Here is a 56299-nt window from a genome sequence, read left to right on the forward strand (position 1 = left end):
ATCTAAAAAAACCAACTTCATCCTCTTTCCTCTATAAATTATTCTCTCTATCCTAACATAAGATCAACACGACCTAGGACCTCTCTAAAACCCGATTTCTAGTTTACATAACTTTATAAAAGCTGAGTCCAGGACCTCGTCTCACCACCATGAAGCAAGCCGGCGGGGTGGGAATCTGCCAGCTCAATGTTGCCGATGGGCCGATTCAAGGTAGCCACTTGCAGAGCAGAAGCTGCGGAGGGATCCCTAGCCATCGCCAGAGTTGAGCGGTGCGTTCAATAGGGGTGTAGCGCAGTTGGGCGTACAGTTGCCGCGCGGGGAGATTGTCTTCCAACACGTGCAGGTGCAAACGGCGGTAGCCCCACCCTTGCACCACTTCTTCAGCACTGAGCAAAAGCAGACGGGCAATTCCTCGCCGCCGCCAGCCGGGCAGCACCGCCAAGTTGGAAAGGTAGGGATACTTCCCATGGGCGATGACCCGCAAAGAGATCTCGGCAGTGCCTACCACCTCGGATCCCACCGCAGCCGCCAGACAGCAATAGTAGGGATCCCTTGTGGCCAGCCTGAGGCGCAAATCTTCGCGAATACCCAGCTTGCAAATCGGGTGGATCCAGCGTTGCAGGCCTGAGGGCGGATAAAAAACCTGCGCCAGAACTTCGGCCAAGGGATCCAGATCGCCCGGTGTAGCCGGGTAAACCACAGGGGAAGGCAACACAGGTTGAGACGGGGCAACCGCAGGCATCCCCCTTATTTTCCCAAACAACTTGCAAACAACAAAACAATAAGTGGCGACCCCCAAACGGAGCCGCCACTGAACCGGTAGGACTTGGCCACAGGGAGGAAAACCACCCCTGCCGACGCGGACTAACCGCATCCAAGATTCATCAAAACTTATTCTGTTGTCTTAACCTGTAGCTGATTCAACCGCTCCCACTACTGGGCTCGACAAATTAGTCGGCAAACAAACGAACTCAATTTTTGGGCCAGCGCCAGTGGTCGCTCTGACACCAGAATCTGAATCTGAGGCTTACGATGAGATCTCCAGATCGCTAACGTGGCAGGCTGAGCCGTTGATGCGATAGATATCATCTGTGATGGGCTGGTAACCCACTTCCACCAGATCGGACTTGGCAGGAGCGAATATGCGGACAACTGCTCTAGCAATCTTCGAGAGAAAGGCAAACATAGCAACCTCCTAAAAGCGAGAGTGAAACTATGAACCGAGAGGAGAGAACCTCAAATTGCTAAAGCCCGCAGCCCTTGTCCCACTGAGCGCTGGTTCCAAGTTGCCAGAGCTTGCAGGTTGAGAGCACCTGAACCCGATCACCGATTTTCCCACCCTGACTCGCTCATGAATGGAGATTCAAAATAGCCGGCTGAGCTTGTTGATCTGGCAAAACCACTCGTTATTTGAGGAACAGCTAGAGCACTCTCTCGCTCCCCCAGCGGCTTGTGCAGCAAGCCCAACTGCTATCTGCTTAACTCCCTTGTTCTGCTTCGAGGAAAACCTGTCGTAGGTACCAGGTGCCCTGCTGGGCGAGACAACCACTTCTCAGGAGAATCTGCCGAAGCAACGGATCGGAAGTTTGGATCAGAGCGTTGACCGACAGAGAACTTTGGAGAGAATTTTGGATTTGAGTCAGTCGAGAAGCGGTGCCTCGCATTTGAGATGGGGATGAGATATTATCCTCCTCGCCTGAATCACTACATTCATAATCTAACCTATAGCCGATCCCTCAACCCAGGTTGGCAACTATTCTTAACAGGTCGGATCATTCCTTTAACTTGGTCTTTTCATCTCTTTTTGATGTAGGTCAACGCAAGGATCCTAAGGATGCTGGACTGGGTTTCCTTGACATCTTTCCGGCACAAGATACCTGCTTTTTTGGGGAAACAAGCCGGCTCGGTACGGGACTTAAGCTCAATGGAAACACACGCAAAAAAATACCGACCAACCCCTGCTTCGGGCTGAATCGCCGGAAAAAACTCATTCCCTATCCTAGAAAACTCAATCCAGCCGCAGCCCGTTTTCTGGGTTAAGAGAATCTTTATTCCGGGGCCGAGAGCGCAGGATCAAGAGGGAAAAGTAGGGGGGCCGGTAGTCGGCCAGTCCTTCCAGGGTGGGGAAGAGGGTTTGCTGAGGCCAGCCGGCCCAGACCACCAAGCTGGCTTGTTGCAGCCAACCTCTTTCGGCCAGCCACTGCCAAACCTGAGGGTAGACAGAGGCCACTTTCATGAGGACGACTACCTCAGCCCAGGCACAAGCCTGCTCCAGTTCCGAGAGGGCAAACAGAGCCGGTAAAATCGCCAATTTCTCGGAGCCGAGCACCAAGGGGGATCCCAGGGCAGCAGCAGCGGCTAAGGGAGAGCACACCCCCGGTATGGCCTGGATGGGCAAGGCGGGGATCCGCTGCCGCAGGGCTTGGGCCACGTAGGCGAAGGTGCTGTAGAGGCCCACGTCTCCCTCACAGATGAAGGCGACATCTTCTCCCCTTTCTAGGAGTGGGGCTAGTTGCTGGGCAGCCACTCGCCAGGCAGCTTGCAGGACTTCCGGCTGGGTGACAAAGGGCAGGCGAAGCGGCAAGAGGGTTTGTTCCGGTCGCAGCCAAGGGCGCACAATCTGATAGGCCAGGCCCGGCTGGCCGGCGGCATTTTGGGGACAGGCCACCCAGTTGACCGTGCTGAGGATGCGGGCTGCTTTGACCGTTATCCAGTCGGGATCCCCTGCTCCAGCACTGATCCCCCAAAAGGTTCCCAGACCCATACTGTGTATCAGGCGGTCTCTGTACTGCCCGTACTTCCTTCCTTCAGGCGATCCAAGGCTTCCTGCAAGGAGTTGCGCAAAGACAGGAACTTCTCCAGGCGCACCAGCTTCACCGTTTGGGTGATGCGGGGATTGCTCACCACCTGAAAGACACCCGCACGGCTCTGCACCAGCTTGGCCAATTGCACCAGGGCGCCGACGCCAGAGCTATCGATGAAGTCGATCCCTGTCAAATCCAAGATGAGGTTAGGGGATCCCTCTTCTAAATACTTGGTGACCACCTTAACAAAGACCGGCTCGGAAAAGGCATCCAGAAGGCCGGTCAGGTGAAAGACCTGGCAGTTTTCCAGCGCTTCGTGGCTGCCGCGCAAGCTGACCGTCAGAGATAGGGGTTCCGGAATGGCTCTTCTCCTTTCAACCATCTCGACAGAAGGGAACACCTGAGAGAGGCCCCAAGGTGGGTTCAATCTCGGGTGTGGAGATAGCTTAGCATCCCCGTTCTCTTCGCGAGACGGTATTTTTCCGCTGGGTCTTTGGGGGAATTACGCCTGGGAGCAGGGATTTCTTCTTTCTGTTCCCTCGTGGCAAGCCAGGAGTCCTTGGGTAGGATGGGGGCAACTTTGCCGGCAGGGCCGACCTGCAATGCACGAACGGCTTTTGGCAGCCTGACAGGTTTTTAAGGGGTGGGCGGTTGGGAGAAGATCACCGAGATCCAGAGATGCAGCAGCGACAATTCAACCTTTCCCCCGGCGCTTTGGCTTGGGTGGGGGCAGGGCTGGGTTTGGGCTTAACGGCTGCAGCTTTTGGGGCAGCTTGGGGGGCTGCGGCTTATCTTCAAACTCAGGTGCTGCCCCAGGTGGAGGATGTTCTATCTCAGGCGACGCGGCGGCGGGTGGAGTTGGGGGAGGTGAGGTTTCTGTCCCCTTGGCAGGTGAGTTTGGGAGAAAGCCGCATTGAGCATTTGGCCACCATCGGCTCCATCGACCTCAGCCCCGATTTCTGGACTTGGCTGCGGACGGGGGAACGGGTGCTCAATGTTACCTTAAATCGGCCACAACTGCTGCTGATGGAAACGCTGGATCGGGGATGGGCGGATGTTCAGTTTCAACTGCCGGAAGGGGAAGGGGAGGGATCCCTGCCTTTCCAGGGGCTGAATATTCGCTTGCGCCAGGGATCCCTGACGGCCATTCCTTTGGTGGGGGAGCGGCGGCAGTTTGACCAGTTGCAGGCCCAGGTGCAGGTGTGGCTGCCCCACAATGCCCCGCCAGGAGAGGAGGATCTTTTCGGGGGGCGGGCCAGTTTCCAGGCGGCAGCCCGGTTGCGCCCTAAGGACTCTGCACCGCTGACGCGCCTGGAGGGGAGGAGGGGATACCCGCTGCAGCTCAGGGGGGTGGCGGATTTTGCCCAGGCTTCCGGTTCGGTGTCGCTTTCTGCAGACCGCCTGCCTTTGGATCTCTTGCCCAGTGTGGTGCCGGCGGCCCCTTTTGCGGAGGTGCAGGGGGAAACTGGCTTGGATCTCCAGGTGCTCTGGCGGCGGGATCAACCGCTGGCATTGACGGGGCAGGCCCAGGTTCAACAGGCTCGGCTGGGGCTGGAGATGCTGCCGCATCCCTTTGAAGAGGTGAACGGCTCCGTTGGCTTTACCTTGCAGGGGCTGGAGCTGCAGGGAGTCAGCGGTCGTTTGGGTCAGCTTTCCTTCACAGAGCTGAAAGGCCCTGTGGACTGGAGCCAGGGGCAGGGGTTTGGTTTGCAGGCGGAACTGGTGCCGGCCAGTCTTCAACAGATCCAAGAGACGTTTGACGTGACTGGCCTGCCGGTGGCGGTGGAGGGGGTGGTGGGGGGATCCGTAACGGTCACCGGCCCCTTGGATCGGCCACAGATTCGGGGACAGTTGCGGGGGCTTTCGCCGGGGCGGGTGGATCGCCTGCCGGTGTCGGAGTATGCCTTTGGCTTCCACTTTGCGGATCAAACCTTGACTTTTGAGGCAATCGACCTAAGGGCGGCGGGGGGTCGCATTCAGGGATCCGGCCAATTGCAATGGGCTGCTGGCTTGGCGGGCCAGTTCCAACTGCAGGTGACGGGGATGGATGCGGAGCAGGTGCTGGCTTTCTACGGGGGAGACTTGCCGCGCCGGGGCGCTCTTCCTTGGGTGGGGCCGGTTTCCGCGCAAGTGCAGGTGACGCTGACGGGATCCCAACCTCAGGTAGAGGCCACCTGGGCAACCCAAGGGGGAGAGATCGCCGGAAGAGGGCAGCTCCAGCTCTTGCCAGAGGCTGACGGTTGGGTGGTGGAGGTGCCTCAGGCAGTCTTGGCTGTAGAAGGAGGGCAGGCGCAGGTGGCGGGGCGGTGGGCAGGAGGGCAAGTGCAAGCCCAGGTGAGCCCCCAGAATGTGCCGCTGGCTTTCTTTAACCCCCAATGGACGGGATCCCTCTCAGGAGCCCTCACGGCGCAGGTGAACACGGCTGAGGTGTCGGAGCTGGGCTTTTTGGGGGCGCTGCGGGCGCAGGGCTCGGTGATCCTGTCGCAGCCTCTGGGAGAGGCAAGGGGCCAGGTGGCCTGGGATGGGGCGGGCCTAGTGATCCAAGAAGGTGAGATCTTGGCCGACGCAACTCGGCTGGCCGGCATACGGGGGCGGATCCCGGTGGATCCTCAAACCCTGCAGGTGGGATCCCTGGATTTGGCCTTGGCTGTGGATGGGGTTTCCTTGGCAGAAGTGCCCGGCCTGCCACCCTTGGTGGAGGGGGTGCTGCAAGGTTCGGGGCAGATTCGGGGATCCCTGGACAACCTAGAGGTGGAGGGAGAGGCTCGGCTCCAGGGCCTCAGCATAGCAGGAGTTGAATTTGAAGACTTGGCCGGATCCTTCCAGGGGTCTGCTCGAGGGGTAGAGGTGGATCTCCAGGGACAGCAGGACAGGCTGGCGTTGCAGTTGGATCCCCAGTTGCAGCCTTTGCAATTTCAAGTCCGGCGAGGGGAGGCGGAGGCAGTAGGTCAACGACAGCAGGAACAGCTCCAGGTGACGGTGAATCGGCTGCCGCTGGCTTTGCTGGGGGGCTTAGCTGCCGGGCCGTGGGCCAGCCTACAGGGGAACCTCGATGGGGAGGTGGCAGTTGACCTGGCGAGTGGTGCTGCCCAAGGACGGGCTGCGGTAGCGGATCTGCAGTGGGGAGGGATGAAAGTGCAGGGCTTCTCGGTGGATTTTGACTACCAGACTGCGGGCGACTCCGGCTCTCCCCGGCTGACCATTGCTCAAGCCCAACTGGATTTGTTCGAGAGCACCTATACGGCTAGGGGCACCTTAGAGCTGCCTGCAACTCTTCTGCAAGCCGGTTTGGATCCCACCTTGGCGGCTCTCGCTCCCCAAATTGACCTAGAGATCAGCACCCATCAAGGTCGGCTAGAAGATATCATCTCCGCCTTCAAGTGGCGGCAGTGGCGCGACCTCACCACCCGGGGTTTCCAATTGCCCCCCTTGGGCCCTGCCTCGGTGTTGGAGACCGATCCGGTTGGTTTGCCCAACCATCCTCTCCTGGAGCAGCTAGAGTACTATGCCCAGATCCTGGCCGCCCACCTGGAGACTCTGGCCAGCCGCATGGATCCGCTGTTCGCGTCAGCGGTGCGGAGCACTTTCCCGCCGCCCACGAGTCTGCGAGGGGAGTTTCAGGGCAGCTTGAGTATTGCCGGCAACCTTGCCCAGCCCCGTGTCAGCTTTCAACTGGAGGGCCGGAATTGGCAAGCCGAGGAGTTTGGCATTGAAACCCTCACTGCGGTCGGCAGCCTTGTCGTTCCCACAAGCGGTGCGGAGGGAGCAGTGGTGCTGGAGCCGCTGCTGTTGCGCAGTGGAGAGCGGCAAGCCCTGTTCTCCGGCAGGCTGGGGCTGGAGGAGCAGTCGGGATCCCTGCAAATTCAAGGATTTCCTCTGGCTTTGCTGGATCGCTTCTTGCCGGAGGAGCTGGAGCTGCAGGGGGATCTCAACCTGGATGTGGAGCTGGCCGGCAACCTGCGGGATCCCCGTGCCACCGGATCCCTGACAGTGGTCAACGCCCAGATCAACCAGGTGCCGCTGCGGGAGGTGGGAGGACAATTTGACTACCAGCGGGGGCAGCTGCGCCTGGACGGCGCCCTGCTGGCCAATGGTGACGAACCCATTCGCCTCTTTGGCCTGGTGCCCTACACCCTGCCCTTTGCCGAGGTGCGGGCCGAATCCGACCAGATCGACCTCACCCTGCAAGCCAAGCATGGCGGTCTGCGCCTGATCAACCTCTTCACCGACCAAGTGCGCTGGGAAGGCGGCCAAAGCCAACTGGAGCTGACCATCCGCGGCACCTTACGAGAGCCCAGCCTACAGGGGAACTTGAGCGTCAACTCCGGGATCCTCAAGCTGGCAGCCCTACCGGAACCCATCACCGACCTGACAGGCCAGATTGCTTTTAACCTCAATCAACTGCAAGTCCAGGAGCTGCGCGGACAGTTGGGGGAGGGATCCCTGGTGGCCAGAGGCGTTTTGCCCATCAACTCTCGCGGAGCTTTGCAAGAAGGAGAAGCTCTGCAGCCGCTGAGCCTGCAGCTCCAAGGGATCCGCCTGAACTTGCCCAATCTCTACACGGGCCGCCTGGAAGGAGAAGTGGTGGTGGGGGGGCTGCTCCTGCGACCGTTGATTGAAGGTCGTTTAGAGGTTTCCGAGGGGATTGTGGATGTAAGCCCTCGCCCTGAGCCACCCACCGCAACAGAGGCGGCTGAGGACTCTGCACCGCCGACGTCCGCGACAGCCCTACCCTTTTGGCAGCCGCGGTTGAATGGGCTGGAGCTGGCCTTGGGATCCCGGATCCGGGTGCAGCGGCCTAACTTGTTTGAATTCAATGCTTCCGGCACCTTGCGCCTTTTCGGCACCCCCCAAGATCCGCGCCCGGCAGGCACCATCACTCTGGAGCGAGGCCGGGTCAGCCTGCCCATCGCCAACTTTCGCTTGGATCGCTCCCGCCCCAACACCGCCACCTTCGACTTGGACAACCCCTTTGATCCCTTCTTAAACCTGCGCTTGATGACCCAAGCCTTCGAGGTGTACCGCTTCCCCCAAGATCTTTCCCCCTTCGACACCAACCGCAACCTGCCGGGATCCCAGCAGAGCATCGATATTTTTGCCACGGTCAACGGGCGGGCCAGCCAACTTGCCGAGGCGGATCCCCGCAATGGAGTTCTGTCCCTTTCCAGCAGCCCCAGCCGCTCCCCGGAAGAGATCGTCGCCCTGTTGGGGGGAACGGCTTTGGCCCAACTCAATCCAGAGGCAGGGGTGGCCGGGCTGGCGGGAACGGCCCTGCTCAGCGAGCTGCAGGAAGCTCTGCGGGATACCCTTGGCCTGGATGAAATTCGCCTCAGCCCCATCCCCCAGATCGATACCCGCGCTCCCAACCGTTCTTCAGTGGGGCTGGCCTTGGAGGTGGCCCGAGATCTGGGGCCGGCCACTTCCCTCTCGCTGCAGCGGAACTTGACGGATCCCTTCCAGCCCACCCGCTACAGCGCCCGCTACCGCTTCAACGAGCAAACCCTCACCCGCGCCAGTACCGATTTTGAGGGCAACAATGTCATTTCCATCGAGTTTGAGACCCGCTTCTAGCAGGATCCGCTCCGGCCAGATTGAAAATGGTTTTACCAGCGTCGCAGAGCGATAGAGCATCTGTATCCCAAAGGATCTGGCCATCAGGAGCCATCCTCCCCAACACCGGCATTCCCACTTGGGCTGCCAGGCGTGGGATCAAAGCTGCATCCAGCTCTGCCAAAGCCTGGGGATCCCCAGTTTCGGGCAGGGATCCAACCAGCACCCATCCCAAACCACGGGCCCTGGCTTGGCGTAACAGGGCGGCAAAAGCAGCACCTTGGCTCAGGGCGGCCTCCCGTTGCAACGTCAACAGCAAGCTCAACCCCCACGCATGGGCTAGATCGGCCCAGGTTTGGCCTGGCCCTATGGGATCGGCAACGCTGCCCGGCAAAACCAGTAGGGGATCTCTCTCTCCTGCCCACTCGGAGATCTGTTGCCAGAGAGCCTTGAGCTGAGCTTCCGAAGGGGTGGGATCCACACTGAGCCGGCCCCAAGGGCGTTGAACCACCTGCTGCCAAGCGTCGGCCACTGCCGTAGCTCCCGGGATCCCTGGCCAGGTGTCGGCCACCATCACCTTCATGGCTCTGCCTCCCACAGGGCGAGAAACTCCGGCTGGATCTCGAAGCCAAACACCAAAGCCATATCCCGCAGCATAGAGGCGGATCCCAGGTTCTGCTGCTTGAACCACCGCATCAACACAAAGATCTTCTGGTAGACGAAGATCTCCAACGCTTCTGGGTTGTAAACAATGCCCTCCCGAGGGTTGAATTGGTGGGGCACCATCATAGCCGCGTAACGGGCGAGTTCTCCTTGACGCCAATTGAGGAAGTAGGGCATCCAGGGGTAGACCGTATCCCACCGAATAAACCACAGGCGCACCTCCGGGATCTCGGACAGCTCCCGCGGATCCTCAGGGCTGCGCGGCCAATCGATGGCGCATTGCACCTGCTGGGCAGCACGCACGGGATCCGCCATCAGGGTTTTCACCAGCTCATGGCCGGGGGTGAGATCCAGAGTTTGAATGGCCTTGGCGGGAAGGTAGAAGGTAATCGGCACAGCGACACGGCTATCTGGCTTGCAAATGCAGCTTATCTCAGCTCTGTTCCATCTTGCCTGCCACCGGGATCCCCAGGCGGGTGAGATCGAGGGCAAAACCTGCCGTTACCAAAAACACTTGGTCGGCCAGAGGAGCCAGCCTTTGGGTGAGTTCTCCCATCCGATCCCGAAAGCGCCGCCCCATAGGATAGGCGGGCACCACCCCCCAGCCCACCTCTTCAGACACCAGGAGGATCTCCCCCCTACAGCTTTGCAAGGCTGCCAGGAAGGATTGCACCAAGGGATCCCATTCTGAAGAGGGACAGTCTAGGCCCTGCGCCACCCATCCCCCCAGCGAATCCACCAGCGCACAGCAGGGCTGGGGTAACTTTTGCAGTTCTGCCCCCAAGTCCCTCCCGGTTTCCCAAGTTTGCCAACCGGAAGGTCGTCGTTGCCGGTGCTGTTGAACGCGCTCTGCCCACTCTGGGTCAGTCTCAGGATCGGGTTTTGGCCCGGTAGCCAGGTAGACAACCGGCAAGCCCGAAGCCGCAGCCAAACCCTCTGCCAGCCGGCTTTTGCCAGAGCGCACAGGGCCACAGATCAGCACAATCGCCATTGGGTAGAATGGAAATCCACTGACGTTTGAGTCTAACCTCGACAACAGCCTGCTGAAGTCCTCAGCCGAGTGGTACCCGGTCAATCCTGAGGCTGAATCTCTATGCCCATCCGAATCGAGCACGCTGCCCAGCTGGAAGAGAAAACCTATTTTGCTCACGCCGGTTTAGAGCCTTTTCCTCTGCTCACGATTGGCTCCCTAAGCTACGGATATGAGTTTTTCCTTCATTGGATGGGAGAGTCATCCCGCGTCAAGATTGGACGTTGCACTTCGATTGCAGGAGGGGTGCATTTTTTCGTAGGGTACGAGCACCATACTGACTGGGTTACTACTTACCCTTTCACCCATTTACCTGATTCCTGGCGAGAGCTTCGTGCTTTGAAAGGGCACCCTGTAACTCGCGGAGATATTGTTGTTGGCCATGATGTTTGGATTGGCTATGGCGCTAAGATTCGCTCGGGGGTAACCATTGGAAATGGAGCAGTTGTTGGAATGGGTGCTGTGGTAACTCGAGATGTCCCCCCTTATGCCATTGTTGCGGGCGTGCCAGCGAGGGTGGTTCGCTACCGTTTTGCACCTGAAGTGATCGAGTGGCTTATCCAACTTGCTTGGTGGGATTGGCCCCTTGAAGCCATACGCCAGGCAGCACCTCTTCTCTGTCGGCCACTAGATCAGGAAGCAATGTCAGGGCTTTCTCAGATCAAGCAAAGCCTTCTTGCTGTTTGAAACTACTTGAGAAATTCCCCGCAGGCTAAGATGAGAGTTGGTTACGCTTGAAAAAACAATCTCGAATAACCTGACTGTACTTCAGGCTCAAAAGCTCGACCATGACAGATCCCAAGCCAATATCTCCGCCTGAACAAAAGGCTGCTTCGGCCTCTTTTCGATCTGCTCAACCGCTCTGGCTCAGCCTAGCGCTGGGGATCACCACTGCCCCCGTCTTGTTGGCATTGGTGCTGGCGGATCGAGCCGAGAAATGGCTGGGATCCCTAAGCTGGGAAGATCCGGGTTGGTGGCTGGGGGAGCGGCTGCCCAACTTAGACAGCGCCCCGCTACAGGCCCATGAGCGACAGCGCAAAAACTCTGCCCCAGTCGAGAACCCCTAGCTTCTCCGTCACTTTCGTATGATCGGGTAAGCGAACCAGCAGCAGGAGTTAACAGCCTTTGCGCAGACCGGCCAGACTATCTCAGGAGTTCACCTCCACATTCTCGGGGGTGCTGTTTTGGACGAGCGCATTTCTCTTCACAACGGTGTTGAGCGCTTGCTTGGGCTACCTATTTGGCCAGCGAGCCCTATCCGGGGTTTCTTCTCCTGTCACCGGCTCCGGTCAGGCTTCTCGCTCCCGCGAAGTTCGGGATCCCCGCACTGTGCCCTTGCTGAACGAGGCTGAGGTGATTGCAGCAGTCCAAGCCAGCCTTCGCCCGCCCCCGACTCCCACCCCCCTCTTTACCCCAACACCCGCTCCGGTCGCAACTCCCACCCCTACCCTCACTCCCAGAGTGTCTCCTGAATTGGCGGCAGCCCCATCGCCAACTCCTCGCCCCGCCACCCCATCTCCTCCACCTTCTCGTTCCCGTCAGCAGGACGGAGTCCTTACCTCAGCCCCGCTGGCCCCCACACCACCTCCGCCCCCGCCACAAATTGCCGCCAGTGGACAGGTCTCTATGCAGGTGCTCTCGGTTCGTCGAGAGGGAAGCCAAGTGGTCTTGAATGTGGCCATGCAGAACAACTCGGCAGAGACGGTGCGCTTTCTCTACAGCTTCCTGAACATTACCGACGACAACGGACGGTCGATCAACGCCCTCACCCAGGGTTTGCCGGGGGAGCTGCCCCCCAACAGCCAAGTCTTCCAGGGAATTATCCGCATCCCAGCCTCCAGCTTGGCCGGATCCCGATCCCTGTCCCTGAGTTTGGCCGATTACCCCAGCCGCCGCCACCGAGTAGGAGCCAGCGGGATCCCGGTGCCGCCGTAGTGGCTTCAGGTCGGGGATCCAAAGGTCTGTAGGATACGCGGAAACAGGAGGTGGAGTTGAGAACCGGTGCCTAGCCCAACCTTTGAACAGCCTGAGGAAATCCGAGCGCTTTTTGACCGCATTGCTCCCCACTACGACTCCCTCAACCAAACCTTGAGCCTGGGCCTCCATCAGGTCTGGAAGCGTATGGCCGTGCGTTGGTCGGGTGCCAGCTCAGGGGGACATGTGCTGGATCTGTGCTGCGGAACCGGCGATCTGGCTCTGCAGTTGGCCCGCCGAGTAGGACGAAGGGGACATGTGGTGGGCCTGGATTTCTCTCCCGCCATGCTGGACGTTGCCCGGCGTCGCTCCCGGCTGTTCCCCGGCTACTCGCTGGAGTGGGTTCTGGGAGATGCCCTGGCCTTACCTTTTCCCGACAATAGCTTCGATGCCGTTACCATGGGCTACGGCCTGCGCAACGTAACCGATATTCCCCAAGCCTTGCGAGAGATTGGGCGAGTACTGAAGCCAGGGTGTCGTGCCGCCATTTTGGATTTTCACCGCCCCACAGGGATCCCTCTTTTCGAGCAATTTCAGCGCTGGTACTTGAACACCCAGGTGGTTGCCCAGGCCAAAACTTTGGGACTGGGATCCGAGTATGCCTACATCGATCCCAGCCTAGATCGCTTCCCCTCTGGAGAAGAGCAACGACAAATGGCCCTGCAAGCAGGGTTTGCCAGCGCCAAGTTCTACCCCCTAGCGTGGGGCATGATGGGGGTACTGGTGATTGCGAAAAAGAATCCCTCGGCCTAGCCGTGGGGAGAGTGCCAAGTATGTTAGAAGTGAACGAAAATGAGATCTCGATAGGATGTCGGTTTGCCTATCGGCTGTTGTCGCTATAGTGGCTGAACACCATGCTGGATCCCCTTTTGGAAGAGAAAATCCGTGAGCAAATCCGCACCCACAAGGTGCTCATCTACATGAAGGGCACCCCGGAAATGCCCCAATGTGGGTTTTCCTATGCCGCCGTTCGTGTGCTGGATAGTTTGGGCTTCCCCTACACGGCGATTAACGTACTCGAGGATCCTGAGATCCGCCAGGGGATTAAAGAGTTTTCCAACTGGCCTACTATCCCGCAGATTTATATTGATGGGGAGTTTGTGGGCGGTTGCGACATCATCCAAGAGATGCACGCCCGCAACGAGCTGCGTCCGCTGGTCGAGGCAGCCTTTGCTAAGGCCACGGCTCAATCTTAAGGGATCCCATCTCATCCAGAGGGGTTGCCATGCTTACCCCCGACTACCTTCGGCAGCACCTGATGGAGAAGCTGCAGGCTCTTCATGTGCAGGTGGAGGATGAGTCCCACCTTCACATCGGCCACGGGGGCGGGACAGGAGGGCACTACCGAGTTCAAGTAGTGTCGCCTTCGTTTGTCGGCAAAACGACCCTACAGCGACATCGCCTGGTGTATGCCGCTCTGGCGGAACACATGGGGCGGAGCATTCATGCTTTGGCCCTGCAAACTTACAGCCCTGAAGAGGTTTCTGCGCAAGGGATCCCTGAGGAGATCAGCTAGCATAGAGGGCAAAATCGCGGCCCCATCAGGGCAGAGGAGGGAGCATGGCAACTCTTTTGGCCACCTGGCTGATGTCAGCCTTGAGTGTAATGATCCTGGCTTGGCTTTTGCCCGGGATCCACGTCTCCGGGTTTGGCGGGGCTTTGGTGGCGGCTCTGGCCATTGGTCTGGTCAATGGTTTGGTTAAGCCGATTCTCCGGCTGATCACCCTGCCGATTACGGTTCTTACCCTGGGTTTGTTTTGGCTGATTTTGAACGGCATTTGTCTAGCCATTGCCGATAAGCTGGCCGGGAATGCTTTCAACATCGATAATTTCGGCTGGGCGTTTATCGGCGCAATTGTACTTTCCATCGTCAGCGGCTTGGTTCAGCAGGTTTTTGAGCAAGGTGCGCCGAACTGACTTCGTCCCCAGCCGTGAGAGGGCAGGGTTTGGTTCAAGATTGCAGGGGGTACGCTAGGGGAACGTCAACACTCAGCCCGACGATAACCAAAACCAACTTTAAGGGATCCCGATAAGCTTTACTCCATTGGCCCTGCCCGCTAAGTTTTTGCCGCAGAACCATAGGATTCTCCACAGATAGCCTGCACAAGATCTGCCAATGGCTAACATCAGCAGGATATTGCGAGCAGGCGTTTGATCTGTGGCTGCTTTATCTAAGCCTAGCAAATCGATAGGAAACCAGTAGGGGATCAAGTTGGTCGATCTGCAACTCAGGAGCTGGTTGGTATGAAGGCGTTGCTGCTCTATCCGCGTTTTCCTCAATCATTCTGGTCTTACAATCGCACCATTGAGATGGTGGGGCTAAAAGCGCTAATGCCACCTCTTGGCTTGATCACCGTTGCTGCTTTGCTGCCCCAACACTGGGAGATTCGCTTTGTGGATCGCAATGTAGCTGATGAAACAGAAGCCGATTGGCACTGGTGCGATCTGGTGATCTTGTCGGCCATGCTGGTGCAAAAACAAGATTTCCACGCCCTCATTCGCAAGGCTGTACAACTGGGCAAAAAAGTAGCTGTGGGCGGGCCCTATCCAACTTCTGTGCCGCAAGACGCCCTGGAATCCGGGGCTCACTATTTGGTTTTGGACGAAGGGGAAGTGACCATACCGGCTTTCGTCAAGGCCCTAGAAGCAGGTCAAGAGTCGGGCATTTTTCGGGCCGCCGAAAAGCCGGACGTAACCCAAAGTCCTTTGCCGAGGTTTGATCTGCTGCGTATGGATCAATACTTCATGATGTCAGTCCAATTTTCGCGAGGTTGCCCCTTCAATTGCGAGTTTTGCGACATCATCTCTCTTTACGGACGCAAGCCGAGAACCAAAGAGCCAAGTCAAATGCTAGCCGAGCTGCAAGCTCTCTATGACTTGGGTTGGCGGGGTTCGGTATTTGTGGTAGACGACAACTTTATCGGCAACCAGCGCAACGTCAAGCGATTTTTACGAGAGCTGATCCCCTGGAGCCAGAAGCGCAACTATCCATTTACCTTTATGACAGAGGCTTCAGTCAACCTGGCGGAAGACGAAGAGCTGATGAGGTTGATGGTAGAAGCGGGGTTCTATGCTGTCTTTTTGGGCATTGAGACCCCAGACCAAGACAGCTTACAGATGACTCAAAAGCTACAAAATACCCGTCACCCTTTGGTGGAAGCCTGTCGCAAGATCAACGAGGCCGGACTGCTGATCTACGCTGGGTTTATTCTAGGCTTTGATGGAGAGCGGCCAGGAGCAGGGGATCGCATCCAGGCTTTTGTCGAGCAAACCGGTATTCCTCAGCCGATGTTAGGCATTTTACAGGCTTTGCCAAACACGCAACTCTGGAATCGCTTGAAGAAAGAGGAACGGTTGCTGGAAGGGATCGGCGTGACTGAGTTTGGCGATCAAAATACACTGATGAACTTTATTCCCACCCGTTCTCTATCGGAGATTGCCCGAGAGTATCTGGAAAGTTTTTGGAAACTGTATGATCCTGCACGATATTTGTCTCGCTGCCTGCAACAGTGCCTGAATATCGGCATCAAAGATGGCCGACGGCAAATGATGAAGCTGCCCCTCCGCAAAGGGATCCATCTGCTTCTACAACTCATCTGGCGGCAAGGGATCCTTCACCCTGAAATTCGCGCCCAATTTTGGCGACAGCTATGGACGATTTGGCGGCGCAAGCCCAGCCTGCTGAACTTGTATTTGGGCCTCTGCGCCGCAGGAGAACACTTTTGGGAATATCGGGAATTGGCCCGCGCCCGGCTTACCCAGCAACTGGGATACGATCCTTTGCTGGCCAGCTCATCTTGACAGTATTTCTGGGGGAATGGTCTATCGATAGAGGATGCCCGGATGGGGCCTATGCGGCGACGACAGTTGGGGGCGATGGTGCTGGGATCCCTGTGGGCTGTTTGGGGAGGCTCTCGGCAGGCCCAAACGTCCGGGCGCGGAGATTGGCTGGCCGTGGAGCTGTTCAGCCGCTGGAGTGCGGATCCCTTGGTCGAGTTGGAGCTGATGGGCCCTTTTGTTTTAAATCAGCAGCCTTTTCCAACAGGCACCTGGAAGTTACAGGTTCGCCGCCAAGAGCTCCTTCTGACCGGGCCGGGACAGCCTCGTCGCTACCAGGGATCCCTTTGGCTACAGGGGGGAGCTCTGCGCTCCCTCGCAGGGGAGGAGCGTCGCTATCGGGGCTGGGTACAGATTCGTCCCAAGGGTTTAGGTCGCCTGCATCTGGTGAATTGGGTGAAGTTGGAAGACTATCTGCTGGCTTTGGTGCCCAGCGAAATGCCCGCCGACTGGCCAGCTGCCGCCTTGCAGGCGCAAGCCATCTTGGCCCGTACCTTGGCCGTTCCCCATCTGTGCCCCGGCCCCAGAAGAGAATGGCCCTCTGCCCCGATAAGGCCATTGCAAGACTCCACCGCCCACCAGTTCTATGGTGGCCTGGCCTATGAGACGGCGGCGACCACTGCTGCGGTGCGGGCAACCCGAGGGCAGATCCTAACCCATGCCGGCCAGCCGATAGAGGTTCTGTTTCACTCCACCTGCGGCGGTCACACCAGTGCCAACCAGGATATTTTTGCCCCACCCGCCCGCCCCTACCTACAAGGGGTGATCTGTGACGGGTGTCGTGCCTCTCCTTTCTATGGCCCTCACAGCGTCCGACTCAGCCGAAGGGAGTTGGAGCAAGCCTTGGGCAACGGCGATCTGGAGATTGTGCAGTCGGATCCCTGGGGTCGCCCTGTGCGCATTCGCGTTGGATCCCAACTGTTGACTGGCCAAGAGTTTGTGCTGCGCCTTGGCCAAACCCTGGGTTGGGGGATCCTCCCCAGCAACCGCTTCACATGGGAACGTCTCCAGCCAAAGCCCGGCCAGCAGGAAGTGTACCTTTTCACCTATCGTGGGGCCGGCCATGGGGTGGGACTGTGTCAGTGGGGATCCCGTGGCTTGGCCGAGAAGGGCTACACGGCGCCGCAAATTCTCAATCACTACTTCCCCGGCACCCAGGTGATAACGTTGAGCTGAAGGTTGTTGATCCCGACTTCAATACTCCTGTGTCTCTTGCGCATTCCCATCGTCGCCATCCTGCCTACTGCTACTGCAGCGAGCTGGAACATGCCCAGATTCTCAAGCGCCAGCAGCAGGATCCCTTGCCGTTTGCAGAAGCGATGCGGGTGCATTGCCAATCGGGAAGCCGCTGTGGCCGCTGCTTGTGGCCCTTGGAGCAGTTGTTTCGTCAGCAAAGCTGCTACATAGCCGATCCCTGAGCCACCTTGAGCAGGCGACCTTGGGCCATCGCACCCCAAGAAGCTGACCTCAGGCGGGGGCTTTGGGGGTGATCTTCACAATGGTGGGACGGGATCCAACCTGGGCTGACCCATTCGCTTGCGGCTCTTTGGCCATCCCGCCGCCGGTGGAAGTTGTTTGTGCTTTACGCCGCTTCTGCGGCACAGCATCTCCAGCCGGCTGGGCTGTAGGGCTGCTGGAGGCAGCTTTGGCTTGGGCTTTACCTGCAGAAGCGGTCGAGCGGCTTTTCCCCTTGACCTCTGCAGAAGAGACTTCTTTTTCAGCCAGCACCTGCAGGGCCATTTCCAGGGTAACCGCTTCGGCAGGGATCCCTTTGGGCAAAGAGGCATTGACCTTGCCATGTTTGACATACAGCCCGTAGGGGCCGTCGTGCAGATTGACCGGCTCACCATCCTCAGGATGGGATCCCAGCTCCCGCAAGGGCTTGGCAGAGCCGCGCCCACGGCCTTTCTTGGGCTGGGCCAACAACTCCAGCGCCCGCTCCAGGCTGATGGTCAGCACATCCTCCTCGGCGGGCAGAGAGCGAAAATCGCCATCGCAGACCACGTAGGGGCCGAAGCGGCCAATACCGGCCTGCACTTTTTTCCCCGATTCCGGGTGTTCCCCCAAGGTGCGGGGCAAGCTCAGCAACCCCAAGGCGATCTCTGGCGTAACCTGATCCGGTTTCAGCCCTTTGGGCAGAGAGGTGCGCTTGGGTTTTTTGTTGTCCTCAGAAACTTCCCCCAACTGCACATAGGGGCCATAGGGGCCCTGCGGGATCACGTAGATGGGCTCTTGGGTTTCCGGGTGAAAGGCAATGGGCTTGGGGCCTTCCTGCTTCCGCTGGATCAGCTCCGCGATGTGTTCTGCGCTCAGATCGGCGGGGGGAATATCCTCCGGCAGGTTGGCGCGCACCTCTCCGGACTCGGTTTCGACCGCCACATAGGGGCCATAGGGGCCAATGCCGATCTTGACGGGCAGGTTCTCCAGATGGATGGAGCGGGCCAGGCTGGAGTCAATTTCCAACTCGCGGGCCTTTACCTGTCCCTCAAGACCCTGCTCGCCCAAGAAGAAATGGCGCAAATAGGGCAACCACTCCGCCTGTCCAGAAGCGATGTCGTCCAGCGTTTGCTCCATCTCGGCGGTGAAGCGGGTATTCACCAGGTTGGGAAAGTATTTTTCCAGCAGCTCGGTGACTGCAAAAGCTGTGTAGGTGGGCACGAGGGCATTCCCCATCGACCTGACGTAGCCACGGCTCATGATCGTATTCAAGATGGTGGCGTAGGTGCTGGGGCGGCCAATACCCTCACTTTCCAACACCTTGACCAAGGACGCTTCCGTATATCGGGCCGGGGGCTGGGTTTCGTGGGCAACGGGTTCCAGCTTCCGGCAGCGGAGGGGATCCCCCTGCCGCAACAGGGGCAGATGCACCTCCCGATCCTCTAGGGCAGCATCGGGGTCGTCGGATCCCTCCACATAGGCGCGGAAAAAGCCGGGAAAATCGATGCGTTTGCCGCTGGCCCGGAACACCGCATCCTCCACAGCGATGAGTACCGTGGTGTGGGTTTGCCGCGCCTCGGCCATTTGGCTGGCGACGGTGCGCTTCCAGATCAGGTCGTAGAGGGCCAGCTCTTGGCCGGACAGAGGAGTTTGGCTGGGCAGACGAAACTCCGATCCGGCAGGACGAATGGCCTCGTGGGCTTCTTGCGCCCCTTTGGTTTTGGTGGTGTACTGACGGGGTTCGGGGCTGAGATACTCCTTGCCGTACATCGACTCCACACAAGCGCGGGCAGCGCGGATGGCCTGCTCCGACAGGTGTACCGAATCGGTACGCATATAGGTGATGTAGCCCTCTTCGTAGAGCTTTTGGGCAATGCGCATCGTCTGCTGAGCAGACCAGTGCAGCTTGCGGTTGGCCTCCTGCTGCAGGGTGGAAGTGGTGAAGGGAGGGGCAGGTTTGCGGGTGGAGGGGCGTTCTTCCACAGAGCTGACAATCCAGGCTTTGCCCAGAAGACGTTCCCGCAGGGCTTCGGCCTGGGCTTGATCCAGCAGCACTACATCCCGCCCGGCGACAAGCCGCCCAGTGCTGGGGTCGAAGTCTTGCCCGCTGGCCAATCGCTTGCCGGCTAGGCTCACCAGCTCTGCCGAAAAGACAGCCTGCCGCTCCTGGGAGGCAGTGCTCGGCTGCAGCTCTGCCTTCAGAGCCCAGTAGGAGGCTTTTTTGAAGGCCCGCCGCTCCCGCTCCCGATCCACCAAGAGCTTGACCGCCACCGATTGCACCCGTCCTGCCGAGAGTTTGGGGGCAATTTTTTTCCACAGCAGCGGCGACAGGGTATAGCCCACCAAGCGATCCAAGATGCGGCGGGTCTCTTGGGCGCGCACCAGTTGCTCGTCCACCTCACGGCAGTTTTGCAGCGCCTCCTGAATGGCCTCGCGGGTGATCTCGTGGAACACCATGCGGCGGGTGGGCACTTTGGGTTGCAGCACCTGTTGCAAGTGCCAGCTAATGCTTTCCCCTTCGCGATCCTCGTCGGTGGCCAGGATCAGCTCGTCGGCTTTCTTGAGGGCCTCTTTCAGCTCCTTGACCACCTTTCTTTTGTCTTTGGGGATGACGTAGAGGGGCTCAAAGTCGGCGTGGACATTGACCCCCAGGCGGCTCCACTCTTCTCCTTTCAATTCTTCTGGAATTTCAGATGCCGAATCGGGGAGATCCCGCACATGTCCCATCGAGGCCTGAACTTCGTACCCTGCGGGCAAGAATCCACGGATGGTACGGGCTTTGGTGGGAGATTCGACAATAACCAGCTTAGACATGATGATGTTGGCAGTAATCGGCTTGGGTTGTCGCGCTTCCCGCTTCGGGGATCCGGCAGGCCAGCGTACACCGCAAGAGGTGCTCTGAGATAGACAGCCTACTTTTCTGGAGCGTAGCAAGTCTGTCTGCGCTTGACCAGCCGTCAGCGGCGATTGATCTGAGCGGTCTGCCCCCATCTGGCTGCTTTACAGGACGATGAAACTGCACCATTTTTCCATTCGCACCGCCGATATCTTCCGCTCCATCGCCTTTTACGAGGGGTTGGGCTTTGCGGTAGAAGAACGTTTTACTGCTGGGATCACGTTGGCCTGCTGGATGCGTGGTCCCTGGGGGCGCTTAGAGCTGATGCAGGTGCCGGAGCCCCGGCCTGCCCCGGATCCCTTTGGGGATCCCCACTATGTGGGCTACTACCATCCCGCTTTGGAGATCGAGCCTGCATGGGAATCCTTGGCCGCTTATTTGGAGCATCTGCAGGCGCAAGTGCCGTTCACCCTGCTGCTCCCGCCCCAGCAGCAGCAAATCGGCAATCAAATCTACGAGGTGGCCTTCATTGCCGATCCCGATGGCCTACCCATCGAGTTGCTCCGCCTACAGGGATCCCCAAAATCCGAACGGGGTTAGCAGTCTGCATTCGGCAAGGGGAGTGGTTGAGGCTTTCACCCAGAGAAGTGGCGCCGACGTTTGCTGAGCTGCCGATCCTTCTGTTGGACTTGCCATTGGGTGGAATCCAAAATTATGGTTGTTTCAGGTTAAGATGGGGAACCTGAGCTACTGAGAAAAGCCTTCTGGCCCCCTATATTGCTTCGCAACGCTGACGCGACGACGCGACCAACGGTTTAGGTGTGGGCAAAGTGTCCTAGTTTGAATCGAAATGACTGTAAGTCTAAGGCTAAGCTGTTGATATCCCCCCTGCCCGAAGGAAAGGGATTCTGGTTCCTGGTTCTGCGATAGCACTAAAACCTATTTAGTTTAGGTTGGATCCAGTCGCGAGACTGTAGGGTTTTTATAGCGCTCCGCGCCGCCGTAGGCGAGAGCAGTTGACTACCCTGCCCCTGCTAACAAACACATATAACTATAACAAACGTATAAAGTAGTACAAAGCTGCCCTGGAAGGGCGGGGCTTTAAACCCAGTTTTCTTGGTAAAGCCTGTGGGGAACTAGAGAGGATTTGTTGGTTGTAGACCGAATTGGCAATGAAAACTCAGCTTCCGGTTACCCTCTTGACGGGCTTTTTGGGCAGTGGTAAGACTACCCTACTCAAGCGCATCTTGGAGGAGGAGCATGGGTTGCGCATTGGAGTGATCCTCAACGAGTTTGGCGAAATTTCCATCGATGGAGAGCTGATCAATCTGCCCGAAGAGGGGCTGATGCAGCTCAGCAATGGTTGCCTTTGTTGCACGGTGCGAGAAGATTTTGAACAGGCAGCCCGAGAGCTGCTGCAGCGTGCCCAGGCGTTGGATTACCTGGTGGTGGAAACCAGTGGGGTAGCGGATCCCAGGCAGGTGACGGAGCTATTTGTGCAGAGGACTTTTCATGAGGAGTTGCGCCTGGATGGCGTGGTGACGTTGGTGGATGGGGCCGAATACTGGCAGAATTTCCGGCGCTCGCAAACTGCTGCCCACCAGATCAGCAGTGCCGACATTGTGTTGCTCAACAAGGTGGACTTAATCGGCGAAGCCGAACGAGAGCGGATCCTTCTGGATCTGCGCCGCTACAACCCCGATGCCCCTTGCCTGCTCACCACCCATGCCCAGGTGCCCTTGGCCCGCATCTTGGATGTGCATGCCTTTCGTCCGGAATTGTGGGATCCCAGGCTCCCCGATTCGGGGACTGAGGCCCACCCCAGCCATCACCTGGAGGAGGACGGGATCCAATCGGTGAGCTTTCAACTGCAGCAGCCGCTGGATTTGGGGGCCTTTCGCGATTGGCTACAAGACTTGTCCGAGACCGTTTTTCGCGCCAAGGGGGTGCTGTCGGTTGTGGATGAGCCGCAGCGGGTTATCTTTCATCAGGTGGGCCAGCGGCAAACCCTTTTTCTGGAACGGGACTGGGATCCCGATGAGCCCCGCTTGTCCAAAATTGTGTTGATTGGCAAAGGGCTGGAGCCGGAACAGCTGGCTGCCGGCCTCAGCCGGGTGTGCGAGGCAACCGCCGCTGGCTAAGGATCCTCTTCAGTTTTTTCGGTTTTTGGATTGGGTGATCTGGGATGGCTCGCAGCAAACTTTCAGAGCAAGAACAACAGCAAATTGTTAGCGCCTACCGCGGCTCGGCAGCGACCGCCGTCGAATTGGCGGAGCAATTTCAGGTGAGCATCACCACCATCACCCGCGTGTTGAAGGAAAATATCGCTGCCGATGAGTATCAGCGGTTGATCCATCTCAAACGCTCGGCTGCCCGCCGCAAAGACATGGGGGAAAAAGTTGCTGTTGGCAGGATCCCAGCCTTGGAGCAGCAGATCTTGCCGCTGGAACCGGAGTTGCCTTCTCCATCTCCCTTGCCGGAGCCCCCCGCAGAGCCGAACGCAAACGAGGAAGGCGAGGATAACACTGCTGGGACGGAGTCTCTGCCAGAACTGCCCCCAGAAGAACTGCCGTTGGCGGCTGGGCTTCGGGAAGATCTGGAGGATGTGGAGGAAGAGACCGAAGAAGACCGTGACCTTGAAGACGAGGACGAAGATGAGGACGACCCTGACTATCCCTTAGAAGATGAAGATGGGCCAGAAGAGGATCCCCTCACCGATCCCGGCTATCGAATTCAGGTGTTGCCCCTGGAAGAGCTCACCCTGCCGGAAACCTGCTACGTCGTTGTTGACCGCTACCAAGAACTGACCACCCGCCCCCTTAAGGAATTCTTTGGCTCCGGATCCCTGCCCATCGAAGGGATCGACAACGCCAATACGCTGCCCATTTTCGACAACCACAAGGTGGCCCGTCGCTTTTCCGAAATGAGCCGTCGGGGCAGCAACACCTACCCGCCCTACCGGGTGATCCAGTTTCCCGGCTACATCCTGGAGATTGTGCGCACCCAACTGCAAAAGAAAGGCATCACCCATCTGCTCGTAGATGGGCAAATCTACAGTCTTTGACAGGATCCTCAAGCTCAGAAGTGGGGGACTCCTGTTACTGGCGCAGGTTGGCAACACTACGTGAACGCCAGCCGCACTTCCTGTTTTAGCCTACCTCGCCACAGCAGCAGTACCCGTCTCTTCGGACATTTGGACTGCCCCCGCCCCCACGGGCTTATGGATCGCTCCTCAGCTCCCCACTCACACTGATGGAACCAAAGGCTCATGCCGTGACATACTCCCGCACTCATGCTGATGCAAAGCGCTCCGCGCCGCTAAAGCGAGAGAGGGCGGGGCTTCTCGGCGGCCTAGCTAAGCCTTGTAGCAGGCAGAAATACGCAAAGTTTGTGATCATTCCACAGCCGCCGCCGCGTATTCCAGCTCCTCTTCCACCACTTCCGGTGGGGCCTCTGCCGCTTGTCCTTGCTTAGCGGCCAACAGTTGCTCGCGGTACTTGGCTGCCATCTCCTCGGCCTTCTCGTAAACCAGCTTGGGATCCCGAATCATGTCGCCGGGATTGGGCTCCAGTTGCTTGGTGGACAGCGAGATCCGTCCCCGCTCCGCATCCAGATCGATGATCATCACCTTCACTTCGTCGTTGACGTTGAAGACGCTGTGGGGCGTATCGACATGATCGTGGGAGATCTCGGAAATGTGCAGCAGGCCGGAGACGCCGCCAATATCGATAAAGGCACCATAGGGCTTGATGCCCCGCACCGTGCCGACCACCACCTCGCCCACTTCCAGCTTGTTCATCTTCCGCTCCACCAAGGCGCGGCGATGGCTCAACACCAGGCGGTTGCGGTCTTCGTCCACCTCCAGAAACTTCAGGGGCAGCTCTTCGCCCACCAGCTCTTCTTTTGGCTTGCGGCTGCTGATGTGGGATCCGGGGATAAAGCCCCGCAGCCCCTCAATCCGCACCAGGGCTCCACCTCGGTTGGTGGCAAAAATGGTTGAGCGAACGGTGGCATCTTCTTTCTGGAGCTGCCGTACCCGTTCCCAGGCCCGCATGTACTCGATGCGACGGATGGAAAGAGTGAGTTGTCCCTCTTCGTTTTCTTCGGTGAGGATAAAAAACTCGCGGGTTTCTCCGGGCTGCAGCATCTCGTGCGGGTCTTCCAGGCGGCTAATCGACATCTCCTGGAGTGGCAGAAAGGCAGCCGTTTTGGCCCCGATATCGATCAAGGCACCGCGTGGCTCCACCGAGAAGACTGTACCCGCCACAATTTCGCCAGGGCTGAAGTGATAGTCGTACTTATCCAGGAGGGCGGCAAAGTCCTCAGTGGTAAAACCTACATCGGCAGCGGTGAATCGACTCATAGGGGTGCAGTAACTGATCAGTTGCGCGGGATAAAGGGTAGAAGGCCAGTTGAGTTTAGCAGAATCCCAGATGAGAGTGCATTCACTCTCCCACTTTCCCACCTGTGGGGGATGTGGCTGGGAAATACCATCGTAGCTTAGAGGAGCGTCTTTTGTGGCAAGTTTTCCGGGGATCTTGCCAAGCTGGAAGATAGAAGATTTGGGAGAAGAACGATTGCACTTTATCGACCAAGCCGAAATTGAAGTGCAAGGGGGGAATGGCGGAGATGGCATCGTTGCCTTCCGCCGTGAAAAGTATGTGCCGGCTGGGGGGCCATCCGGCGGCAATGGAGGGCGGGGCGGCTCAGTGATCCTGGTGGCAGATCCTGGCCTGCAAACTCTGTTGGATTTTCGCTTTCAACCGGTGATCAAAGCGGAACACGGGGCCAAAGGGGGGCCCAACCATCGCAGCGGGGCCAGTGGTGCGGATCGGCTGGTGCGGGTGCCCTGCGGTACTGTGGTGTTCAATGCGGAGACTGGGGAATTGTTGGGCGATCTGGTGGGCAAAGGGGATCAATTGCTGGTAGCCCGTGGGGGCAAAGGCGGCTTGGGCAATGCCCATTTTTTGAGCAACCACAATCGTGCCCCCCGCCAATTTACCAAGGGCGAAGCAGGAGAACGGGTGCGCCTGCGCCTGGAGCTGAAGTTGATCGCCGAGGTGGGCATTGTCGGCCTGCCCAATGCGGGCAAGTCCACTCTGATTTCGGTGGTCTCCTCTGCCCGGCCCAAGATTGCCGACTACCCCTTCACCACGCTGCAGCCCAATTTGGGAGTGGTGCCCCATCCATCGGGAGATGGGGTGGTGTTTGCCGATATCCCGGGGCTGATCGAGGGGGCGCACTTGGGGGTGGGGCTGGGCCACGAGTTTTTGCGCCATGTGGAGCGCACCAGGGTACTGATTCATTTGGTGGATGGCACGGCGGCAGATCCCGTCAGGGATTACCAGATCATTCAGCAGGAGCTACACGCCTATGGCCACGGGCTGATCGACAAACCGCAAATTCTGGTTTTAAACAAGATCGATGTTCTGGATCCCCAGCAGGTTGCCGAGCGCACCCAGAGGCTGTCTGCCGCTGCCGGCACTTCCGTAGTGGCCATTTCTGCAATTGCCAAGCAGGGGCTGGATGCCCTCTTGCAGCGGGTGTGGCAGTGCCTGGGTCGGGGATCCCAACAGTCTGCGGAGTTGGATCTTGTGGGGGCAAAATCCATCCAGTCCTAGGGCAGAAGAATCTTAGAATGGGAAAGCCCCTGCCTTCTCAGAACCCAGAGACGAGTGGCCATGTATATCTCGGCGGAGGATCTGCCACCGGATTTGCGTCAGATTATGTTGGCCGTTGAACAGGCGGCTCAGGCGAGGGCGGGAGCGTGTGTGGAGCTGCTGATGCTCCTGCGGCTGCTGGAGGAGTTGCACCGCGCGATCCTGGAAGGTGCCTTTCGGGAGTCTTTGCCCAATACCCGTCAAGCTCTGTATCGGGTGCTTCAAGATTTGGAAGAAGCGGGCGACTGGCCCTATCTGCCCCGTCTGCACATCCAAGCCCTGATGCAACAACTGAAGGACTGGCCCGAATCTCAGGGATCCCCGCCCGCGTCGGTGCCACCGACCCCCCGCCCTCTTGTGGAAAACCCCCTGGGGGGTAGCTGCTCCCAGTCTTGACCTCTTCCCATCTGCCCGATGGCCGAGTACTTTAAGCTGCATCCGCAACAGCCCCAGGCCCGTTCCATCCGGCGGATTGCGGCGGCTTTGCGGGAGGGGGCGGTGATGCTTTACCCCACCGATACAGTCTATGCCATTGGCTGCGATGTGACCCACAAACAAGCAGTGGAGCGGGTACGCCGTATCAAGCAGCTCTCCAACGACAAGCCTCTTACCTTTTTGTGCCCTTCTCTCTCACGCATTGCCCACTATGCCCAGGTAACCGATTCGGCCTATCGGCTGATGCGGCGGCTGATCCCGGGCCCGTTTACGTTTCTGTTGCCGGCCACCAAGCTGGTGCCCAAGTTGGTGATGGAGCCCAAACGGAAAACCACCGGCATCCGCGTGCCCGATTCTGCCATTTGTCAGGCTTTGCTGGAAGAGTTGGGCAATCCAATTGTCTCCACCTCTGCCAAGCTGGGGGGGGATCCCGTCGGATCCCTGGACTTAAGTTCTGGGCAAGCCTGGGAGTGGGAGAGCGACCCCTGGGATGAGGGTGGGATCTTTGCGGCTGAAGAGATGCGGCAGTTGGAAAAACAGGTGGATCTGGTGCTGGATGACGATGCCCCCCGTCGGGCCAAGGTCTCTACGGTAATCGATTTGACCGGATCCGAGCCGCTGGTGGTGCGGGCCGGGCTAGGGTATGAGCAGGTGGCAGATCTAAATCTGAAACCCGTAGAAGAAGACGGTTGAGGGCAGCCGGATCTGGCGTTCTCTAAAATGGGGTTGATGCCTTGGAGTGTGCTCATGGCCCTGGCTCAGCAAAAATCGGCTCTGCTGCACCTGCTGGAGGCAACCGACCGGGGCCGGAAAGTCTCCCCTGAGCAGCAAGCCCAGATCCTGTCTCAGATTGCCGCCCTAGAAGCGCTCAACCCCACCCCCAAGCCAACATCGGCTCCTGAAGGGTTGGAGGGGAACTGGCTCACCCTATTTACCACGAGCACAGCTCTGCTGCGGCTGGCACAGTTGCCTTTTTTGACCACCGGCGAGATCTACCAGTGTATTCGGGCCAAGGCTGGACGGGTCTTCAACGTGGCGGAGATCCAGGGATCCGGTTGGCTGGAGGCTTGGATGCCACGGGGAGTCTTGGCTGTATCAGCGCGCTTTTACCCCGAATCTGAGCGCCGGGTGAGGGTGATTTTCGAGCGATTGGTGCTCGGATCCCAAGCTTTGATGAGCTACGAGATCGAGAGTTTTCTCGATTTGCTCGAGCGGGCTCCGGAGCGGATCCCGGCTATTCAAATCGATATCCGCCGCCGCGAGCCAACGGGTTGGCTGGATATCACCTATTTGGATGAAGACTTGCGGCTGGGTCGGGGCAGCGAGGGGAGTGTATTTGTTCTAAAGCGGGTCGGCTAGTCGGAGGATCCAGAGGACTCCGTTTCCGCCCTTTCGTGAGATGGGTTTTGGGTTAGGGTGGAGCTTATTTCCTGTAGAACTTGCAAGGCGCGGTAGGACTCTCGCAAAGTTTGCAGCTCCTGTTGAGTTTGCTCCAGTTGCCGGGCCCATTCTGCCTGTTGGGAGCGCAACTCTCGATTTTCCAATTTTTTGCGCTGCAGGATGCGCTTGAGTTTTTGCTGCTGCTGCTGGAGTTGAGCCCGCTCTGCTTCTGCGTGTTGCAGTTGGGTCCTTTGGCGTTCCAATTCTATTTTCAGGGTGGTGACCTGGGATTGAAGTTGGCGGAGCTTTTGGCGCAGCGCTTGCTCTGGCGTGGGTTTGGTCGACTCGGAGCTTGGAGAAGGGGAAGATGTTTGTAGGTTTTGCAGATGCTGTTGTAACTGTTGGGCTTGGGCCTGCAGGACTCGAGACCGTTGCTGCTCGCTGCGCAGTTGGGCTTGGGCGCGTTCACAGGTCTGGATTTCGGCTTTCACCCGCTGCTTGATGCGGTCAAGGATCTTTTGATGGCGGAGCTGGGTTTGCCGGATCTCCTGAGCCACCTGCCAAGGGCGAGGATCCCCCTTAGGTTGTCGTGGCTCGCCGCCGTGGTCGGCAGGATCAAAGGGAGATAGGGTCGCCACCAGCGATTCTCGAAAGTCGCTCCAGGAAGCCGATTGCAGACCCATCTGAACCACCCGCCAGGCCCCATAGGAGGCCCCAGCGGCAGCCAGGATCCCAGGGATCCCGGCCAGGGAGAGGGAAACCTTGGGCAGGGTGGGCAGGATCTGATCCAACAGCCCCACCACCAGAGCGAAGACGAAAATCCCGCTCCCCGCGGCAGTGGCACCCGAGACCCAAGAGGAGCGGGAAAACATCGTCATTGGCTTTTCGTTATCACAATCGCTAGAGCGGGAAAACCAGGTTCAAAAATGGCCTGTCTGCACTCAGTTTATCCCGCCAGCAGCCTCTGTTTCCCTCTTAGGGCACCTGCCATGCCCGTTGGTGGTAGCCCTCTAATTGGGCCCAGGGATCCCCAGCCGCTGCGTGGGTGTGGCCGTGCTGAGGGTGATGGTGAGAATGAGGGTGGTGATGGGATCCGTGCCCGTGATGGTGGTCATGAGGCTCGTGAGGGTGGTGATGGCTGGATCCAGCTCCAACCTCTGCGCTCACGGCCAGGCGAAACTTGCACAGGTGGCAGTTCATCGGGGTTTGGCCCTGCAGGGCTTCCTGCTCCAGTTGCTGCAGGCTGTGCAGCACCGTATCCACAAGGCCCAATTCCGGCAGCATCAGCCAGTCGATTTCCGACTGTCGTTGTCGTTGTTGTTCCACTGCCGCCTCAATTTTTTTCACCAGCACTCCGGTAAACAGGAAGTAGGGCAGCACGATCACCCGGCGCGGATGCCAGGACAAGGCCCGCTCCAATCCCACGGGCAGGCGGGGATGGGTAATGCCGATAAAGCAAGTTTCCACAGCGGCAAACCCAGATCCTTCCCAAAGCAACCGGGCCAGTTTACAGGCTTCGGCATTGGCCTCGGGATCGCTGGAGCCGCGACCCACAAACAGGAGCACGGTTTCTGCTTCTGGGATCCGCCGCGGTTGGGCAGCTATCAGAGCAGCCAATCGGTCTCGCAGCAGTTGCAGGATCTCGATGCGGATCCCCAACGGCCCACCGTAATGAATGCGCAACTGGGGATAGAGGGCCTGCAGGCGATCCAATTCCATCGTCACATCGAACTTGTTGTGGCGGGCCCCAAACAACAGCAGCGGCAGGACCACAATCTCTTGCCACCCTTGGGCAATACACTGCTGGATCCCTTGGGCGATACTCGGCTCCGTCAGCTCCAGAAAACAAGGGATCACCGGTCGATGGGGAGTGAGGGATTGGTAGACTTGGGCCAACTCCAGAAAGGCTTGCCGCCCTTCAGGGTCGCGGGATCCGTGGCCGATAAGCAATAGGGGCAATGAAGGAGAAGCAAGCTGCCCAACCGAAAGGGGAGGGGAAACACTGAGGGTATTCAACACAAAAAACTCCGTTCCTTGTGAATCGCAAGGGGTACAGGACAACGGCAGGTGGGTGTTCTGGCTGAGGGAGGGATCCCATCACAGTTGCGTCACAGTGGCGGATTTGCACCGCGCTTTCCCCAATCTGCCTGAGCTTTTTAGGTTAGCTTGCCTCTTGCCATTCACCAAGCTCCCGGGGGGGATGTTCTTGTCTGCCAGAAGATAGCCCCGAGACATGAGCGGTCCAGCAGGCTCATCCTCAAAGGAAGGGTTGGGGGTGAGGGCCTAACGCCGGCCTGCCGGTCTGTGGGCTCGAAAGTGTCGCAGGCGCAGGGCATTGGCGACCACCGAAACGGAACTCAGGGCCATGGCTGCCCCCGCCAGCATAGGGTTGAGCAACCAGCCTGTAAAGGGATAGAGCGCCCCAGCGGCAATCGGGATCCCCAGCGTATTGTAGATAAAGGCGAAGAAGAGGTTTTGGCGGATGTTGTTGAGGGTGGCCCGGCTGAGTTGAATGGCAGTGGCGACTCCCCGCAGATCTCCCGACATGAGGGTTATATCGCTGGCGGCCATCGCCACATCCGTACCCGTACCGATGGCGATCCCCACATCCGCTTCTGCCAGAGCCGGAGCATCGTTAATGCCATCTCCCACCATCGCCACCCGGTGTCGAGGTTGTCTGAAGCTGCGAATGTAAGCGGCCTTCTGATCGGGGCGGACTTGGGCAATTACCCGCTGAATGCCTGCCTGCCGGGCAATCGCTTGGGCCGTGGTGGGGTTATCCCCGGTCAGCAGGATCACCTCTAGGCCCATCTGTTGCAGGTGTTGCACTGCCTCAGGAGAGGTGGGTTTGAGCGGATCGGCAATGGCCAACAGCCCCACCAGACTCTGGGATTGCGCTACGCCGATCACCGTTTTGCCCTGGCTTTCCCAGGTCTGAACCCGCTCTGACCAAGAGGGATCCCAAGGGATCCCCATCTCCTGTAGCCAGCTCAGCCGACCGATGCGAATCCACTGATCTTCCACCCAAGCTTCTGCCCCACTGCCTACCCTTGCCTGAAAGTGCCAGGCAGGAGGGATCACAATTTTTTCGGCTTCGGCTTTCTGCACCACCGCCTGGGCCAAAGGGTGTTCCGAGTGCCGCTCTACTGCCGCTGCCAGGCGCAACACCGTCAGGGGAGAGGAGCCATTAGCCCAAATATCGGTGACGGTAGGGCGACCTTCGGTCAGGGTGCCAGTTTTGTCCAAGACCACCGTGCGCAAGTGGTGGGCCAATTCCAGGCTGTCGGCACTTTTCACCAGGATCCCCAATTCCGCCCCTCGTCCCACGGCCACCAGGATCGAGGTGGGGGTCGCCAACCCCAGCGCGCAAGGGCAGGCGATGATCAGCACCCCAATCGTGTTCACCAAGGCCAGTGTCGGGTTATCGGCCAGCACCCACCAGAGCACAAAAGTTAGAACTGCCACCCCAATCACCGCCGGCACAAACCAGGAGGTGACCCGATCCGCCACCTGTTGAATTGGGGCTTTGGATCCCTGGGCTTCCTGCACCAAGCGCACGATCTGGGCCAGAACCGTGTCTTTGCCCACCCGCCGCGCCTCCATCACAAAGCTGCCCGTCTGATTCAGCGTTGCCCCAATCACCTCATCCCCCGCCGACTTGAGTACAGGCAGGCTCTCGCCGGTCACCATGGACTCGTCGAGGGTGGAGGATCCCTCTAGAATGACCCCATCCACCGGCACCTTCTCTCCGGGGCGCACTCGGATCCGATCCCCCACCTGCACTTCCCGAATCGGAATATCCTGCTCCACCCCATGGCGAATTACCCTTGCCGTTTTCGGTTGCAGCCCGATCAGCTTGCGAATGGCTTCGGAGGTTTGCCCCTTAGCCCGTTGCTCCATCCACTTGCCCACCAGAATCAGGGTGGTGACCACCGCCGACACCTCATAATAGACATCCGGGTGCAGTCCTTGCCGGTGAAAATAGTCGGGGAAAACCGTTGGGAAAACAGAATAGAAAAAAGCCGCGCTCGTCCCCAAGGCCACCAGCGTGTTCATATCCGCTGAACGCCGTTGCCAAGCAGCCCAGGCTCCCCGGTAAAAATGCCTGCCCACCCAAAACTGCACCGGAGCCGTCAGCAGCAACTGCAACCAAGGATTGTGCAGCCACATGGGAAAGCCCGGGATTTCCATTCCCAGCATCATCGGCAGGGATCCGATCACCAGCACCGTGCTGATGCCCACCCCCATCGCCACCTTCAGCTTCAATTCCCGTTCTGCGGCCCGTTGGGCGATCCGCTCTGGGTCTGTCGGATCGTCCAGTTGCCAATCCTCTTGGATGAGGCGCGCCCGATACCCCACCCGCTCCACCGCCCGAATCAACGCCTGCGGATCCACCAGCCGGGGATCCCCTTTGACGGTGGCCTGCTCACTGGCAAAATTCACGGATCCGGAGGATACTCCCTGCACCTGAGTGAGGGCCTGTTCGATGCTGCGGGCGCAGGAGGCACAGCTCATCCCTTGCAGGGCCAACTGCCAAGTGCCCTCAGGAGAAGGCGCAGAGGCCGATAGTGCACCCGATGACCCTTTATGGGCAGACATGGCAACACCTTGTTGATGAAACGACAGCTACTCTCCACCCTGGGCAGGGCGAAGGCAGCCATCTGTACAGAAATTCAAAACAGACGCCCGACCGTTCCCGGCCCAAAATTGACTAGGCCGGGGGATATCCCACCTGGGTGAGGGCCTGCCGCAAATCGCTCACAGACCGCCCAGAAGTAATCCGCACCTGTTTGGTTTTGGGATCCCCTTCCACCTGCGCCTGGGGATCCAGTTGCCGCACCGCTTGCGCAATGGTGTCCACGCAAGCCGCACAGGCCAGCTTGGGCACTGTCAAAACAACCTGCATCTTGGGAAACCTCCCCAACCCAATGCCACTGAAAGGATGCTAAACCTTACAGTGGACTGGAAGGTCAAGGGGGAGTCTGAGGCTCGTCCATATTCCAGCGGTAGTCCACCTGATAGCCCCGCTGTCGCCAGTCTTCTTCCAGTTGCACCTGTTGGGTGAGGGCTTTGCGCAGAGAGTTGATCAGCTCTTGTGTGCGGGCTCGGTTGCCGAAATCCTGTTCTTCCACTGCCGGAAAGGTTTGCCGCTCCAATACCCGCAGCAGAAATTCGTAGTGGATGTGAGCCGGCACAGGAATACGTTTCATCGGTCTGAGCAATCCTTAGAGATCCATTGTTCTTAACAGAGATCCATATGATGGAGGGTTCTCATTCACTGAGATGACAACAGGTGGCGCACAGCTTGGCCGGGATCCGGCTGTCTCACCAGAGCTTCCCCCACGAGCACAGAGCGCACCCCCCAGGCCCGCAACTGCTGCAAATCGGCAGGGGTATGGATGCCGGACTCGCTGACAATGGGCAGCTCGCCGAGGAGATCCGAGTGGGCGGCCAACAGGTCGCGCGTTGTGTTCAAGTCCACCGTAAAGGTTCTCAGATCGCGATTGTTGATGCCAATGAGCACCTGCCCCCTGGACTCTTGCAGTTGGGGCAAACGCAGCACCCGCTGCAACTCTTGGGAGGTGTGCACCTCCAGCAGAGCCGCCATGCCCAATTGCCGAATCAGCTTGAGAAAGTAGCCCAAATCCGCATCGGAGAGAATGGCGGCAATCAAGAGCACCGCATCCGCCCCCAAGGCGCGGGCCCAGAGGATTTGGTAGGGGTAGAGAATGAACTCCTTGCACAGGATGGGGATCCCTGCCGCTTGACGGATCTGCCGCAGATACTCGCCACTGCCCTGAAAGAACCGCTCATCCGTCAGCACCGAGAGACAACTGGCCCCACCGGCCTCATAGCTCTGGGCAATGGCCACCGGGTCAAAGGGATCCCGGAGAACGCCGCGGCTGGGGGAGGCTTTTTTGACCTCGGCAATCAAGGAAACAGGGTGAGGAGACTGGGTAAGAGCCGCCACAAAATCCCGCACCGGCGGGGCTTGATCCAGTTGCCGTTGCAATTGCTTCAGGGGAAGCTGCTCCCGTTGGCGCTCCACCTCCTGTTCTTTGTGCCAGACGATCTCTTCCAAAATGTGGCGCGGCTTGGCTTCCGGCGCTGTTGTCTGGTACACCTGAGAGGCTACGACCACCGGCGGGGCAGGAGAACGCCGACGAATAGAAAGCGGCTCACCTTGCAGCTCCATACAAACCCTGAGCAGAACCCTACACCACACCCTAGACTACCTTAGTGCTCCGCCACCGGTTTGAATAGCTACCCCGGACATCCCCAAAACTCATCTGGCGAAGGTGCTTTTTTTAGCCTATGGTTGAGTCTAGAGCGGTAAGGTATAGAGTCTGATGCCATCTTTTGCGCCTTGGGGAGCCCTACTCCGGCAGCCGTTCATTGTTCCCCAGCCAGGGGCGAGGGCTCGGTGGGGTTAGGGTTTGGGATTGGCGTTGTCCATGCTGTTTTGAAGGAGTTCAGGCGTGCTGTACCTGGCAGAGCTATCCAAGCCGATTGGGTTTGCTAAGTCGTCTCTACAATTGCTGGCCAAGCAGCAGCAGGACAATACCTGGGTGGCCGTGAACGAAGAATCGATTACCCTGGAAGGCCGCATTGCCCAGGAGGCCGGGCGTTTCAAGGATGGGTCGCTGGTGCTGGCGGAAATCTCCGGCAGCCGTCAGGTCGCCCGCATCAGCGAAGCTGCTCGCCAACTGGTGACTTACCTGCAAAACTTCAGCCAACTTCAGCTCAAAGCCCGCAGCCAGGAAGAGGAGATCGAGGTTTGGAAACAGTCCCTCACCTTTCAGGCCCATGAGCTTAAACGCCGCGAGATGGATCTGGCAGCCCAAGAAGAAGAGGTGCAGCGGCTGTACGAGCAATACAAAGCCGTAGAGGAAGATCGCAAACTCCTGGACAGCCTCAAAGAGGAGCTGGCAGCCCAGCAAGCTTACTTGGCCGAACAACAGCGGCTGATCGGAGAACAGCGGGAAGCTCTGAATCGACAGCGGCAAGAGTTGGAAGCTCAATTGCAAGAAGCTCGCTCCAGCCGATTGGGGGAAGCAGAAGCAGCGCAGCTACAGGCTTTGGTGCAGCAGCTCCAGGAGACTCTACATCCGGCTGGGGATCCCTTGGCGCTTCTGCAGAGCTTGAAAAGCCACATTCAGCAGCAGCAGGAGCACTTGAATCAACAGATTGCCCAACTGGAAGCAGAACGTCAGCAGGCCCAGATCCGGCAAGACGAGCTGGATCGGGACTACCGCGCTTGGCAAGAACGCCGCGCCGCTTGGTGGGGATCCCGACAATCCCTGGAGCACAGCCAAGCAGAATGGCAAACTCGGCAGGGATCCCTGCGAGCCCATCAAGAGCACCTGCAGAGGATTCTCCAGCAGCTGCAATCTCAAGAGAGCCTATACCAGAAAGCCTCTCGTCTGGTGCAGGAATATGACTTTATCGTCGATGGCAGCAGCAACGGCAGGGCTGGGGAGCCGGCGATCTCGGTCGAGGAGCTGGCGGCTTTGGTCAGCCAACTGCGCCGGGATTACGAGCAGCGGGCGGCCCAAGTTAGCCAGCAGCGGGCCGAGCTGGAGCAAAATCGCCAAGCCCTACGGGAGCTGCAAGAGCGTTTGGCCACTGCCTCTCCCGAAGAGCGGTTCGATATCGAAATGGATATTGACTACGCTCAGTCTGCTTGCAGCGCCCTCGAAGAAGCTCTGCTGCCTCAGGAGAAAAACCTACAGCGGGAATACGAAGAGTTGACCCGCCAAGAGGCCCGCCTCAGCCAGCTTCAAGGGCAGGCCGCTGCCGCCCCTACCTTGGTCGATATTGGCCCGATTCTGGATCAGATCGGCAGCCAAAAACAGGATCTCCTTCAAGAAAAAGGTCGCTTGCAAAGCCTCATCCAACAATTGGATTCTTCTTTACCTTCTCAACAAGAGCAGCTTGCCCGCCAACGGCAAGAGTTGGAGCAGCAGTGGCAACACCTGGAGCAAGAGGAGGGATCCCTGCGGGCCCGCGCCCAGGCCATGGCAGAAACCTGGGGTCGCCTCAATCACCTGCAGGCCACCCTCTATCCAGAGCGGGATCGGTGGGCAGCGTTGGCAGGAGAATTGGCGCAGTTGGAGACGGAGCTGGGCCAACACCAGGCCAGAAACTCCACCGCACGCGACCACGTCCAGCAGGTACACTCTCTCTTGGCTACCCTCGCGCAGGCGTGAGGAAGTCCACGTTTCCTATGCAGGGTGGGGAAGAAGCAGCGCAAACGGATCCCTTCGGGCTCGGTGCGGAACCTACGGCCTTGATTGAGGAAAACAAATCTGTTGACATACCCCCCGCTCTAGAGGGCAAGGATTCTGGTTTCTGGTTCTACGACAGCACTTACGAGGAACTGCGTAGCGGTAGGGCGGGGCTTTAGATCCAGTTTTTTGGTACAATTCGGTAGCATCCTGCAGCCATTAAGGCTCCCAATTTTCCGGCAGGGGGACTGCAGAGGTCGCTGCGCTTTCCCTGACGCTTGACTTGCAGTTGCCGAGGATATTCCAGTGTGAGGTCAGCTTGTGCGAATTGCGGTTGATGCGATGGGGGGCGACTACGCTCCCGAAGAGATCATCAAGGGCGCCTTGCTGGCCCATCGGCATCTGCGGGTCGGGATTGCGCTGGTCGGTCGTCCAGAGTCCCTCAAGCCCTTTTTGCCTCAGCCCTTGCCTGCTGGGATCACCATCGTGCCTGCCGAGGACGATGTGGGCATGGCGGAAGAGCCGTTGATGGTACGCAAAAAGCCCAAAGCCTCCATCAACGTCTCAATGCAACAGGTGCGCTCCAACCAAGCCGATGCTGTGGTGGCCGCCGGGAATACCGGAGCAGCGATGGCTGCGGCCTACCTTCATTTGGGCCGGCTGGCAGGGATCGATCGCCCGGCCATTGGTGCTCTTCTGCCCACTTTAAGAGGCAAGCCGGTGTTGCTTTTGGATGTGGGAGCCAATGTAGATTGCCGGCCCCGCTTTTTGGAGCAGTTTGCCCGTATGGGATCCCTCTACTGCCAGTGTGTACTGGGGGTCGAGCGTCCGCGGGTGGGCCTGCTCAACATCGGCGAGGAGCCCAACAAGGGAAACGATTTGGCTCTGGCCACCCACCAGCGCCTGGCCCAATTGCCAGGGATCCATTTTGCCGGCAATGCCGAGGGGCGGGATGTGCTGACCGGGGAGTTTGATGTGGTGGTGTGCGACGGCTTTGTGGGCAATGCCCTCCTCAAGTTTGCCGAGAGCGTCGGACAGGTGATCACCCAGGTGCTGCGGGAGGAGCTGCCCCGCGGTTGGCGCGGCAAGTTGGGCTGCTGGCTGCTCCGACCCAACCTAAAACAGGTGAAGCGGCGGATGGACTACGTGGAGTATGGCGGCGCTTTGCTGCTCGGAGTCAACGGCATCTGCGTGATTACCCACGGCAGCTCCAAGGCGGCGATGGTTTACCATGCCATTCGTTTGGCCAAAGAAGCGGCGGAGCAAAAAATCCTGCAGCGACTGCAGGCGGAGATGGCCGATCCTCGCGAGTCTAATCCCAGCTCTGAACGGCCTTTAAGGACTCCGTCCCGCTGTCGCGAACAGTCCGCCTCTGACTCCGTCCCGCTGTCGCGATCAGAGGTGCTGCCTCTGCGGCCCTTGGATTGCGTGGAAGGGTAGTGTCCATGCCCAGCAATGGCCTCCCGACCGTGCGGCTGGTGGGGGTGGGGGCTGCCCTGCCGGATCCCTGCTTGAGCAACGACGACCTCAGCCAGATCGTTGCAACTTCTGACGAATGGATTTGGCCCCGCACCGGTATCCGCCAACGACGCATTCTCCCCCCCCATCTGAGTTTGGTGGACTTGGCGGCTCAAGCGGCGAAGGCTGCTCTGGATCGGGCTGGGATCCCGCCACAAGATCTGGATTTGATCCTGCTGGCCACTTCCACCGGCGTCGATCGGTTTGGCTCGGCCCCTCAGGTGCAGGCAGCTCTGGGAGCAACGCGGGCGGTGGCCTTTGATCTGACGGCAGCCTGCACGGGCTTTGTCTTTGCAGTGGCCACGGCAGCGCAGTTTTTGCAAACCGGGCTGTACCGGCGGGCCTTGGTGGTGGCGGCGGATGTGCTCTCCCGCACGGTGGACTGGGCGGATCGCACCACCTGTGTCTTGTTTGGAGATGGGGCTGGGGCAGTGGTTCTGGAGGCGGGGGAAACCGGCGGGATCCTCAGCATTGAGCTGCGCAGCGATGGCAGTGGCAGCGAGCTACTCAGCTTGTCCATGGCTACAGAGGCCAAGCCCCTGGTGGGATCCCTGCAGGTGGGGCAATACCGCTGCTGCCCCATCGCCATGAATGGCCGCGAGGTCTACAAGTTCGCCGTCCAGGCGGTGCCGGAGGTTATCGAGAAGGCTCTCTTCCGGGCCGGGATCCCGGCGGAGGCGGTGCAGGGGTATTTTATTCATCAGGCCAACCAGCGCATTCTCGATGCGGTAGCCAAGCGCCTGCAGCTGGATCCGCAGCGGGTGGCCAGCGTCCTAGAGTATTACGGCAACACCTCGGGCGCTTCGGTGCCGATTGCCTTGGCCACTTGGATCGAGCAGGGACGCTTTGGCGCCGGCGATCTGGGGGTAATGGCAGGCTTTGGTGCCGGCCTCACCTGGGGGGCGATTGTGTTTCGTTGGGGGAAGTGAATTGATGACCGTTGCCTGGATCTATCCCGGCCAGGGATCCCAAGCGGTGGGCATGGGAAGGGACTTGCGGAACTGGCAGGGAGCAGCCCAGAAGTTGGCTTTGGCCCGTGAGATGTTGGGATGGGATCCCCTAGATTTATCGGAAGACCAGATCCACCAGACCGGCTACACACAACCGGCTTTGTTCACCGTATCGGCCCTGTTGACAGACTATCTCTACGCCCAGGGTCAGGCTCCTGCCTGCACTGCCGGCCACAGTCTGGGCGAATACAGCGCCCTCTATGCTGCCGGCGTGTTTGATTTCGAGACCGGCCTGCGGCTGGTGGCGCTGCGGGGCCAACTGATGGAAGCTGCAGGGGATCCTCCAGGCCACATGGCAGCGGTGATGGGGTTTGACCGCGACAAGCTAGAGCATCTGTGCCAGATGATCCCCGATGTCACCCTTGCCAACGACAACAGCCCGGATCAGGTGGTGATCAGCGGCTCAGTGGAGGGGGTGCAAGCCGTCTGTGAGCAGTTGCAGGCCAAGCGCACCGTTCCCCTCAAGGTAAGTGGCGCCTTTCACTCGCCCTTTATGCAGGCTGCTGCCGAGGAGTTTGCCCACACCTTGCGCGCTGTTGACTTTCAGCCGCCGCGAGTGCCCGTCTACAGCAACTGCACTGCCACCGCCAGCCGGGATCCGCAAGCCCTTAAGCAGGCGCTGCTGGCCCAGATGACTGCCCCTGTCCGCTGGCGAGAGACGGTGCTGCACATGGCTGCCGACGGCATCCAAGAGGTGTGGGAAATCGGCCCCGGAAATGTTCTGACGGGCTTGGTGAAGCGAACGGTGCCGGCCCTGGCGCGGCGCACTGTCAGCAGCCTCAGCAGTTAGTGGATCTGTTTTTAACGGGAAAGAGCTCTGTCCCGCTAACGCGACCGGGATCCCTCCGGGTGGGATCCAACCGGCAAGCGACCCTGGGCCGGGATCTGTCCCAACAACACCTGCAGCAACGCCTGTAGAGAGACGGGGGTAGTGCCGTAGCAGGCCAAATAGACCGGGATCTGGGGCAGGGCAAAGGCGTCGTAGGGGGATCCCAAGGCCAACCCAATCACCTTTTCCGGCGGAAGGGATCCCAGCAGCAACCTCTGCGCCGGATGCCGCCACGTCTCCAGGGATCCCACCAGCACCTGCGCAGCCCTTTGAGCCCCTTCTTGGGCAATCCGCTGCTGTTCGGGGGTGGGATCCAGAGGGATGGAGAACACTTGGGCAGCGGGACAGGCTTTTTGCAGCAGCTCCCCCAACAAAGGTACAGGGGTGATAAGCAGCGGGTCAGGGGCCAAGGGAGGCAGGGATCCCCGTACTAGGGTGATGCTGTCTTGGGCGATTTGGCGGGCCAGTGCCCGGTGGTTTTCCAAGCTGGCAGGGGGGAAAGGGGGGCAGGGGGATCCCAATCCGTAGCGCCGCTTCAAGGTCAAAATTCGCTCCACTGACCGATCCAACTGCTCAACCGACAAACGACCGGCACGGAACTCCCGCAGCAGATGGGCATAGGCTTCTTTTTGGATGGCCGGGCTAAAGCCGGGATCTGCCCCAAACAGCAGCACATCGGCCCCTGCCCTAAAGGCCAGTTCTGCCGCTTCGGGAATGCCGTAGGTGCGGGCAATGGCCCCCATGGTCAGGGAATCTGTCAGGACGAGACCCTGGAAACCCAGCCTCTGCCGCAGCCAGCCGGACACCACCTCAGGGGCCAGCGTTGCCGGTCGCACGGATCCCAGAGCCGGCATCACCACATGCGCCGTCATCATCGCCTCTGCCCCTGCCCGGATCAAAGCCTGAAACGGGCGCAATTCCGTGGTCTGTAGCGCCTCCAGAGGGCGATCCACCCGCGGCAACCCCAGGTGGGAATCCATATCGGTGTCCCCATGGCCGGGAAAATGTTTGGGCGTACAGAGGATCCCGGCTTGCCGATAGCCGCGCCACAGGGCGAGGCCGTAATCTGTCACCTGTTTCGGGTCTGACCCAAAGGCTCGGATGCCGATGATGGGGTTGTGGGGGTTGCTGTTCACGTCCACAACAGGGGCGAAGTTGAGGTTAAACCCCAAACTTTTCAGCTCCGTTCCCACCGCACGGGCCATAGCTTCCGCCTTTGCCAGGGATCCCGCTGCTGCCACTGCCATGGCGCTGGGGAACACCGTCACCCCCTCGGTAAGGCGCACCACCGGCCCCCCCTCTTGATCAATGGCTATCCACAGGGGGACAAGGGCTTGTGCCTGAGCCGCGGCAATGAGCTGGGCCACCTGAGGCAACGTTTGAATGTTGCCGGCAATCGAATAGAAGATCAGCCCGCCCACGTGGTAGTCCCGGATCATCTCCTCGAGAGCGGAGGAAAACTCAGCTCCCTCAAAATAAACCAGAAACAGTTGCCCCACTTTCTCCTCAAGGCTCCAAGCCCTGGGATCCACTGCGGCAGCGGGACGGGGTCCTATCGAGCATGTCAAAGCAGATGTCCTTGGGCGTCGCTGCCAAGAAAGCCGGTCAGGATGAGCCTGAGGCTAGCATACCCTGAAGTGACTCTTGCAGGTTTAGAGTGGCGATTGACTTGTAGTTGTGGCCATACTGGAGGGATGGCGTAAAGAACTGTAACCTCAGCAGTACACCAGAGTCATCTTGAAGTGCAGTGATGAAGTGCAGTGAAATAGTGCAGTAAAATTGTCTCTAAGGCGTTCTTTGTTCTTTGTGTTGGTTCTAGCTCCCCTTTCTCCTTAAAAAAAGAGGAGTTGTGAGTGAGAGAAAACCTACCCAAACATTACCTATGGTCAAAACAATCTTCAAGACAATCTCCTCTTCCACCCTGGGGTCGATGATGTTGCCTTTCTCCTGCCGCCAGCTTTGGATAACTGCCTTTCCCGCGTTGGCTGGAGTTACGGTGGCTATTGGCGGCCTTGGGGCGGGAGGATCCCTGTGGCAGGCAGGAGCAGCAGGTTTGGCCACGGGGATGACGGGCTATGTGGCTTCTGCTCTATCTGGGAGCGAGGCCAAAGCCAAAATCCAGCTTCTAGAGCACCTCAAAAATCAGCAGAAGCAAAACGAAATCACTCCTTCAGACCTACAGCAATTGCAAAACGAGTTGGCCAGTCTGCGTGCTGCCCTTGAAGATTGGGCAAAAGTCCAGCAGAATGGAAAAGCTGCTGCCAAAACTCATGAGAATGCTCATTCGCAAGCTCAAACTGCTCAGCTCCATTTTGAGGAGATAGAGACCCAGATCCAATCTCAAAAAGAACGGCTTTCTCAGTTACGCGCAGAAGAGCAAAGTCTGAAAGCCTCGATTGGAGATTTACAAGCCAAGAAACAGAAACTCATTCAGTCCCTTAAGGAGGGCATAGCCAAGGTAGAACAACTCCAATCAAAACAGAATCTCCTGAAGCAGGATATTGCCCGCTTAACCCAGGCTTGTCGGTCAACAGGCTCTAGTAACTCCATTAAACGGTCACCTATGCCCGCGAAAGGATCTTCAGACGTATCTCTTGGCTCGGCCCGCATGACCAAAACTGCCGCCGGCGTCGCATGGGCCGACAAATATGACGAAGTCTTTGCAACCCTCGAGGAGCGAATCGACAACCTGGAAGATAGCGCCAGAGCAATGGCAGAACTGGCATCGATGGAAGGCAACGGTAGCCGGTAGGGGCAGACATCCCATCCCAATAGCACCGAAACGGTTCACAGCTCTGGCTCGCCAAAGCCCCGCAGAGGGTGAGCGTGTTCTGAGGGGATCAAGCCCTTGGCCTGCACCAATACCCCAAAGCCCCCCAACCCCATGGGATCCAGCAGCGCGTGAAGAGCATGTCGCCGCCGCAAAACCTGGCCCACATCCACAGCTTCGCCATCAACCGGGTTCCCCATTTGGCTAAGGGCGGCCAGCCGCTCGGTCAATCCCAGGTTGACCAAAAAGCTGCTTTGCCGGGTGAACCCCAGACATTTTAGCCCCAGAGATTCTCCCACCTGCTCTAGGGTGGTAAAGTCCACATGAGCGGTGAGATCCTGGGATCCCACCCGAACATAGGGATCCGTGTAGCTGCCGTGCTGTCGATAGGCCAGGAGCGTACCTTGGGCGCGGTGGGGGCTGTAGTAGCGCTGGGCGGTGTGGCCATAATCGATGGTGAGCACGTAGCCTCGCCGCAGCTTACGGGCCAGGAGCTGCAGCCACTCCAAGGCTTTTAGGTTCACCTCGGTTTGGTAGCCCGACGGATAGGTTTCTACAGGGATCCCCAGACGGGCGAAGTACTCTCTTAGCTCAGGGGTGGACAGATCCCCCAGCACTTCCCGGAAGTCGGCTTCTGCAGCCTCGCTGCAATCGACATAGATTTCCCGCAAAGCCCCATCCTGTACCTGCACCCGATGCACCGGAAAAGCATCCACCAGCTCATTGGAGAAAAAGCAGCCTGTAACTGAGTTATCCGGGATCCCGTCCCAATCCAACCAGCGCACCTTCTCCCCAAAAGGGGCCAACCGCTCCTGCTGGAGCTGCCGCAGATGGGCAGAACGCTCCAGGATCCCATATTCCAGTGCCTGCCAAAAAGGGGGGTTAGCAGAGCGCACGTAGGTCAGCCAATCCTGGGCCAAGCGACCGCTGCCTGCCCCCATCTCGATGACCGTGAAGGCAGAGGGGGATCCCAAAATGTGCCAGAACTGAAGGATCTGCTCTGCCAACAGTTGGGCAAAGTCCGCCGCCAGGTGGGGAGAGGTGAGGTAGTCGGGGCCAATCGGGGATCCCTGCTCGTAATAGCCCAACCCTGGCTCGTAGAGAGCCCACTCCATAAACTGGGCAAAGGTCACCGGTCCCTGAGCGCGAATGCGGCTGACAATCAACTCCCGCAACTTCTGCGTGGCCTGAGGTGTCGATAGAGAAAGACTCGGGTCGCGTAGGTGTTGCTCAGGAGCGATCACAGGTGAGGATTCCAGGGATCCAGACTTACTCAACTCAAACTTACTTGTTCAGGGGACGACGCCAATTTTGGCGAAACTGACGGTTCGAGACCAACAACACAGGCCAGAGGGCCGATACCACCCACTTCCCGGAGCCCGAATAGATGCGATCCGCCTTGCGGGCCGAGTACCAAACTCCTCCTGCGTAGATTGCCAAGAGCAAAAAAGGCCACATCTCAACCCATCCTGTTCAACGCTGCTCACCAGGTCAGGGATCCCCAATCAGTAGGCATCCTGCAGCTCATAGAAGTCAGGCGTGATGTAGTCCTTGCGCAGGGGCCAACCTATCCAGTCTTCCGGCATTAAAATCCGCTTCAGGTTCGGGTGTCCCTCGAAAACAATGCCGTACATGTCGTAGGTTTCCCGTTCCTGCCAATCCGCCGACTTCCAAATCCAGTATACGGAAGGCAGCCGTGGATCGTGGCGAGGCAACTTTACCTGGAGCCGCACCTCCCGAGGGCGATCCGCCCCGTCTGACAGCTGGATCAGGTGGTAAAGGCTGACCAGTGGCTGCCCTGCCCCCAGGTCATACCCGCACTGGCACTCCAGGTAGTTAAAGCCGTAGGCATAGAGGGCGGTACACAGGGGCAGAAGAAAGTCCCGCTCCACCTCCAACAGCTCTACCCCCGCTGCGTCTCTCCCCAAATACTGGTGCTCGAAGCCGTTGTCGGCCAGAAACTGGGAAACCGGGCCCCGCTCCAACGTCACCAAGGGTTCCGACTGCTCGCCTACCGCTGGCGGCGCTTGCTTTTCTCGGGCATTTTCCTCTGCCATCTCACATCCCTCCTCGCAAGGCTTTGAGCTGCTGTTCCGCCTGCTTAAAGTCGGCAGTTTGCAAAGCCGGGGGCACCGGCAGGCCGATGGCAGCAGCCAGTTCCGGCGGAGGAGCTTGGCGGGTCTCGCTCTCCAGATACTTGCCGGTGATGATCTCCGGCACAGGCTTAAGGTTATGCTTGACCGTGTAGTAGCGGTGGGTTTGTTGCAGACGGCCCCGCTCCCGCATGTCTTCTGCAGCGATCTTCTTGCGCAGCTTGACAATGGCATCCATGATCGCCTCTGGACGAGGGGGGCAGCCAGGAATGTACACATCCACCGGGATCAGCTTGTCCACCCCCCGCACTGCCGTGTAGGAATCGGAGCTGAACATGCCACCGCTGATGGTGCAAGCCCCCATGGCAATCACGTACTTCGGCTCAGCCATTTGCTGGTAGAGCTTGACCAACGCCGGAGCCATCTTCATGGTGACCGTGCCCGCCGTGATGATCAAATCAGCGGTGCGTGGCGAAGAACGAGGCAACAGGCCAAACCGGTCGAAGTCAAAGCGGGATCCCAGCATGGCAGCAAACTCGATGAAGCAGCAGGCGGTGCCGTAGAGCAGCGGCCAGAGGCTGGACATCTTAGCCCAGTTGTACAGGTCGTTCACCGTCGTCAGAACGACGTTGTTGGAGAGGTCGGTAGTCACCTGGGGGGCAGCCCCCGGAAACAAGACTTGCGATTTCTCAGACGTCATGACCATTCCAATGCTCCTTTTCTCCAGGCGTACACAAGACCCACCACAAGGATGGCGATGAAAATCAGGGCCTCCACAAAGGCCAACAGCCCCAAGCGGTGGAACGCCACTGCCCAGGGATAGAGGAACACAGTCTCTACATCGAAAATGACGAAGACCAGCGCGAACATGTAGTAGCGAATGTTGAACTGGATCCAGGCTTGCCCAAACGGCTCCATGCCCGACTCGTAAGTGCTGCGCCGCAGGGATCCCCGCCGCTTTGGCGCCAAGAGTGCAGAAGCCCCCAGAGCCAAAACCGGCAGCAGAGAGCAGAGGATCAGGAAAACCAGCAAATACTCGTAGCCGGACAGAACAAACACGACGCCAGACCGCCTCAGTTGCTCAACATTTAGATACGTTTCCAGTATAGAGCCAGTCTGTGGCTCCCCTGCGCCACCGGATCTTCAGTTCTGGTGATGATCACGATTATTGGGAGCGGCGTTTCTCCAGCCAACCCCATACTCCGCTCACCACCGCCCCGGCTATCAGGATCCCCAAAGCTGGCTGAAACAAAGGCAGCCAGAGCCGCATCCAAAGCTTGTACCCCAGTGGGATCCCGACAAAAGCTCCCGTTACGGAAAAGACAAACCAGACAAACCCGGCGAACACCAGAAAGACAACAGCAATCAGGAAGTTATCCAGCCAGCGCTTAAAGTCAGAGGAAGTCATGGGGATTGAGGTAGAGCAGCTTGAAGGAGACCTAGAGGCAATATGAGAACCGAACTTTTTGGCTACCCAATGCCAATCATCTCAGCAGCACTTGGGAAGATCCCACGTGCGCCTTTTGTGAGGGTGAGCCATGCCGACTCGGTTCTTGCCCGCTGTGAGCACAACTCAAAACCACGGTAGCGCCAGTAGGATTCCACGGCCAGCCTACCAGCAACATTAAGCGCGAGTCCCATTCTGCCGTTTGAGCCGCTCAGCTTGGAGATGACTCCCAAGTTGGCTGGCTGCCGTTGGCCCTTCACCAGTTGTTGACTTGTCAAGATATAGTGGTGAAAAATCTGCCTATACACAACCTGTAGCGTTAAGCCGATGTCCATCTCCTCTGGTTCTTCTTTTGCAGACCGCTTACGACAGGTGATCGGCGATGAAGCCGTTTATGCGTTTGGGCGACGGGCCGGAATTAGCGATACTGCCTTGCGCAGCTACCTGAAGGGATCCGTGCCCGGCATTGATAAGGCCGTGAAAATTGCCCAAGTGGGCCAGGTCAACCTCAATTGGCTGATTACAGGGGAGGGATCCCCGCAGTTGCATCCCGACTCGAAAGCAGAGTATGTGTATGTGCCTTTTGTCGATGTGGCCGCCTCTGCCGGAGCGGGGGCGTTGGTGCGGGAAGAATCGATCGAATCGGTGATTGCTTTTGAGCGAAACTGGCTGCGGACGCACTTGAAGGGAAACCCTGCCGATCTAAGTCTGATTCGGGTGCAGGGGGATAGCATGTCTCCCACGTTGGAGGATGGCGACTGGATCTTTGTGGAACGGCAAGAGGGCGGGGATCTAAGCTGTGAAGGCATTTACGTCTTTCAGATGGATGGGGATCTGTTGGTCAAACGACTGCAGCGCCTGCCCGGATCCCAGGTGAAGGTGATCAGCGACAACCCCCGCTTTCCCCCCTTTGTGGCGGATTTGGCGGATCCCATCAACGGCTTAACCCTCATAGGACGTTATCGAGGTCGCATCAGTTTTGATTAGCCTCTGGCAGCAGATGGCGGAAAGTGGCAGCTTGACCGACCGAGAATCCCCTTGGCGAGATTGGGTCGCCGGTTAGGATTGGTTTTAAGGGTTGAGTTGAGAGGAGTTCCCGCTCCTTACCTGCGCCCACCCAGCCGAAGGTTTGCCAGCGATGCCTCGTTCCTCCCAACGCTCAACAGTTGCTCTCCATTTCCTGAGTGGGATCCTCTTGGTCAGCAGCGGGATCTGGGTTGGGATGGTGCTTCCCCAGCAGGCTCAGCCTCAGCCCCAGCCGGAGACCAACATCTCTCCCACTCAACCCGTTTCTCCCACACCACCGATCCTGCCCACCTTGGCTCCACCCCAGACCAATCTTCCGGTGGCAAGCCCAACAGCCAATGCAGATCCAAATGCAGATCCAGAGGAAAATCACGAGAGCCCCACGGATCTGGAAGGGGAGATCCGGGAAATCCGCCAGCAGGTGATCCAGCTCTTGATCAGAATTGAGGAATTGGAGTCGCGGCTGCAACGGCTGCGTTCTCAAACAGGCCCTGAGCCTATCAGGGAATCTTCCACTGCTGCCGAGATCGTCCCAGGAGAAGAAAGCACCCCAGCCCCGACCAAAACGCCGACCTCTTTTCAGGTGGGAACCCAAACCATCAGCCTGCCGGGCGATTTGCTGTTCGATTTTGACAAAGCCGAGATTCGACCTGAAGCAGCGGCGCTGTTGGCCCAGGTGGCAAAATCCTTGGAGGCCATGCCCGGCGCTCGCGTTCAAGTCAACGGCCACACCGATAACATCGGGCCCTTAAACTACAACTTGGCTCTTTCCCTGCGCCGCGCCAATGCGGTTAAGGACTATTTGATAAAACTGTTGCCGGAAGGCCATCCCATCAGTTGGACAACCTCTGGCTTTGGCCCCACCTTGCCGGTGGCCGATAACGACACAGAAGCCGGACGGCAGCGGAACCGCCGCGTGGATTTGGTCATCGCTCCCTAGCTACCCCCCCAAATGGGGGATGACACGTCCCAGCAGGGCTCTGGTCTAGAATCTGGTAGGGTCAATCCGGCCAGGATTGATGGGTGCAGGTTAAATCCTTATCGTTGGGGTTCGGTTTTGAACGCAGCAGGGATCCCTTCGGGCGAGAGGCAGACATTTGCGCTGAGGGTTGACACAACCCTGGATGCTCTCGGGGAGGTGTTGACGTGGTTTGAAGCCTTTCGCAATGCCGGCATCCCGGATCCCATTTGGGCGGAATGTCAGTTGGCCTTGGCAGAGGGGTTTACCAACGCCGTTCGCCACGCCCACCGCGCTCTGCCGGAAAGTACGCCCATCGACATTGAGCTGCTGCTGATGCCGCAGGGGTTGGAGTTGCGCATCTGGGATCGGGGTCAGGAGTTTGATCTGGAGGGATTTGCCCGGAACGTGTCGGATCCCACATCGCCCAACGCCAATCTTGAATCCGAGGGGGGACGGGGTATTTTGCTGATGAAAGCTCTCTCTACCCACTTGAGCTACACCCGCCAGGCCGATGGTCGCAACTGCCTGGTGATCGGCAAGCGCTTCGACGATCCTGTTCGAGTCTGTCGGTGCCGGGCCTAGGCGAGCAAGCCGCCGCTTAACTTGCGAATGGCCGAGCTGGCTACATCGCTGTAGCGCAGTTCACCGGCCAGGATCTGGCCCATGCGCCGAGTGGCTCCCGGTTGCTTAACGCCCACCCTATAGCCCACGCCCGGAAAGCGATAGAACAACGCCGCAATCCGCTTGGCCCAACGCATCTCGGAGCCCCATTCCTGCTGGACGCGGGCGGAGTAGTTCTCCAGAGCTTCTGTATCCCCACCCAGGGCTTGATCGATGGCCTGGGCCGCCAACATGCCGGTGAGAAGGGAAGGGCGGATCCCTTCGGCGGTAAACGGATCGATAACGCAGGCGGCATCTCCCACCAAGAGGGCATTTTGGGTGTGAAGCGGTTGATCTTCGTCCCAGAGGCAGATGGGATGGCCAAACGGCTTGACCGACTTCAAGTCTACGCCAAAGCTTTGGGCATATTGGGCGGCAATTTCCCGCAGGTTTTGTTTTTCTCCACCCCGAAAGGTGCCGGCTCCAATCGAGTAGCCATCAGCCTTGGGGAAGTTCCAAATGTAGCCATTGCTCACGGCACCGAAGTCAAAATGGGCGGCTGCAGTTTGCGGCTGCAGGAGAGGCACTTCTGCTTCCAAGGCGGCAGCCAAGCGACGGCGGCGTTCCTGAAAGCCCAGCCACTTGGCCATTGAGCCTTTTGCCCCATCGGCCCCGATCACGTACCGACCCCAGACCGGGCCGGCGGTTGTCATCACTTGCCAGCGGTCGCTTTGCCACTCGAGGCCAGAGACAGGGCATTCTGCCTGGAGCGCAGCCCCTTGCTTTTGCGCCTGCTGAATCAAGTAGTGGTCGAAAATATCCCGCCGCACCATCCAAACGGGCTCTTTTAAATCCAAATCGACCACCACCGGATCGCCACCACGCCAGGTGTAGCGGATTTGCCGGATCTTGAGGGAAATGGCGGGGCCAAAGTCGAAGTCAAACCAAGCCGCCACCATAGGAGAAACTCCCCCCCCACAGGGTTTGTAGCGGGGCAAGGGATCCTTTTCCAGAACCAGCACTGAGCGTCCCCGCTTGGCCAGATGGTAGGCAGCAGATCCGCCGGCGGGGCCAGCCCCGACGATGACACAGTCGTAAAGTTGCGGCATGGTTTTCGATCTGCAAGCCCCCTTGACCGGGGTTCTGGTTACCAGAAGAACTGCCCAAAAGAATTATATTGGGTCTACGAATGACGGTTACAAGGGATCCCTTCACAGCAGCCGGCTAGACAGAAGACGATGCGAATTCGATGGCAGCGGCTTGCCAGCCAGCCCTCAACTTGCTACTGTGCCGCCTGCGGAAAGCGTTTTGCGGGCGGGAAGCGAGTTCGTCACCTATTCAACGATAAGGGGTTGGATCTCGGCCCCCTTTGCCCAGCGTGCTTTGCCCTTCCCCCAGAGCAGTTGCGAGAACAAATCCGCCGCTACGCCTATTTGATTCGCCTAAATCGTCTGCGGCATCCCGGCATCCAAGACCACGCCCATCATCTGGAGCAAGCGGCCCAGGAGCGCTCCATTCGGTATCCGGGCCTGTGGGGCTGGCTGCGGCAGTGGTGGTAGCGTTAGCAGGAGCATTGGGCATTCTGGAAAAGATGCAGGAAAATCAGGGGAGGTTGCCTTCGGGATCCCAGATCCATCTCGATTTTCCAGACCCATTGGCTTGTTTGCTCTCGTTGGTTGAGGAACCCCCATGCACGACCTGGACAGTTTGCCAGAACCGGTAGCCGATGCCCTGATCAAAAGCCTGCTTACGGATGTGGAACGGCTGATCAACCAGCACGGCCTCTCAGAGGTTCTGGTGGGGTTGGCCATGTATTGCAACGTGCAGTTTAAGGCCAAGTTCAACAAGCCCAACCGCACGGAGAAGGATGAGGAGCTGGGGTTTTATTTCCGCGACGCCGCCAAAGCTCTGGAGGTGGCTGCCAGCCTTACCTATCGCACCATCGACCGCTCCCAACCTGCCCGGCCCAGCACCTAGCCGCCGGGATCCCTTTTTAGCTCTCACCCCCAACCTCTCTCAGGAAGAAAAAAGGGAGCCGGCGATCCATTGAGGATCTTAAGGATCTTGGGGTGGCAAGGGATCCCCGTGGGTTTTTATGCTGGTGGGCAACAAGTCGCATCGAGGCTGAGCGTGAGAATTGTTTGGGAACGCAGCATTTACGCGGGCAATGGCCGAGTGCCCTGCATTATCTGCGGGGGATGGGCCAACCCCATCCAGAAAAAAGGGCACCAAGTGTTGCTGGCGGTGGTCTACAACGACCGCGGGCAAATCTACGGGGAAGTCTGCCGCAGTTGTCTCAGTTTGGGGGCCAAAGGCATCAAGGAGTGCCTGCAAGAGCGGATTGCCCGCCTGCGCAAACAACTGGAAGACTTGGAAGAGCTGGAGCAGGGAGAGGTGCAACTGCCCACACTGGAGCAGGAGTTGAGTGCCTATTTGGATTGACAACTACACCTTCTGCCGTTCAACCGGGATCTTCAGCCAACGGCTCAGCTCCGCGGCCAGCCACTCCAACTCTGGCTCTTGCAGATCCTTTAGCTCGTACTTGCGGATGCCTGCCCAGATGTTCAACTGTGGGCTTACCTCCACCCGATTCCCATCGGAATCCCGTCGGATACGGCGTGGGATCAGCTCTAGCCGGTCAATATCCCATCGCCGACTGGGGGGAACATTGCGAAACCTCAGGCCAAACACCTCGTGAGCCAGGCGAATGTATTTTGTGTCGATCCGTAGGTGGACTTTGCCGAATAGACCGTAGAGGATCCCGCCCGCCATCCCCAACCCCACCCTCCAGAAGGGCAGGGTGAACAGGCCAACCACCAGATTGACCGGAAAAGGCGCAGGCACAACCGATATGATCGTGAAAAAGGTGATGACGGAGTTCCAAGCGATGGCGAAAGGCAGCAACGCCAAAACACCGGTTTGCCGGGCCGGGATCACCACCTGAAAGGTCTGTTCGGACTTGTGCAGTTGAATCCGGCTGCCTGCTGGCTGTCGAGTAGGGACTGCTGCTGCGTCTGAGGGAATCAAGGCGGGACGACGATCCAAATGCTCCAGCGCCTCCAGGGCCTGCCGGGCGGAAGCAGGACGATCCGCCACCACAGGTTCCGTCATCCACCGCAGCCAGTCGCGAAAGGGCGGGCTCAGTTGCACCGCTTGCTCGAACGCAATCCGGGATCCCTCCTGGGGCAGATCCGCCGGGTGTTGGCCGGTGAGCAGGTGAATCAGGGTGGCACCCAGGCTGTAGAGGTCGGAAGCGGGCACGGTTCTGCCGCCAAATTGCTCTAGGGGCATGTAGCCGTAGCTCCCCACCACGGTGTAGGATCCCTGCTCCCGGGGGGCAGCCGCCTGAACCGAACCAAAGTCCACCAGATACACCTGCTGGTCGGATCCCAAGAGAATGTTGCTGGGCTTGAGATCCCGGTGAATGACGGGGGGATGGAGTTCGTGCAGGTAGACGAGAATGCGCAGCAACTTTTGCGCCAGATCCCGCACCTCCGGCTCGGCAAAGCGCCGCCCTTGCTCCATCCACTCTTGCAAAGAGGGGGCGTCGATGTAGGTTTGCACCAGGGCCAGGCCCCGTCCTCCCTCAAAGCTAACCTCGAAGTGGTCGCGGTATTGGGGAATGGCCGGATGGGAGAGGGTCTGCAGGATCTGGGCTTCCCGCTCGAACAGCTTCAGGTCGGCCCAATCGAAGTCTGGCCCGAAGAGCAGCAGCTTGATCACAACCTGCTCCGAGGTGAGCAAATCCTGGGCCAGATAGGTGTGTCTGCCGCTGCGCTTGCTCAATCGCCGCTCTGGTCGATAGCGCTGGTGCCAAATTGGGCCCTCTGGAGCCATACCCCCTCCTCAGGTCTGCCCCTGCTGGTTGCTTCAGCTTTAGCTTATCCTTGTCCCTTTCGGATCCCTGCCGCCGCGCCTCTCAAAAAGCGATTAGAGTGAGTGAAGAGATGTAAAGTAAGCTCTCAGGTTATATGGCCTCGAACCTGAAGATTCAAAAAATCCTCTATGTGCGGCTGCCCTGCAACCCCATTTTTCCCATTGGGGTGGTTTATTTGGCCGATCATGTCCACAAGCTGTTCCCCCAAGTTGAGCAGCGCATCTTCGATATGGGCACCTTTCCGCCCTTGGATTTTCGCCGCCGCATGCTGGAGCAAATTGATCAGTTTCAGCCGGATTTGCTGGTTTTCTCTTGGCGGGATATTCAAGTCTATGCGCCGGTGAACGGGCGGGCCGGCAATCTACTGCAACACTCTTTTGAGTTTTTCTACGCCCGCAACCCCCTGAAAAAATTGCGGGGATCCCTGAATAGCCTCAGGCTGGTGCTGGCCTACTATGGCGAGATTTGGCGCAACACCCGGCTGGTCTGGCAGGGGCTCCGCAGGGCCAGGCGCTACAAACCTCACGCTGAAGCGGTGCTGGGAGGTGGGGCAGTCAGCGTCTTCTATGAACAATTGGGCCGCTATCTGCCCAAAGGCACCATCATCTCGGTAGGGGAGGGGGAAACCCTGCTGGAAAAAGTCATCCAAGGGCAAAGCCTTGCTGCAGAGCGTTGCTATCGGGCCAAGCTGGAACAGCCTCGCCCAGGTTTGATCCACGAGCCGCCCCAACCTCTGCAAAAAACCGCCTGTGATTACACCTACATCACCGCCATTTGGCCGGAAATTGACTACTACCTAGAAGGGGGCGATTTTTACATTGGGGTACAAACCAAACGCGGCTGCCCCCACAACTGCTGCTACTGCATCTACACCGTCATCGAAGGCAAGCAGGTGCGCCTCAACCCTGTGGATGAGGTGATCCGAGAAATGATGCAGTTGTACGAGCGAGGAGTGCGAAACTTTTGGTTTACCGATGCCCAGTTTATCCCTGCCCGCCGCTACATTGAGGATGCGGTGGAATTGCTGCAGAAAATCCTTGATGCCGGCATGACCGATATTCGTTGGGCTGCCTATATTCGGGCCGACAACCTCACCCCAAAGCTGGCCGAGCTCATGGTGAAAACCGGCATGAGCTACTTCGAGATCGGCATCACCAGCGGATCCCAGGAGCTGGTGCGCAAAATGCGCATGGGCTATAACCTGCGCACGGTACTGGAGAGTTGCCGCTACCTCAAACAGGCAGGATTTGACGACCTGGTTTCGGTCAATTACTCCTTTAATGTTATCGACGAGCGACCGGAAACCATTCGGCAAACAGTACGGTACCATCGCGAGCTGGAAGCCATCTTTGGTCGCGACAAAGTTGAGCCGGCCATCTTCTTCATCGGCCTGCAACCCCACACTCATCTAGAAGATTTTGCTCGCAAAATCGGTGTTATCGACGACCGCTTTAACCCCATGCACATGACTCCTTGGACGGCGCGCAAACTGCTCTGGAACCCAGAACCCCTGGGATCCTTTTTTGGGGAAGTGTGTCTGGAAGCCTGGGATCGCAACCCCCATGATTTTGGCCGCGAGGTGATGGATATTCTGGAGCGTCGTCTTGGCCTGGCAGAGTTGGAAGAAGCCCTGAGCGCGCCTCTAACAGGGGTTTACGTGTCTTAGCTCTTGGGCCAGCAGCCTCGCTGAACCGGGCAGGATATGCTGGTCCGAAAGGAGGGATCCCTGTTGGGGTAAGGTGGCTGGCCTTCGAAGGCAGCCGGTTCTCCCTCTGTTCTGCAACCAACTGCTCCCATGCCTACTCTGCCTGCTTCCCCCACCTACTACCAACAGTTGGGGCTTTCTCCCCAAGCCAGCCTGGAGGAGATCAAAGCCGCCTACCGCCGGCGGGTACGCGAACTGCACCCGGATCGGTTGCCTGCCAATATCCCTGAAGAGTTGCGGCAGTTGGCCCAGCGGGAGTTTCTCCAGCTACAACACGCCTACCGAGTTCTCAGCGATAGCCAGCAGCGCCGAGCTTATGATCTCAGCCTCACGGCCAAACCCTTGCCTCCTCATGCGCCGGTGCAGGTGGTGCCTGAGCCGACTGCGACCTCTGTCGGTTGGCCTGCCCTCTTGAGTGCCGGCCTGACGGGGGCTGCTCTGTGTTTGGCGGGCTTGGCCCTTTGGAATGCCCTCAACCCAGCCCAAGACCTGGATCCAGCCGACAAGGTGGTTCTCCAGTCTCCTGCCAATCCGGATCCCCTTCCCTCGCCTATGCCAGGCTCCAGATGGGATGGGGATCTGCCTGCAGACTCTCCAGAAACGATGACCTCGGCCCCGGCTACCCCTTCTGAAGCCACCTTTCAACCTTCTCCTGAGCAGATCGACCGCTTTGCCCGCATCCTCCTGGCGGTGCAGCCCCTACTGGAGACCACCCAAAATCGCCTCCAACAGGCCAACAGCAGCGAGGAACGTCGGCGAATCGAACAACAGTTTGAGACTGCTGCCGCCGAGATCATCACCGCCCATCAACTGACCCCAGACGACTATCAGCGCATCTCCGCCAGCGCCCAATCAGATCCGCAGGTGGCCGCCGCCATCACCGCAGCCGTGCGCCGTTGGAGGTCTCCGTCGCGCTAGCGGGACAGAGCCCTCGCACCCAGCCGTGGAGAAAACACCTCGTAGATGACCGTCAAAGGCTTGCCCCTGTGCCACAAGAGATAATGCCTGGCCCAAAAGGGGCCGGAACACCGTAGCAGCCGGGCCACCGGCTCAGCCTCGCCGTAGTAAAGGCCGCGCAGCTCGCGAAAGGTCTCCAGTTTTTCTTGGATCAGATTTTGGCCGATGGGCTGATCGGGATGGGGCAAGTATTGGGCCAAATGTTCAGAGTTCCACCAAGAGGTGGCATAGAGCAAGGGCTGTTGAGAGGTTGCCCCGCACAGCCAAACCCGCCGCCGCATCAAAGGGGATCCCAGCCGTGCTAAATCCTTGGCCAGCCGTTGCATAGGCTTGGGGGCAGTGCCCTGCTCTGCCTGCAAGTCAACTCGGCCCGTGTCGAGCAGGTGAGCCTGGATCGGCTCTTGGATTAAGGTGGCAAGATTACGGGTGGTAAAGCCATCCCCCAAAAGCAGCAAGCGCAACAGGGGATCCACCTGTACCAGCTCAGGTTGCACCGGATCTGCCTCCCCCTGCCAGTGCAGTTGTAGAGGCCACCAATCACCCTGGCCGGAGGAGACATTCCCCAAAGAGCCATCTGCAGAACAGAGAGTAGCGCTCCAAGGGGATCCGGCAGCGGCGGCATGGCAGGTGAGTGGAGAGGGGGAAAGTTCCAAGGCGGCGGTTCAGTTGTTAAGTTCTGTATCGCCCCTAGTCTAACCCACCCACCGTCTCTGCTCCGAGGACTTTCGTGACATACTCCGGCACTCATGCTGATGCACAGAGGGCGGGGCTTCCCGGCGGTCTAGCTAACTCGTGCCCGGCTGAACGAGCAGTCGCACCACCCAGGGGACGACCACGACGACACTGATCAGGCGTGCCAAGTGCATGACCACCACTGTGCTGGTTTGGGCTCCCATGTCCAGGGCTATCAGGCTCATGTCGGAAATGCCTCCTGGAGCTGTGCCCAAGATGGCAGTCAAGCGCTCGATCCCCAGCCAACGGGAGATCAGGTACCCCGACAAGACCCCCGTGCCCACCGCAATCACTGTACAGAGCAGGGCTGGTCGCCACAGATCTTTCAGGGCCAGAAGCGTATCGGCAGTGAGCTTAGTACCCAAAAGAATGCCCAACACCACCTGCATGGCAAAACGGATCCCGGCTGGGGGAGCGGGAATTGGGATCGCCCCCCAGACATTCACCAAACCCACCGCCACCATGGAGCCCACCAGTGCTCCCGCCGGAAGCCTCAGCTTGACCCCGATCAGGGCGCCGGCCAGCCCGATCAACACCGTCCAGAGATAGCTCATCATTTGGGCTTGGCTTTGAGAAGAGAGGAACGCTGTGAATCCGGGCTTGGCCCAACTCCTCCACGGCACTGTGCACAGACGCCGTAGAAGTCAAGCACATGGTACTCGATCGCAAATTGGTATCGGCTGGAAAGCTGTGCCTCCAAATCTTCCACCGGACAATCGGGCAAAGGCACCACCCGCCGACATTCGGTGCAGATCAGGTGGTGGCGGTTGTGGCCATTGCTGGGCAGAACCTGGTAGTAGGTCTGCTGGTCTCCCAAGTTGACCGCTTGCAGCTTGCCCTCATTGCGCAGAGCATCCAAAACTCGATAAACCGTGGCCAGACCGACGGTGTGGTTGGCATTGCGCAACTCCAGAAAGATCTCTTGCGCCGAAAGGGGCTG

The 56299-nt window shown here is 58.8% G+C and carries 57 protein-coding genes and 1 riboswitch (1 of these 58 cut by a window edge); of the genes, 31 read left to right on the top strand and 26 right to left on the bottom strand.

Annotation, left to right across the window (positions count from 1 at the left end):
* Positions 1-205: 205 nt before the first annotated feature.
* The 3 genes from NW816_RS08800 to NW816_RS08810 form a co-directional block, all read right to left on the bottom strand.
* A complete protein-coding gene (locus NW816_RS08800; protein ID WP_414408901.1) occupies positions 206-742 on the bottom strand; it encodes a GNAT family N-acetyltransferase in 537 nt (178 codons plus the stop codon).
* Positions 743-2008: 1266 nt separating this feature from the next.
* Positions 2009-2764 (bottom strand): precorrin-2 C(20)-methyltransferase, encoded by a 756-nt coding sequence (locus tag NW816_RS08805; protein WP_414408902.1) that lies wholly within the window; start codon positions 2762-2764, stop codon positions 2009-2011.
* Between the two features lie 8 nt (positions 2765-2772).
* Complete coding sequence (locus NW816_RS08810) at positions 2773-3186, bottom strand: STAS domain-containing protein (protein ID WP_414357994.1); 414 nt, start codon at positions 3184-3186, stop codon at positions 2773-2775.
* 296 nt (positions 3187-3482) lie between these two features.
* On the opposite strand from NW816_RS08810, the gene NW816_RS08815 reads away from it, so the two are divergent.
* Positions 3483-8375, top strand: coding sequence for a translocation/assembly module TamB domain-containing protein (locus NW816_RS08815; protein WP_414408903.1), 4893 nt, complete (start codon positions 3483-3485; stop codon positions 8373-8375).
* Here the strand turns inward: NW816_RS08815 and NW816_RS08820 are convergent.
* From NW816_RS08820 to cobU, 3 genes are read right to left on the bottom strand one after another with little or no spacing between them, the layout of a single operon-like run.
* Positions 8344-8937, bottom strand: a complete 594-nt coding sequence (locus tag NW816_RS08820) for a hypothetical protein (RefSeq protein ID WP_414358000.1) — start codon at positions 8935-8937, stop codon at positions 8344-8346. The genes NW816_RS08815 and NW816_RS08820 overlap by 32 nt on opposite strands.
* Complete coding sequence (locus tag NW816_RS08825) at positions 8934-9413, bottom strand: CRR6 family NdhI maturation factor (RefSeq protein ID WP_414358003.1); 480 nt, start codon at positions 9411-9413, stop codon at positions 8934-8936. The genes NW816_RS08820 and NW816_RS08825 overlap by 4 nt, the downstream gene beginning before the upstream one ends.
* Positions 9414-9450: 37 nt before the next feature.
* Entirely contained in the window at positions 9451-10008 is a 558-nt protein-coding gene (cobU, locus tag NW816_RS08830; protein WP_414408904.1) for a bifunctional adenosylcobinamide kinase/adenosylcobinamide-phosphate guanylyltransferase, read from the bottom strand.
* Positions 10009-10110: 102 nt separating this feature from the next.
* Between cobU and NW816_RS08835 the strand changes: the two genes are divergently transcribed.
* The 10 genes from NW816_RS08835 to NW816_RS08880 all read left to right on the top strand — a co-directional run bounded on the left by NW816_RS08835 (position 10111) and on the right by NW816_RS08880 (position 17276).
* The gene (locus tag NW816_RS08835; protein WP_414399320.1) at positions 10111-10734 is read left to right on the top strand and encodes a CatB-related O-acetyltransferase; all 624 of its coding nucleotides are present in this window, start codon (positions 10111-10113) and stop codon (positions 10732-10734) included.
* Between the two features lie 101 nt (positions 10735-10835).
* Positions 10836-11114 carry a hypothetical protein gene (locus NW816_RS08840; protein ID WP_414408905.1) on the top strand — a complete coding sequence of 93 codons (279 nt, stop codon included), beginning with the start codon at positions 10836-10838 and terminating at the stop codon, positions 11112-11114.
* Between the two features lie 145 nt (positions 11115-11259).
* Positions 11260-11982 (top strand): hypothetical protein, encoded by a 723-nt coding sequence (locus NW816_RS08845; RefSeq protein WP_414408906.1) that lies wholly within the window; start codon positions 11260-11262, stop codon positions 11980-11982.
* 66 nt (positions 11983-12048) lie between these two features.
* Positions 12049-12774, top strand: a complete 726-nt coding sequence (gene ubiE, locus NW816_RS08850) for a bifunctional demethylmenaquinone methyltransferase/2-methoxy-6-polyprenyl-1,4-benzoquinol methylase UbiE (protein WP_414408907.1) — start codon at positions 12049-12051, stop codon at positions 12772-12774.
* Positions 12775-12878: 104 nt separating this feature from the next.
* A complete protein-coding gene (grxD, locus tag NW816_RS08855; RefSeq protein WP_041437553.1) occupies positions 12879-13217 on the top strand; it encodes a Grx4 family monothiol glutaredoxin in 339 nt (112 codons plus the stop codon).
* Positions 13218-13246: 29 nt separating this feature from the next.
* Positions 13247-13537: a BolA family protein gene (locus NW816_RS08860; RefSeq protein ID WP_414329320.1), complete on the top strand. Its 291-nt coding sequence runs from the start codon at positions 13247-13249 to the stop codon at positions 13535-13537.
* A gap of 44 nt (positions 13538-13581) precedes the next feature.
* Entirely contained in the window at positions 13582-13938 is a 357-nt protein-coding gene (locus NW816_RS08865) for a phage holin family protein (RefSeq protein WP_414408908.1), read from the top strand.
* A 327-nt stretch (positions 13939-14265) separates the two neighbouring features.
* Positions 14266-15822 (top strand): B12-binding domain-containing radical SAM protein, encoded by a 1557-nt coding sequence (locus tag NW816_RS08870; RefSeq protein WP_414408909.1) that lies wholly within the window; start codon positions 14266-14268, stop codon positions 15820-15822.
* A gap of 51 nt (positions 15823-15873) precedes the next feature.
* Entirely contained in the window at positions 15874-17034 is a 1161-nt protein-coding gene (locus NW816_RS08875; RefSeq protein ID WP_414408910.1) for a SpoIID/LytB domain-containing protein, read from the top strand.
* Between the two features lie 29 nt (positions 17035-17063).
* Positions 17064-17276: a hypothetical protein gene (locus NW816_RS08880; RefSeq protein WP_414399313.1), complete on the top strand. Its 213-nt coding sequence runs from the start codon at positions 17064-17066 to the stop codon at positions 17274-17276.
* 49 nt (positions 17277-17325) lie between these two features.
* Here NW816_RS08880 and topA read toward each other — a convergent pair whose 3' ends face one another.
* Positions 17326-20109, bottom strand: coding sequence for a type I DNA topoisomerase (topA, locus tag NW816_RS08885; protein WP_414408911.1), 2784 nt, complete (start codon positions 20107-20109; stop codon positions 17326-17328).
* A gap of 196 nt (positions 20110-20305) precedes the next feature.
* Between topA and NW816_RS08890 the strand changes: the two genes are divergently transcribed.
* The 3 genes from NW816_RS08890 to NW816_RS08900 all read left to right on the top strand — a co-directional run bounded on the left by NW816_RS08890 (position 20306) and on the right by NW816_RS08900 (position 23195).
* Entirely contained in the window at positions 20306-20731 is a 426-nt protein-coding gene (locus tag NW816_RS08890; RefSeq protein ID WP_414408912.1) for a VOC family protein, read from the top strand.
* A 572-nt stretch (positions 20732-21303) separates the two neighbouring features.
* Positions 21304-22272, top strand: a complete 969-nt coding sequence (locus NW816_RS08895) for a CobW family GTP-binding protein (RefSeq protein WP_414408913.1) — start codon at positions 21304-21306, stop codon at positions 22270-22272.
* Between the two features lie 44 nt (positions 22273-22316).
* Entirely contained in the window at positions 22317-23195 is an 879-nt protein-coding gene (locus tag NW816_RS08900; protein ID WP_414408914.1) for a hypothetical protein, read from the top strand.
* A gap of 330 nt (positions 23196-23525) precedes the next feature.
* Here NW816_RS08900 and NW816_RS08905 read toward each other — a convergent pair whose 3' ends face one another.
* Entirely contained in the window at positions 23526-24494 is a 969-nt protein-coding gene (locus NW816_RS08905; protein ID WP_414329312.1) for a 30S ribosomal protein S1, read from the bottom strand.
* A gap of 214 nt (positions 24495-24708) precedes the next feature.
* Between NW816_RS08905 and obgE the strand changes: the two genes are divergently transcribed.
* Genes obgE through NW816_RS08925 form a run of 4 tightly spaced genes read left to right on the top strand, consistent with a single transcriptional unit; the run spans position 24709 to position 27585 of the window.
* Positions 24709-25752, top strand: coding sequence for a GTPase ObgE (obgE, locus tag NW816_RS08910; protein ID WP_414408939.1), 1044 nt, complete (start codon positions 24709-24711; stop codon positions 25750-25752).
* A gap of 60 nt (positions 25753-25812) precedes the next feature.
* Entirely contained in the window at positions 25813-26187 is a 375-nt protein-coding gene (locus NW816_RS08915; RefSeq protein ID WP_238376778.1) for a hypothetical protein, read from the top strand.
* Between the two features lie 18 nt (positions 26188-26205).
* Positions 26206-26919: an L-threonylcarbamoyladenylate synthase gene (locus NW816_RS08920; RefSeq protein WP_414331536.1), complete on the top strand. Its 714-nt coding sequence runs from the start codon at positions 26206-26208 to the stop codon at positions 26917-26919.
* Between the two features lie 54 nt (positions 26920-26973).
* Positions 26974-27585 carry a PAP/fibrillin family protein gene (locus NW816_RS08925; protein WP_414408915.1) on the top strand — a complete coding sequence of 204 codons (612 nt, stop codon included), beginning with the start codon at positions 26974-26976 and terminating at the stop codon, positions 27583-27585.
* Here the strand turns inward: NW816_RS08925 and NW816_RS08930 are convergent.
* The 6 genes from NW816_RS08930 to trpC form a co-directional block, all read right to left on the bottom strand.
* A complete protein-coding gene (locus NW816_RS08930) occupies positions 27582-28484 on the bottom strand; it encodes a hypothetical protein (protein ID WP_414408916.1) in 903 nt (300 codons plus the stop codon). The genes NW816_RS08925 and NW816_RS08930 overlap by 4 nt on opposite strands.
* Before the next feature lie 97 nt (positions 28485-28581).
* Positions 28582-29622: a sirohydrochlorin chelatase gene (locus tag NW816_RS08935; protein WP_414408940.1), complete on the bottom strand. Its 1041-nt coding sequence runs from the start codon at positions 29620-29622 to the stop codon at positions 28582-28584.
* 32 nt (positions 29623-29654) lie between these two features.
* Positions 29655-29791: riboswitch (cobalamin riboswitch) on the bottom strand.
* A gap of 98 nt (positions 29792-29889) precedes the next feature.
* Positions 29890-32205: a heavy metal translocating P-type ATPase gene (locus NW816_RS08940; protein ID WP_414408917.1), complete on the bottom strand. Its 2316-nt coding sequence runs from the start codon at positions 32203-32205 to the stop codon at positions 29890-29892.
* Between the two features lie 112 nt (positions 32206-32317).
* The gene (locus NW816_RS08945) at positions 32318-32512 is read right to left on the bottom strand and encodes a heavy-metal-associated domain-containing protein (protein ID WP_414357588.1); all 195 of its coding nucleotides are present in this window, start codon (positions 32510-32512) and stop codon (positions 32318-32320) included.
* Between the two features lie 64 nt (positions 32513-32576).
* Positions 32577-32816, bottom strand: coding sequence for a DUF5340 domain-containing protein (locus NW816_RS08950; RefSeq protein ID WP_414357589.1), 240 nt, complete (start codon positions 32814-32816; stop codon positions 32577-32579).
* Positions 32817-32881: 65 nt separating this feature from the next.
* Positions 32882-33802, bottom strand: coding sequence for an indole-3-glycerol phosphate synthase TrpC (gene trpC / locus NW816_RS08955; RefSeq protein ID WP_414408918.1), 921 nt, complete (start codon positions 33800-33802; stop codon positions 32882-32884).
* A gap of 283 nt (positions 33803-34085) precedes the next feature.
* Between trpC and hmpF the strand changes: the two genes are divergently transcribed.
* From hmpF to fabD, 4 genes are all read left to right on the top strand, one after another.
* Entirely contained in the window at positions 34086-35816 is a 1731-nt protein-coding gene (hmpF, locus tag NW816_RS08960) for a pilus motility taxis protein HmpF (RefSeq protein ID WP_414408919.1), read from the top strand.
* Positions 35817-36176: 360 nt separating this feature from the next.
* A complete protein-coding gene (plsX, locus tag NW816_RS08965; protein ID WP_414357597.1) occupies positions 36177-37274 on the top strand; it encodes a phosphate acyltransferase PlsX in 1098 nt (365 codons plus the stop codon).
* Positions 37274-38281 (top strand): beta-ketoacyl-ACP synthase III, encoded by a 1008-nt coding sequence (locus NW816_RS08970; RefSeq protein WP_414408920.1) that lies wholly within the window; start codon positions 37274-37276, stop codon positions 38279-38281. The genes plsX and NW816_RS08970 overlap by 1 nt, the downstream gene beginning before the upstream one ends.
* A 4-nt stretch (positions 38282-38285) precedes the next feature.
* Complete coding sequence (gene fabD, locus NW816_RS08975; RefSeq protein WP_414408921.1) at positions 38286-39152, top strand: ACP S-malonyltransferase; 867 nt, start codon at positions 38286-38288, stop codon at positions 39150-39152.
* 35 nt (positions 39153-39187) lie between these two features.
* On the opposite strand, the gene NW816_RS08980 is transcribed toward fabD, so the two are convergent.
* Positions 39188-40690: a glycoside hydrolase family 3 protein gene (locus tag NW816_RS08980; protein ID WP_414408922.1), complete on the bottom strand. Its 1503-nt coding sequence runs from the start codon at positions 40688-40690 to the stop codon at positions 39188-39190.
* Between the two features lie 383 nt (positions 40691-41073).
* On the opposite strand from NW816_RS08980, the gene NW816_RS08985 reads away from it, so the two are divergent.
* On the top strand, positions 41074-41943 hold the full coding sequence (locus NW816_RS08985) for a hypothetical protein (protein WP_414358116.1): 870 nt from the start codon (positions 41074-41076) through the stop codon (positions 41941-41943).
* Positions 41944-41978: 35 nt separating this feature from the next.
* On the opposite strand, the gene NW816_RS08990 is transcribed toward NW816_RS08985, so the two are convergent.
* The 6 genes from NW816_RS08990 to NW816_RS09015 all read right to left on the bottom strand — a co-directional run bounded on the left by NW816_RS08990 (position 41979) and on the right by NW816_RS09015 (position 45462).
* A complete protein-coding gene (locus tag NW816_RS08990) occupies positions 41979-43238 on the bottom strand; it encodes a class I SAM-dependent methyltransferase (protein WP_414408923.1) in 1260 nt (419 codons plus the stop codon).
* 7 nt (positions 43239-43245) lie between these two features.
* Positions 43246-43419, bottom strand: coding sequence for a hypothetical protein (locus NW816_RS08995; protein ID WP_414344869.1), 174 nt, complete (start codon positions 43417-43419; stop codon positions 43246-43248).
* Between the two features lie 47 nt (positions 43420-43466).
* Positions 43467-44018 (bottom strand): NAD(P)H-quinone oxidoreductase subunit J, encoded by a 552-nt coding sequence (locus tag NW816_RS09000; protein WP_414408924.1) that lies wholly within the window; start codon positions 44016-44018, stop codon positions 43467-43469.
* A gap of 1 nt (position 44019) precedes the next feature.
* Complete coding sequence (locus NW816_RS09005) at positions 44020-44760, bottom strand: NADH dehydrogenase subunit K (RefSeq protein ID WP_414408925.1); 741 nt, start codon at positions 44758-44760, stop codon at positions 44020-44022.
* The gene (gene ndhC / locus NW816_RS09010) at positions 44751-45113 is read right to left on the bottom strand and encodes a photosynthetic/respiratory NAD(P)H-quinone oxidoreductase subunit C (RefSeq protein ID WP_414331498.1); all 363 of its coding nucleotides are present in this window, start codon (positions 45111-45113) and stop codon (positions 44751-44753) included. The genes NW816_RS09005 and ndhC overlap by 10 nt, the downstream gene beginning before the upstream one ends.
* Before the next feature lie 106 nt (positions 45114-45219).
* Positions 45220-45462 (bottom strand): hypothetical protein, encoded by a 243-nt coding sequence (locus NW816_RS09015; protein WP_414374113.1) that lies wholly within the window; start codon positions 45460-45462, stop codon positions 45220-45222.
* 366 nt (positions 45463-45828) lie between these two features.
* Here NW816_RS09015 and NW816_RS09020 point away from each other — a divergent pair, with 366 nt between their 5' ends.
* The 3 genes from NW816_RS09020 to NW816_RS09030 all read left to right on the top strand — a co-directional run bounded on the left by NW816_RS09020 (position 45829) and on the right by NW816_RS09030 (position 48070).
* Positions 45829-46488, top strand: coding sequence for a LexA family transcriptional regulator (locus NW816_RS09020; RefSeq protein ID WP_414408926.1), 660 nt, complete (start codon positions 45829-45831; stop codon positions 46486-46488).
* A gap of 151 nt (positions 46489-46639) precedes the next feature.
* Positions 46640-47467, top strand: coding sequence for an OmpA family protein (locus NW816_RS09025; RefSeq protein ID WP_414408927.1), 828 nt, complete (start codon positions 46640-46642; stop codon positions 47465-47467).
* Between the two features lie 198 nt (positions 47468-47665).
* Positions 47666-48070: an ATP-binding protein gene (locus tag NW816_RS09030; RefSeq protein ID WP_414408928.1), complete on the top strand. Its 405-nt coding sequence runs from the start codon at positions 47666-47668 to the stop codon at positions 48068-48070.
* On the opposite strand, the gene NW816_RS09035 is transcribed toward NW816_RS09030, so the two are convergent.
* Positions 48067-49197, bottom strand: a complete 1131-nt coding sequence (locus NW816_RS09035; protein WP_414408929.1) for a geranylgeranyl reductase family protein — start codon at positions 49195-49197, stop codon at positions 48067-48069. The genes NW816_RS09030 and NW816_RS09035 overlap by 4 nt on opposite strands.
* 129 nt (positions 49198-49326) lie before the next feature.
* Here NW816_RS09035 and NW816_RS09040 point away from each other — a divergent pair, with 129 nt between their 5' ends.
* From NW816_RS09040 to NW816_RS09050, 3 genes are all read left to right on the top strand, one after another.
* The gene (locus NW816_RS09040) at positions 49327-49647 is read left to right on the top strand and encodes a hypothetical protein (RefSeq protein WP_414408930.1); all 321 of its coding nucleotides are present in this window, start codon (positions 49327-49329) and stop codon (positions 49645-49647) included.
* Between the two features lie 130 nt (positions 49648-49777).
* On the top strand, positions 49778-50065 hold the full coding sequence (locus tag NW816_RS09045) for a hypothetical protein (protein ID WP_414384205.1): 288 nt from the start codon (positions 49778-49780) through the stop codon (positions 50063-50065).
* A 153-nt stretch (positions 50066-50218) separates the two neighbouring features.
* Positions 50219-50530 carry a hypothetical protein gene (locus NW816_RS09050; protein WP_414399467.1) on the top strand — a complete coding sequence of 104 codons (312 nt, stop codon included), beginning with the start codon at positions 50219-50221 and terminating at the stop codon, positions 50528-50530.
* 3 nt (positions 50531-50533) lie between these two features.
* Here NW816_RS09050 and NW816_RS09055 read toward each other — a convergent pair whose 3' ends face one another.
* Complete coding sequence (locus tag NW816_RS09055) at positions 50534-51925, bottom strand: serine/threonine protein kinase (RefSeq protein WP_414408931.1); 1392 nt, start codon at positions 51923-51925, stop codon at positions 50534-50536.
* 134 nt (positions 51926-52059) lie between these two features.
* On the opposite strand from NW816_RS09055, the gene NW816_RS09060 reads away from it, so the two are divergent.
* A complete protein-coding gene (locus NW816_RS09060; protein ID WP_414408932.1) occupies positions 52060-53631 on the top strand; it encodes a photosystem II high light acclimation radical SAM protein in 1572 nt (523 codons plus the stop codon).
* Positions 53632-53760: 129 nt separating this feature from the next.
* Positions 53761-54588, top strand: coding sequence for a DnaJ domain-containing protein (locus tag NW816_RS09065; RefSeq protein ID WP_414408933.1), 828 nt, complete (start codon positions 53761-53763; stop codon positions 54586-54588).
* Here NW816_RS09065 and NW816_RS09070 read toward each other — a convergent pair.
* From NW816_RS09070 to NW816_RS09080, 3 genes are all read right to left on the bottom strand, one after another.
* The gene (locus tag NW816_RS09070; RefSeq protein ID WP_414408934.1) at positions 54585-55280 is read right to left on the bottom strand and encodes a chorismate pyruvate-lyase family protein; all 696 of its coding nucleotides are present in this window, start codon (positions 55278-55280) and stop codon (positions 54585-54587) included. The genes NW816_RS09065 and NW816_RS09070 overlap by 4 nt on opposite strands.
* A 132-nt stretch (positions 55281-55412) precedes the next feature.
* Positions 55413-55916 (bottom strand): AbrB family transcriptional regulator, encoded by a 504-nt coding sequence (locus tag NW816_RS09075; RefSeq protein ID WP_414330730.1) that lies wholly within the window; start codon positions 55914-55916, stop codon positions 55413-55415.
* On the bottom strand, positions 55913-56299 hold the 3' portion of the coding sequence (locus tag NW816_RS09080) for a Fur family transcriptional regulator (RefSeq protein WP_414330729.1). It continues 63 nt past the right edge of the window; 387 of the gene's 450 nt are visible here — the last part of the coding sequence; its start codon lies off the right edge, out of view — the gene reads right to left on this strand; its stop codon occupies positions 55913-55915. Before NW816_RS09080 ends, NW816_RS09075 begins: the two co-directional genes overlap by 4 nt.

Origin of the sequence: Synechococcus sp. W55.1 (assembly GCF_047461655.1) — a bacterium.
Lineage (GTDB): Bacteria > Cyanobacteriota > Cyanobacteriia > Thermostichales > Thermostichaceae > Thermostichus.

Coding starts and splice junctions, on each gene's coding strand:
- NW816_RS09025 (WP_414408927.1), top strand. CDS start 46,640: ATGCCTCGTTCCTCCCAACGCTCAACAGTTGCTCTCCATTTCCTGAGT.
- NW816_RS08815 (WP_414408903.1), top strand. CDS start 3,483: ATGCAGCAGCGACAATTCAACCTTTCCCCCGGCGCTTTGGCTTGGGTG.
- NW816_RS08895 (WP_414408913.1), top strand. CDS start 21,304: ATGAAAACTCAGCTTCCGGTTACCCTCTTGACGGGCTTTTTGGGCAGT.
- NW816_RS08900 (WP_414408914.1), top strand. CDS start 22,317: ATGGCTCGCAGCAAACTTTCAGAGCAAGAACAACAGCAAATTGTTAGC.
- NW816_RS08835 (WP_414399320.1), top strand. CDS start 10,111: ATGCCCATCCGAATCGAGCACGCTGCCCAGCTGGAAGAGAAAACCTAT.
- NW816_RS09060 (WP_414408932.1), top strand. CDS start 52,060: ATGGCCTCGAACCTGAAGATTCAAAAAATCCTCTATGTGCGGCTGCCC.
- topA (WP_414408911.1), bottom strand. CDS start 20,109: ATGTCTAAGCTGGTTATTGTCGAATCTCCCACCAAAGCCCGTACCATC.
- NW816_RS09035 (WP_414408929.1), bottom strand. CDS start 49,197: ATGCCGCAACTTTACGACTGTGTCATCGTCGGGGCTGGCCCCGCCGGC.
- NW816_RS08905 (WP_414329312.1), bottom strand. CDS start 24,494: ATGAGTCGATTCACCGCTGCCGATGTAGGTTTTACCACTGAGGACTTT.
- NW816_RS08805 (WP_414408902.1), bottom strand. CDS start 2,764: ATGGGTCTGGGAACCTTTTGGGGGATCAGTGCTGGAGCAGGGGATCCC.
- NW816_RS09055 (WP_414408931.1), bottom strand. CDS start 51,925: ATGGCTCCAGAGGGCCCAATTTGGCACCAGCGCTATCGACCAGAGCGG.
- NW816_RS09045 (WP_414384205.1), top strand. CDS start 49,778: ATGCACGACCTGGACAGTTTGCCAGAACCGGTAGCCGATGCCCTGATC.
- NW816_RS09075 (WP_414330730.1), bottom strand. CDS start 55,916: ATGATGAGCTATCTCTGGACGGTGTTGATCGGGCTGGCCGGCGCCCTG.
- NW816_RS08915 (WP_238376778.1), top strand. CDS start 25,813: ATGTATATCTCGGCGGAGGATCTGCCACCGGATTTGCGTCAGATTATG.
- NW816_RS08950 (WP_414357589.1), bottom strand. CDS start 32,816: ATGAAACGTATTCCTGTGCCGGCTCACATCCACTACGAATTTCTGCTG.
- cobU (WP_414408904.1), bottom strand. CDS start 10,008: ATGGCGATTGTGCTGATCTGTGGCCCTGTGCGCTCTGGCAAAAGCCGG.
- NW816_RS08925 (WP_414408915.1), top strand. CDS start 26,974: ATGGCCCTGGCTCAGCAAAAATCGGCTCTGCTGCACCTGCTGGAGGCA.
- NW816_RS08870 (WP_414408909.1), top strand. CDS start 14,266: ATGAAGGCGTTGCTGCTCTATCCGCGTTTTCCTCAATCATTCTGGTCT.
- NW816_RS09020 (WP_414408926.1), top strand. CDS start 45,829: ATGTCCATCTCCTCTGGTTCTTCTTTTGCAGACCGCTTACGACAGGTG.
- NW816_RS08920 (WP_414331536.1), top strand. CDS start 26,206: ATGGCCGAGTACTTTAAGCTGCATCCGCAACAGCCCCAGGCCCGTTCC.
- NW816_RS08890 (WP_414408912.1), top strand. CDS start 20,306: ATGAAACTGCACCATTTTTCCATTCGCACCGCCGATATCTTCCGCTCC.
- NW816_RS09005 (WP_414408925.1), bottom strand. CDS start 44,760: ATGGTCATGACGTCTGAGAAATCGCAAGTCTTGTTTCCGGGGGCTGCC.
- NW816_RS08995 (WP_414344869.1), bottom strand. CDS start 43,419: ATGTGGCCTTTTTTGCTCTTGGCAATCTACGCAGGAGGAGTTTGGTAC.
- NW816_RS09065 (WP_414408933.1), top strand. CDS start 53,761: ATGCCTACTCTGCCTGCTTCCCCCACCTACTACCAACAGTTGGGGCTT.
- NW816_RS09015 (WP_414374113.1), bottom strand. CDS start 45,462: ATGACTTCCTCTGACTTTAAGCGCTGGCTGGATAACTTCCTGATTGCT.
- NW816_RS08875 (WP_414408910.1), top strand. CDS start 15,874: ATGCGGCGACGACAGTTGGGGGCGATGGTGCTGGGATCCCTGTGGGCT.
- NW816_RS09000 (WP_414408924.1), bottom strand. CDS start 44,018: ATGGCAGAGGAAAATGCCCGAGAAAAGCAAGCGCCGCCAGCGGTAGGC.
- NW816_RS08810 (WP_414357994.1), bottom strand. CDS start 3,186: ATGGTTGAAAGGAGAAGAGCCATTCCGGAACCCCTATCTCTGACGGTC.
- NW816_RS08940 (WP_414408917.1), bottom strand. CDS start 32,205: ATGTCTGCCCATAAAGGGTCATCGGGTGCACTATCGGCCTCTGCGCCT.
- NW816_RS08930 (WP_414408916.1), bottom strand. CDS start 28,484: ATGACGATGTTTTCCCGCTCCTCTTGGGTCTCGGGTGCCACTGCCGCG.
- NW816_RS09040 (WP_414408930.1), top strand. CDS start 49,327: ATGCGAATTCGATGGCAGCGGCTTGCCAGCCAGCCCTCAACTTGCTAC.
- NW816_RS08840 (WP_414408905.1), top strand. CDS start 10,836: ATGACAGATCCCAAGCCAATATCTCCGCCTGAACAAAAGGCTGCTTCG.
- NW816_RS08865 (WP_414408908.1), top strand. CDS start 13,582: ATGGCAACTCTTTTGGCCACCTGGCTGATGTCAGCCTTGAGTGTAATG.
- NW816_RS08945 (WP_414357588.1), bottom strand. CDS start 32,512: ATGCAGGTTGTTTTGACAGTGCCCAAGCTGGCCTGTGCGGCTTGCGTG.
- NW816_RS08860 (WP_414329320.1), top strand. CDS start 13,247: ATGCTTACCCCCGACTACCTTCGGCAGCACCTGATGGAGAAGCTGCAG.
- NW816_RS08985 (WP_414358116.1), top strand. CDS start 41,074: ATGGTCAAAACAATCTTCAAGACAATCTCCTCTTCCACCCTGGGGTCG.
- NW816_RS08800 (WP_414408901.1), bottom strand. CDS start 742: ATGCCTGCGGTTGCCCCGTCTCAACCTGTGTTGCCTTCCCCTGTGGTT.
- NW816_RS08820 (WP_414358000.1), bottom strand. CDS start 8,937: ATGAAGGTGATGGTGGCCGACACCTGGCCAGGGATCCCGGGAGCTACG.
- trpC (WP_414408918.1), bottom strand. CDS start 33,802: ATGGAGCTGCAAGGTGAGCCGCTTTCTATTCGTCGGCGTTCTCCTGCC.
- plsX (WP_414357597.1), top strand. CDS start 36,177: ATGGGGGGCGACTACGCTCCCGAAGAGATCATCAAGGGCGCCTTGCTG.
- fabD (WP_414408921.1), top strand. CDS start 38,286: ATGACCGTTGCCTGGATCTATCCCGGCCAGGGATCCCAAGCGGTGGGC.